Genomic DNA, 56,405 nt, shown 5'->3' with positions numbered 1-56,405 from the left:
TAGCGGCTTGTACGGGGCGGAGGTGCGAAGGCGGCTGCCTTCCCCGGCGGCGAGGATGATCGCCGTTTGAATCCGGGGCGTCTCGATCATGTCAGGCAGCCTTGATGAACCGCTCGACTTCGATCTGTGCGAGATCGTCGGTCATCTGCGTGCGCGGGTGCTTGCAGAAATAGGCCGAGGCAGGGTCGATCACGCCGGCGATGCCGCGATCCTTGGCAATCTTAGCGCAACGGATCATGTCGATCGCGACACCCGCCGAGTTGGGGCTGTCCTCGACCGAGAGACGCAGCTCGATGTTCATCGGCACGCCGCCGAACAGCTGGCCTTCCATGCGCAGGAAGCAGACCTTGTTGTCGTTCTGCCAGGGGACATAGTCCGACGGACCGATATGGACGTTGTCGTCGTCCATGCGCTCGGCCGCAACCGACTGGACGGCTTCGGTCTTCGAGATCTTCTTCGACTCGAGCCGGCGATGGTTCGACATGTTGAGGAAGTCGGTGTTGCCGCCGGTGTTGAGCTGGTAGGTGCGATCCAGCTTCACGCCCCGCTTGGCGAACAGGTCCGTCAGCACGCGGTGGACGATCGTCGCGCCAAGCTGCGCCTTGATGTCGTCGCCGATGATCGCGACGCCGGCGTCTTCGAACTTCTTCGCCCAGACCGGGTTCGAGGCGATGAAGACGGGGATGTTGTTGACGAACGCAACGCCTGCTTCGATCGCGCATTCGGCGTAGAATTCGGTGGCTTCCTGCGAACCGACCGGCAGATAGTTCATGAGCACGTCGGCGCCCGATGCCTTCAGCTCGGCGATGACCTCTTCACGGGTCGGCTCGGCGGCGTCCGAAACGAGGAACGTGCGGTCGTCCTTGAAGTCGGCCATGTGGTCGGCAACGCCGTCCAGCTTCTTGCCCATCTTCACGATCGTGCCGGTGTTGCTCACGTTCGGTGCGAACACCGCGGTGCAGTTGGGCTTGGCGAAGATCGCCTCGGCGACGTCCTTGCCCACCTTGCGGCGATCGACGTCCCAGGCCGCGACGACCTTGATGTCGCTCGGCTTGTAGCCACCCATGTCGAAATGCATCAGGCCGACCTGGTCGTTGGCGCCCTCACGGTAATGCTCGAGGCCTTGCACGAGCGAGCTCGCGCAGTTGCCGATGCCGACCACGGCGATCCGAATGCTATTCATTACTGACCCTGTTCCTTACGAAAGATGCATGCGCGACGCGGTCTTTGGTCGCGTTGCAGAAGTATTACGAACGAAAGCCCGCTCGACACGACGGTGCCAGACGAGCCCGACGATGGCCACGAGCGTCAGAGGGACGATCTCGAACCACCAGAAGATGCGTGGGTTGCCCGCGAAGCAGGCGACGAAGATCGCCCATACCCGGACATTCGCGGTAAGCAAGGCCATGAAGCGCAAAGGGGCGACGGCGCGAGCCCCGTACAGCGCACCGAGTGCGACCGGATCGCTCGATTGGCCGAGCGTCCGTTCGAACGGCATGGCGATCCGGTCGATGCTGCTCGCGACCCCGTCATAGAAGCGGACGAGCGCGTTGCCGGTCGGGACGGGGGGCGCTTCGAGCGCGACGCCCTTGATCCGGCGATGGAAGCGCGAGCGCTCGCCCTCGTACATGCTCGACTGCACCGCGTGCGCGCCACCGGCGGCGAAGGCGAGGATCCAGGCTTCGGGCGTGTCGATCGTCAGCGCGAGCGAGATGTAGATCAGTGCGAAGACGCCGTGATCGCACAATCCGTCGAGCATCCTGCCGAGCGGGCTCGCGGTCTTGGTCGCGCGCGCGACCATGCCGTCGAGTCCGTCGGCGATAAGCCAGCCGATCGACAGCACGAGACCGACCAGCGCCAGCGCCCAATTGCCCCATTGGGTATAGGCGAGCGCGGCAGCTCCGCCGAGACAGAGCCCCATGACCGACACCGCATTCGCGGAAATTCCACGCGCCAACGCGAGCGGCAAAAGCGCACGGCCTGCCGGGTGTATCAGCCAAAGGTTAGATGGGATCTCGATCCGGCGATCGCGCGATCCATCCGGTGGAGCCACTGTCATAGGATTTTCATAATGCGCCGCGCGGGCGGTTTATGCAAGGTAGCGCAGCTAACCCTATGGAACGCTTGACCGCAATTCTTCGATCCACGCCGTCGCGATCCCGTCCGACGGCGCCCGCCAATCGCCGCGCGGCGACAAGGCGCCGCCCGCCGAGACCTTCGGGCCGTTGGGCATCGCCGACCGCTTGAACTGGCTGGTCGTGAAGAACCGGAACAGGAATTTTTCCAGCCATTTCCGGATCGTCGGCAGGTCGTAGGCGATGCGCGCATCGGCGGGCAGGTCCTCCGGCCACGCGCCGACGCTCGCGTCGCGCCATGCGTGCCACGCCAGAAACGCGATCTTCGAGGGGGCGAGGCCGTGGCGGATCACGTAATGCGCGAAGAAGTCGTTGAGCGCGTACGGCCCGATCATCGACTCGGTGCTCTGCAACGCGCCGTCCGCGCCTGCCGGCACGAGCTCGGGCGAAATCTCCTGCGCAAGGATCGTCGACAGGATCGCATCGGTCGCCGCGTCATACTGGTCGGTGCGGATACACCAGCGGATCAGGAACTGGATCAGCGTCTTCGGCACGCCGCTGTTGACCGCGTAATGGCTCATCTGGTCGCCGACGCCGTAGGTGCACCAGCCAAGCGCCATCTCGCTGAGGTCGCCGGTGCCGAGCACGATCCCGCGGCGCTGGTTGGCGAGACGGAACAGGTAATCGGTGCGCAGCCCGGCCTGCACGTTCTCGAAGGTGATGTCGTAGACGGGTTCGCCTTCGCTGAACGGGTGGCCGATATCCTCCAGCATGCGGCGGGCGGCGGGCTTGATGTCGATCTCTTCGGCGGTGATGCCCAGTGCGTGCATCAGAGCCCAGGCGTTCGCCTTGGTCCCTTCGCCGGTCGCAAAACCGGGCATCGTGAAACCGAGGATGTTGGCCCGCGGGCGGCCGAGCCGGTCCATCGCCTTGGCCGCGACGATCAGCGCGTGCGTCGAGTCGAGCCCGCCGGAGACGCCGATGACGATCGTCTCGGCATGCGCGGAGACCAGCCGCTTCGACAGCGCCTCCACCTGGATGTTGAACGCCTCGTAGCAATCGTCGTCGCGCCGCGCGGAGGCGTTCGGGACGAATGGGAAACGGCGGATTGCGCGCTCGAGACCGCCGTCGGTCAGCACCGGCGCGTGATCGAACGCGATCCGTCGGAAGCGCGTTTCGGGGTTGCCGGCGAATATCGCCGCATCGTTGAACGTGCCGTTGCGCAGACGCTCCTGCGTGATGCGTTCGCAGTCGATGTCGGCGATCACCAGTTCGGGTTCAGTCGAAAACCGCTCAGACTCGGCGATCTGCTCCCCGAGTTCGTGGATCAGGCCTTGGCCGTCCCATGCGACTTCGGTCGTGCTCTCGCCCGGTCCCGCGGCGGAATAGATATAGGCACACGCCGCGCGCGCGGATTGCGACGCCGCCAGCATCGCCCGCTCGCGTGCCTTGCCGATGACGATATTCGATGCCGATAGGTTGCAGCAGATCAGCGCCCCTGCGAGCGCGCCCGCGGTCGAGGGCGGGGTAGGGGCCCAGTAATCCTCGCAGATCTCGGCATGGACCACGAAGCCGGGCAGGTCGCGCGCGGCGAAGATCAGGTCGGTGCCGAACGGTACCTCGGCACCGTCGAGGTCGATCGTCAGCCCGGTCAGGCCGGCGCCGCTCGCGAACCAGCGCTTCTCATAGAATTCGCGGTAGTTGGGCAGGAACGTCTTTGGCACCACGCCCAGCACGCGCCCGTGCGCGATCGCCAGCGCGCAGTTATACAGCCGCCCGTTGCGCACCAGCGCCGCCCCCACCAGCAACACCGGCCGCAAGGTCGCGCTCGCCTCGACCACGGTGGCGATCGCCGTCAGCGTCGCGCGCTGCTGCGCGGTCTGGAGATGCAGGTCGTCGATCGCATAGGAGGTGAGGTTCAGTTCGGGGAACACGACGAGGTCGACGCCCTTCGCGTCCGCCTCGCGTGCCAAGGCGATCGTGGCCTCGGCATTCGCGGCGGTATCCCCTACCGACGCGCGCGGTGTGGCGGCGGCGACCCGGATCAGGCCATGGCTGTGGATCGCGTAGAATGGGTGCGTCATGCCGCACCGATACAAGTGCACGGCCGCGCGCGCTACCTGCTTGCCGAGGCGCTCACGTCACCGCGAGGCGTTCGGCAAAGGCCGGATCGCGCCAGGCTTCGGTTTCGAGGATGTCCCTCAGGATGTCGCCAGCGCGCCAGACGTCTTCGTGGCTGAGATACAAGGGCGTCAGGCCGAGGCGGAGGATGTCGGGATCGCGGAAGTCGCCGATCACCCCGCGCGCGATGAGCGCCTGCGTCAGTGCATAGGCTTCCGGGTGGCGGAAGCTGATGTGGCTGCCGCGGCTGGCGGGGGCTCGGGGGCTGACGCAGTCGAGGCCCAACGCGTCGCCGGCGGCGGCGAGGATGGCGAAGAGCTGTGCGCTCTTGGCGGCGACGGCGTGCTGGTCGATGTCGGCCCAGAGGTCGAGTGCGGTTTCCAGCGCGGCGGTCGAGAGCATCGCCGGGGTGCCGGCGAGCCAGCGCTTCATGCCGGGCGCGGGGCGGTAGGCATCCTCGAACGCGAACGGCGCGGCATGGCCCATCCAGCCGGAGAGCGGGCTGGCGAGCGAATCCTGCCAACGTTTGGCGACGAAGAGGAACGCCGGCGCACCGGGGCCGCCGTTGAGGTATTTGTACGTGCAGCCAACCGCGAGATCGGCGTTCGCGGTGGTCAGGTCGATCGGGACGGCGCCGACGCTGTGGCTCAGGTCCCAGAGCATGAGCGCGCCGGTATCGTGCGCGCGGGCGGTCCACTCGCGCATGTCGAAGCGGTCGCTGGTCTTGTAGTGGACGTGCGTCAGCAGCAGCACCGCGGTGTCGTCGTCGAGCGCGGCGGCGAGATCTTCGCGCGCAACCACCTTGAGGTGCGCGCCGGGGACGCAGGCGACCGCGCCCTCGGCGATGTGGAGGTCGGTCGGGAAGTTGCCGGCTTCGCTGACGACGGTGTGGCGCCCCGGGTTGCTGCGCAATGCGGCGATTAGCGCCTTGAACAGATGCGTCGAGGTGGTGTCGCCGATGATCACCTCGTCCGTAGCGGCGCCGATCAGCGGGGCGATCTTGGCGCCGATCCGCTGCGGCGCGTCGATCCAGCCTTCGTTCCAACTGCGGATGAGGCGGTCGCCCCATTGGCGGGTAGCGACATCGGCGAGCGTGGCGGGGGTCGCCTTGGGCAGCGCGCCGAGCGAGTTGCCGTCAAGGTAGATCACGCCGTCGGGAAGCGCGAACCTGTCGCGGTAGGCGGCGAGCGGGTCGGTCGCGTCGAGCGCGCGGGCGTCTTCGAGGGTCACTTGGTCATTCCCAGGTCGGTAAGGATCAGACACTTTGCTTCTGCCCAGGCGGGCGTTTCGGGGGCGATCAGTTCGACATGGCCGGTCGCGGGGATCGTGTGCAGCGTGGCGGTATCGCCGGCCGCGGTCGCCTTGGCGACATAGTCGGTGGCCATGACGAAGGGGATGATCCGGTCCTCGCGGCCGTTGATCAGGTCCTGCTTTACGCCGAGCGGGAGCAGGCGCGGGACCGACGTGTCGGCATAGATGTCGGGGTGCTGCGGCGTCGACGTGCCGACGAGCTGGGTCACGACCTCGGTGCCGCAGCCGTTTTCGGGGTTCGCCGCGGTGGCTTCGAGATCGGGGAGACCGCCGAGGCTGATGACATGGTCGATGCGGAGCGGATGCGCGCTGTAGAGCGCGCTCGTCTTTGCAATCCGCGGGCGGGCGGCGAGCCAGAGCGCGAGGTGACCGCCGGCGGAATGGCCGATCGCGACGACGCGGCGTGTGTCGAGATTGAACGTCTTCGCGTTTACGGTGAGTTGGTCGGCGGCTTTCGCAGCGTCCTGGAACGTGCCGGGATAGCCGCCGCCACTCCGGTCGACGCCGCGATAGTCGATGTTCCACACCGCGACGCCCGCCTTGCGCAGGTCGTCGGCGACCCAGTTCATCAGGCTGCGATCGGCGATGCTGGTCGTCCAGCAGCCGCCATGGACCATCACGACCACGGGCAAGGGGCCTTTGCCACCGGTCTTTCCCTTAGGGAGCCAGACGTCGACCTTCTGCATCTGGTCGGTTCCATAGGCGATCGTCGCGTCGGGCGTCGGCTTGGGGCGGGCGGTGAGCACGGACCAGGTAAGCAGGTCGGCGGCGGCGGGCATCGGCATCGTGGCCAATGGTAGCAGCAAGGCAGTGGCGAGGAATAGGCGCATCCGGCGACGCTAGCCGACCGTCATCGACCTGTCCCGTCCGTAGACGCCGCGTCGTAAATTTTGCCCCGAACCGGGCGAAAGTCGGCGTAGAGAAGATGTAGAAGTGATCTGCGGCCACGCGGATCGAGCACGGGGGTGCGCCTTGAAGATCCTGGTGTTGTCGAGCCTGTACCCGAATGCCGTGCAGCGGCGTCACGGGATCTTCATCGAGCACCGTGTCGGTCATGTCGCCCGGCCCGGCGACGAGGTTCGCGTGGTCGCGCCCGTGCCGTGGTTCCCGAGCGCCGATCCCCGGTTCGGGCGCTATGCCGAGTTCGCGAACGCGCCGCATGCCGCGGTGCGCCGCGGCGTAACCGTGACCTACCCGCGCTATCCGGTGGTGCCGAAGATCGGCATGATCGCCGCGCCGTGGCTGATGGCGGCGGCGCTGTACCGGCATATCGCGCGGATCCGCCATGAGTTCGATTTCGACGTGATCGATTCCTATTATCTCTATCCGGACGGCGTCGCGGCGAGCCTGCTTGCGCGGAAGTTCGATCGGCCGTTCGTGATGAGCGCGCTCGGGTCGGATGTCAGCCAGATCGCGCAGTATGGCGCCGAGCGGGCTATGATCCTGGCGGCGATCGATCGGGCCAGCGCGACGACTGCGGTGGCGGCGGCGTTGCGCGACGAACTGATCGCGATCGGCGCATCGCCCGATAAGGTCTGCGTGGTCGAGCACGGCGTCGATCTCGTGCTGTTCTCGCCGCCTGCCGACCGCGTGGCCTTGCGACGGCGGATGGGGATCACGGCGCCGACGGTGTTGTCGGTGGGTCACCTGATCGATCGCAAGGGGCATGACTTCGCGATCCGCGCGATCGCGACTTTGCCCGACGTGCGATTGATGATCGCCGGCGACGGGCCGCGCGAGGGGGCGTTGCGCGCGCTGGCGGCCAAGCTCGGCGTTGCGGGACGCGTGGATTTCCTCGGCCATGTCGACCAGCATCGATTGCCCGACCTGTACGGCGCGGCGGATCTGACCGCGAGCTGCTCCGACCGCGAGGGAATCGCCAACGTGCTGCTCGAGTCACTCGCCTGCGGAACGCCTTTGGTGGCGACGCCGGTATGGGGTTCGCCCGAGGTGGTGCGCGTGCCAGAGGCTGGCGTGCTGACCGCGGATCGATCGGATGCGGCGATCGCCGAGGGGATCGCGCGGTTGCTCGCCGACCTGCCCGATCGGGGCGCGACGCGGACTTACGGCGAGCGCTACGACTGGCGCGAAACCGGGCGGCAGCATCGTGCGCTGCTTGCCGCGGCGGTTGCCGGGCATGTCCCCAAGGCACGACGAGAACAAAAGGTGACGATGACGCGCGGGATGCTTTGATCGTTACGCGCGCGGCTGCTATCGATGCGTGCAATGGCCAGCAGTGATTTCAAAGACCCCTTCGACAGCATCGTCGACGCCCCCTTCGATAGCGCGCTCAGCGAGCGGTATCTGGTCTATGCGTTGTCGACGATCACGGCGCGGTCGCTGCCCGACGTCCGCGATGGGATGAAGCCGGTGCATCGGCGGCTGCTGTGGGCGATGCGGCTGCTGAAACTCGATCCGGCGCAGGGCTACAAGAAGTGCGCGCGGGTCGTCGGCGACGTGATCGGCAAATACCATCCGCATGGCGACCAGTCGGTCTACGACGCGATGGTGCGCTTGGCGCAGTCGTTCGCGATGCGGTATCCGTTGGTCGACGGGCAGGGCAATTTCGGCAATATCGACGGCGATAACGCGGCTGCCTACCGCTATACCGAGGCACGGCTGACGCAGGTCGCGATCGACCTGATGGATGGGCTGGACGAGGACGCGGTCGCGTATCGCCCGACCTATAATGGCGAAGACCACGAGCCCGAGCTGTTCCCGGGGCTGTTCCCGAACCTGCTGGCGAACGGCGCGAGTGGGATCGCGGTCGGGATGGCGACGAGCATTCCGCCGCACAACGCCGCCGAGTTGCTGGAGGCGGCGATCGTGCTGATCGACCGGCCGGATGCAGACGACGCGGCGATCCTGGAGCATGTGAAGGGGCCGGACTTCCCGACCGGTGGTCTCGTGGTCGATCCACCGGCCGTGATCCGCGAATCCTATGCGACCGGCCGGGGCGGGTTCCGCGTCCGCGCGCGCTGGGAGACCGAGCGCGAGAAGGGCGGCGGCTGGCAGCTGATCGTCACCGAGATCCCGTACGGCGTGCAGAAGGGCAAGCTGATCGAGCAGATCGCCGAGCTGATCAACGCCAAGCGCCTGCCGATCCTCGCCGACGTGCGCGACGAATCGGATACCGAAATCCGCATCGTGCTCGAACCGCGGAGCCGCACGGTCGATCCGCAGATCCTGATGGACGGGCTGTTCCGGCTGACCGACCTCGAGACGCGAATCAGCCTCAATCTCAACGTGCTCGACAAGGATCGCACGCCGCGGGTGATGAGCTTGCGCGAGGCGCTGGCGGCGTGGGTCGATCACCAGTTCGTGGTATTGCGCCGGCGGACCGAGCACCGGCTGAGCAAGATTGCCGACCGGGTCGAGCTGCTCGACGGCTATCTGATCGCGTATCTCAATCTCGACCGCGTGATCGAGATCATCCGCACCGAGGACGAGCCGAAGAAGGTGATGATCACCGAGTTCGCGCTGACCGATCGCCAGGCCGAGGCGATCCTCAACATGCGGCTGCGCAGCTTGCGGCGGCTCGAAGAGTTCGAGATCAAGACCGAGCGCGACAAGCTCGACAAGGAGCAGGCGACGCTGGCCGCGTTGCTCGCCGATCCGAAGAAACAGCGCGCGCGGATGAAGCGCGACATGGCGAAGATCCGCGATCGCTATGGATTGGAGACGGTGCTCGGCAAGCGGCGCACGACGATCGAGGAGGCCGCACCGACGCGCGACATTCCGCTCGAGGCGATGATCGAGCGCGAGCCGATCACCGTGATCCTGTCGCAACGCGGCTGGATCCGGGCGATGCGTGGGCACAACGATCTCGCCAGCCCGGAGGCGCTGAAGTTCAAGGAGGGCGACGGCCCGGCGTTCGCGTTCCATGCGCAGACGACGGACAAGTTGCTGCTCGCGGCCGAGAACGGGCGGTTCTACACGCTGGCGGCGGACAAGCTGCCGGGTGGGCGCGGGTTTGGCGAGCCGGTGCGGGCGATGATCGACCTCGACGGCAGCGTCGGGATCGTCGCGCTGCTGCCCGCGAGCAGGCATCCGAAACTGCTGATCGTCGCGACCGATGGGCGTGGCTTCTCGGTGAGCAGCGCGGACGTGATTGCCGAGACGCGCAAGGGCAAGACGGTGATGACGCCGCGGCCGGGCGCGCAGTTGAAGATCGTCCGGCCGATCGGGCCGACCGACGATTACGTCGCGGCGATCGGCGATAACCGGAAGATGCTGGTGTTCCCGCTCGCCGAACTGGTCGAGATGACGCGCGGGCAGGGGCTCCAGTTGCAGCGCTACCGCGATGGGGGGCTGGCGGATGCGATCACCTTCACCTTCGCCGAGGGTTTGAGCTGGGCGATGGGCGGCGGGAGCGGGCGGCAAAGAACCGAATCGGACTTGGGGCCGTGGCGTGCAGCGCGCGGTGCGGCGGGAAGAATGCCGCCGACGGGCTTCCCTCGCGACAATCGTTTTGGCTGATCCAGCGCATAGCGCGCTGTAAAATCGTGCGATTGGCTAAAACTGACAGATAACCGGTCTATTCGGTTCCTTCAGGACGTCTTAACGAAGGTCGGCTAGGCAGGGGCATGGCATCGATGGCCCCGGAAGCGATAGCGCAGAACATTGTTGCGACCGACCTGGTCGCACGGGCGCTTGAACTCATCCCAATTCCCGCGGCGCATCTCGTGCTGACCGGAGGCCAGTTCGAGCTGTTCGCAATGAATCGTGCGTACCGGCTCGCGGGCCTCGGTGTCGTGGCGGAACGGTCGCCGATGATCGTCGATCTTGCGCCGCGTATCGTCGCCTTTCTCGAATCCCAGCTGATCCGGACGGATTTCGAATGGGTGCTCGGCGACGCAATCGACTGTCGCTATTACCGCGTGACGATCGCCCGTTCGTTCGCCGCATTCCGCGACCGTTGTACGATCAGCTTCGTCGACCAGACGTCGCAGGTTCAGACCGAGCGCAGCCTCCGGCGCGAAATGACCACCGATAGCCTGACCGGGCTGCCCAACCGCGAAGGGTTCGAGGACCTGATCGAGGCGGGCGAGGATCGTAGCGCCAACGCCGTCCTCGCGATCGATATCGACCGGTTCGGGCGGTTGAATTCGTGCCTCGGTTCGTTGGCGGGCGACGAATTGCTGATCACCGTGGCGCGGCGGATCAAGGGCGCGCTCCGCGCAGGCGATACGCTGGCACGGATCGGCGGCGACCAGTTCGGTATCCTGATGGCGCTCGACGGCAATCGTGGCGAGGCCCATGCGCTGGCCGAGCGGATTCAGCGCACGCTGACGGCACCATTCCGCCTGACCGATTACGAGATCAGCGTCGAATGCTCGGTCGGGATCGCCTATGGCGCCGACGAAGCCGAGGACGTCGCGGAACTGATCCGTCACGCGCAGTTCGCCGTGAAACGCGCCAAGGCCAGCGGCCGCGCCGAAAGTTACCTGCCGCAGGACCTTGCGATCGCACGCGCGCAGTTCAGCATGGAGACCGCGCTGCGGCGTGCCATCGCGAACCGCGAGTTGCGGCTGGCGTATCAACCGATCTGCGATCTCGCGACCGGGCGGATCGTATCGTTCGAGGCGCTGGCACGCTGGACTGACCTCGACGGCCACGTGCATTGTCCGACGGATTTCATTCCGGTGGCCGAGGAATCGGGGTTGATCGTTCCGCTCGGACGCTGGGCGATCGACGAGGCGGCGCAGACCTTGGCGCGCTGGGACGAACGCTTCGGGGGTCATTGCGGCGTCAAGGTCGCGGTCAACCTGTCCGCAATCCAGCTGCAGCGCGACGACATTGCTCCGGTCCTGAGCGCTGCGTTGGACTCGACCGGCCTGACCGGTGACCGGTTCACGCTGGAACTGACGGAAAGCGCGATCGTGTCCGATCCCGACCGGATCGCGGGGACGATGCATGCGCTGAAGGCGCTCGGTACGACGCTGGCGATGGACGATTTCGGGACGGGGTACTCGAACCTCGCCTATCTCCAGAAACTGCCGATCGATGTGCTGAAGATCGACCGCAGCTTCGTGACGGGGATGCTCGCGGACCGCGACAAGGTGTCGATTGTCCGCGCGATCCTGAGCTTGGCGCAGGCGCTCGGGATGAAGACGACCGCCGAGGGGATCGAGACCAACGAACTCGCGCAGACGCTGGCGGCGCTGGGGTGCACGTTTGGGCAGGGATATTTCTATGCGAAGCCGCTTGAGGCGGATGCGGCGTTTGCGATGATTGCGCCGTAGAGTTGGGGGTGCGCATCGATCGGCTTTGTTCTGAGCGCCGCCAACGCAGCTGCCACTGTCATGCCCGTGGCGCGCTCTAGTCCAACCGCTACCGTCGTTTCAACGGCTACCGTCGTCCCGACAGCTCACCGTCCGAGCAGCACCTGCCGTCCCGACAGTCCACCGTCCCGACAGCAAGACATCCCAACCGCGCCCGTCATCCCAGCGAAAGCTGGGATCTCCTCGTGGAGCGTCCAGCACGCGCCAACCGGGATACCCCAGCTTTCGCTGGGGTGACGGTCGAGGGGCGGGCGAGTCCGAAGGGGCAGGCGAGTCCCACGGGTCGGGCGAGTCCGACGAGGCGGGCGAGTCCGGCGGCGCGGGGGTCTGACGGGATGGGCAGAACTGAGGGGACGGGCGGGGCGCTGCGGTGAAGCGGGCAGGATACTTGATCCACACCCCGACGATCCTCCCCCGCCAGAGGGGGATTGCGGATCCGGCAGGTCTGCCGCGCTAGTTCAGCGCCGCTGCCACCATTCCGTCGGCGATCACGGCGACCCGTGTCGCGTCGGGGAAGCCTTCGACGATCCACTGTGTCTCGACCTTGCGCAGCATCGCCGCGACATCCGGGCCTTTGCGGAGGCCGCGTTCGACCAGGGCACCGCCCGAGAACGGGAATGCGGGTGGTGTCCAGTCCTTGATCGTGGCCACGTCGTCGCCCGCGATCAGTAGTCGATCGATCGCGCCGGCCGTGCCTGCGCGATAGGCGAGCGCCTGGGGGCCCTCCTCGCCGGGGCCGGCGGTGGCGGCGATCAGGCGTTTGCGGTCGGTGTTCGATAGCTTTAGCCGCGCGCCGACGGCTTCGGCCGCGGCGGGCGCGATCGTCATGGCGAGGCGGCGGATCGGGTCGGGGGCGATGCCGGCCGCGGCTTCGCGGTCGGCTAGGAGGGCGAGACGTTCGGCTCCGGCGGCGTCGATCTCGGGGAGGACGGCGCGGAAAATGCCGCGCTCTACCATCAGCGCGACCACCGGCACGGCATTGGCGGCGACCAGCAGTTTGAGCACTTCGCTCGCTATCCGTTCGCGGGAGAGCGCCATCAGGTCGTTGGCGCGCGCGGTGCAGGCGTCGAGCCCGGCTTTGTCGATCATGGTGCCGAAGCGCGCGTGGAACCGGAAGAAGCGGAGGATGCGGAGGTGATCCTCGGCGATCCGCTGCAACGGGTCGCCGATGAAGCGCACGCGTCGTGCCGCGAGATCGTCGAGCCCGCCGAAATAATCGAAGATCTCGCCGGTCGCGGGATCGGCGTAGAGCGCGTTCATCGTGAAGTCGCGCCGCGCCGCGTCTTCGCGCCAGTCGTCGGTATAGGCTATGATCGCGTGGCGACCGTCGGTCGAGACGTCGCGGCGCAGCGTCGTCACCTCGACCGGCCCGGCGGCGGTGACCGCGGTGATCGTACCGTGCGCGAGTCCGGTCGGGACCGCCTTGATCCGCGCGTCCTGGAGACGCTCGATCACCTCCTGCGGGGGCAGGCGGGTGGCGATGTCGACATCGGCGACGTCGATCCCGAGCAGCGTATCGCGCACGGCGCCGCCGACGAAGCGCGACTCGCCCTCTGCCGCACCCAGAACCTTGGTCAGTGCTGCAAGGCCGTCACGGTCGCGCCACGGCGCGGACGGGAGGATCAAGACCACCTCAGGCGGCGGGCGAGGTTGACGATCATCGCCGCGGTCGCACCCCAGATGCGGCGCTCGTTCCACATGATCTCGTAATAATGCCGGTCATGGCCCTGCCATTCGAGCGTCGCCTCGACATGGTTCGCCTCGTCGAGAAGGAACGCGAGCGGGACTTCGAAGACGCTGGCGACCTCCGCCTCGCTCGGCGTGAAGATCAGGTCCGGCGGGATGATGCCGATGACGGGCGTTACCTGGAAGCCGGTGACGGTGCGGTAGCTGTCGGCCTCGCCGATCACCTGCACCCTGTCGCGGGGGAGTGCGATTTCCTCCTCCGCCTCGCGCAGCGCGGCGGTGACGACGTCCTCGCCGGGATCGATCCGGCCGCCGGGGAATGCGATCTGGCCGGGATGGCGGCTCATCGTGTCGGTGCGCTGCGTCAGGATCACGCCGGGATCGGCGCGATCGGTGACCGCGATCAGCACCGCCGCGGGGAGCAGCGTGTCGGCGGCGGTGAGATCGCCGTCATGCTGGTCGCCGGTGAGCAGGATCATGTGCGATCCGGCGCCCTTGGCCAGTGCCGCCGCCAACCGTTCCGTCAGGCTCATGCGGCGGGCTCCAGCGGAAAGAACGCGCCATCGCTCCACAGACCGGCGGGCGTTTCCCCATCGGCGATCGCGCGCTCGGCGAGGTCGTAATAGACCGAGCGGACCACCAGCGCCTCCATCCCACCGCGGACGGCGAGGTAGGGTCGCGGGCCGCCATCGCCATCGGCTGTATCCTCGACGAAGCGCAACGGATGCTCGGGGCCTGCGGTGACGAGGTCGCCGGTGTTGAGCCGGAAGGCGAGCTTCGAGTCCCGACCGCTGCCCTCGGCCTTCATTTCGACCGCGATGAACGGCGCGTCCTCGACCTCGATATCGAGCTTTTCGACCGGGGTGACGAGGACGTGGCTGCCATCGGCCTCACGACGCAGGATCGTCGAGAACAGCCGGACCATCGCCGGACGCCCGATCGGCGAGCCCTGATGATACCAGGTGCCGTCACGCGCGATCCGCATCTCGCTGTCGCCGCAGTGCGTCGGGTTCCATTTCTCGACTGGCGGCAATTTGGCCTCTTCGACGAGCTTGGCGATCTCGGCGAGGCTGAGCGAGGCGATATCGGGAATGGGATCCATGGGCATGGCGGCGGACTAGGCGGGCAGGGGGCCGAGGTAAAGCGGCGCCTTATGCGGATGCGGTGACCGGCAAGCGGGGCCCCAGCATGCCGGTAGCGTCCGGCACCGCATCGCCGCGCGCGAGCAGGCGGTGACGTTCGACCGGACCGGGTGCGTTCCAGCGTGCGGTACGCTCGGCGGTGAAGCCGAAGAAGCGGCCATAATAGTCGGGATCGCCGATCAGCATCAGCGCATCGTCGAGGCCGGTGGCGGCTGCGGCGTTGAGCGCGCGCGCCATCAACCGCCGGCCGATACCGTCGCCCTGATGCGTCGGCTCGACCGCGACCGGGCCGACCATGACGAGCGGGATCTGGTTGGAATCGTCGACCAGCGCGATCGGCCAGCACTGGATCGAGCCGACCAGCACGCCGTCCTCGAGCGCGGCGAAGCTAAGCGCGGCGATCGCCTTGCCGGCACCGCGGATCGTGTAGGCGGTGCGCGCGAACCGATCGGGCCCGAACGCGCGGTCGAGCAGGAACTCGACCGCGGTCGAGTCGATGCTGTCGAGGGGGACGAGAGTGATCACCGGCATCTCCTGCCCCTAGTGCGTCCGAGCATGGACGGCACCTGGTCGGTGGGGCAGCGCGCTTTAGCCTTGGCGAGGCTGAACGCAAGGATAACCGGCCGTCGGCGATCACGCCTGGCCGGACGGAGGGGGAGGGCAGGCACCACCGGTTATTGCCGTCTCCCTCTCCGACGCGTTCGGCGCCACCTCCCCCTGGCGGGGGAGGATTGGTGGATCGGCCTTCGCACGAGGCTTCGAAGAGCCGACTTTCATCTCGGCGTGCGTCTGCTAGAGGCGCGGCGATGGAAGACAGTCTTCAACTCGAAGTCCACGATCTCGAAGTGCAGGTCCTGACCGGCATCTATTCGGAGGAGACTCACCTGCCGCAGCCGCTGCGGATTTCGCTCACCGTGGATATGGTGTGCCCCAAGCGGTTCGACCCGGACACGCCGTTGTCCGCCTCGAAGAATTACCTCGATCTCAAGAACGCGGCGACCACCGCGCTGCCGGTCGGCGTGCACTTCACGCTGATCGAGGGTGTTGCGGATCACATCTGCGAGACGCTGTTCCTGCAGGATTCGCGGGTGCTGCGCGTGCAGGTGAAGATCGTGAAGCTGGCGATCGCCGAGGCGGACGAGGCGATCGGCGTGACGCTCGTCCGCCATCGCCGCTGACGCCATGCGGCTGATGCTGGAGCCGGGCGACGATGTCGCCGCGTTGGTGCGGGGGGCGATTGGCGACTCGCGAGTCGTGGCGATTGCCGCGACGCTGGACGTGCTGGCGCAGGCGCAGGCGCGGGCAGCGATCGGGCCGCTGGCGATCGAACTGGCGCCTGCGACTCGGGTCAATGCGGTGGTGCAGACCGCGGGGGCCGAGCCCGCCGATGTGGATGCCGCGGTCGCTTTTCTCGAAGCGGCACGGTCCACCACCGGGCAAGTGATCGAGATCCGTCAGCGCTGATCCAGAATGATCCTCCCCGTGCGGGGAGGATCATGGGGGCGTCTAGATCTTCCGCGTGCGACCGCATGGGCCTAGCGCGGCCAGCACGTAGGCGTAGTCTTCTCGCGCGATCGTCGCATCGGCGGCCTCGAGCGACGTGGTGCTCCGCTCGGGCAGGGTCGGCGGCAACGCGCACGCCATCCGGTACCACAGCAGAGTCTCGGGCGCGGGGGGGGCCGCCGACTCGTCGACGATCTCGCTCAGTGCAACGGCCCAGTGTGGCTGCTCGCCGGGGCGGCGCAGGATCGAGAGCGACACCGGACGCTGATCCGCGGTTGTCAGGAAAATCTGTGTCTCGCCCTCGCCGGGCAGCGCGCCGGCGACGTGGAAGGCATTGCCAACCCCGGTGATGACCGGCGGTGCATCGCTCGCCAACGCGTCTTTGGCGATCCGTCGTGCGCGCGCATCCGATGCGGGCGTCCAATCGAGTTGCGCGTCGGGCGCGACCAGCTGGACCTGGTTGACCGCCCCCGCCACCGGTCGGGCGAAGATCAGCACGCGCGCCTTCTTGAACTTGGGCACGCGGCCCGCCGAATCGGGCATGACGTCAAGCAGATATCCGATTCGTGGCGGCAACCCGTCCGCCCCCCGAACCAGCGCGGTGACGTCCACCTCGACATATAGTCGGACAAGCCCTGGAGCCAGATTGGGCGCTTCGGCCGCTTTTATCTTACTTGTCGATCGCACCGTTGCATCGGCGATGATCGGCGCGGACAGAACGAGATCGGCGATGTCGGCATACCCGATGCCGCCGACCGGATCCTGTTGCATCGCAGCACCCGAAACGGCGTCGTTACTGGCGGAAACCTGCGGCGCTACGGGCGCTTGCGCGGCGCGGACGGGGAGCGCGACGAGCGCCAGCGAGAGGGCCGAAGCCGTAACGGGAAACAGTGGATTCATGCCCGCAAGCTACGCGACCGTGCCTGAACGATACAGAAATAATTCTGCCATCTTGCGATTGTACGTTTGTTGCGTCTGACAAAGCGTTTGCGTGTCGCATGACGTGGCGATAGGACTTGGCGACTGCCCCGTGGTTATTCCGGCCAACGGCAGACGTATGCGTCGCGTATTCAGTACGAACCATGCGTACGGAGCAGGCAGATTAAGGGAGTGTCGTTTCTGAATGGCCTATACTGACCAGAAGATGTCCGGAGGCAAAATCGTCGCGATCGTGATCGTCGCGCTGATTCATGCGGCCTTGGGCTACGCTTTCGTCACGGGCCTCGCGTACCAGTACGTGAAAAAGGCCCAAGAAAAGATGACGACGTTCGACGTGGAGCCGCCGCCGCCGCCGCCTCCGCCCGACGAGCCCCCGCCGCCGCCGCCTGACCAGCCAAACCTGCCGCCGCCGCCGACTACGGTCGTCACGCCGCCGCCGGTGGTTGTCACGCCTCAGCCCGCGCCTGCCATGCAGACGTCGAACATCATCCCGCTCAGCCAGCCGACGGCTCCGCCAGCGCCTCCCGCGCCGCCGGCACCGCCAGCAGCGCCGCCGGCGCCCAGGGTGTCGCAGGCTGCCGGTCTGAAGGGTAATCCGGCGCAGTATTTCGGTGCGGATAACTATCCGCCATCGGCACAGCGGGAGGGTGCGCAGGGTCGCGTGTCCGCGAAGCTGACGATCGGTACGGATGGTCGCGTGACCGGCTGTACGGTGTCGTCGGGCAGCGGCAACACGACGCTCGATGACGCGACGTGCCGCATCTCCAAGGCAAGGGTGCGCTTCACCCCGGCCAAGGACGAGAACGGCAATCCGATCGCCTCGTCGTACCAGTTGAACGTCCGGTGGGTCCTTCCAGAGGATTGATCCCACCTACCCTAACCGCACCAGATAAAATTCAGTCAGAGGACTAAACCGATCATGATCACCACCATTCTTGCAGCGGCAGCGCCCGCCGCAGCCGACGCCAACCCGTACGGCCTGCAAGCCGCACTCCGCGAAGGCGGTCTGATCTCGCAGACCGTGTTCGGCATTCTCGTGCTGATGTCGGTCGTCTCGTTCTACATCCTGTTCTCGAAGCTGTTCGAGCAGCAGAAGATCATCGGTCAGGGCAAGCGCGTCCGTCAGGCGTTCTGGTCGTCGAACAGCCTTCGCGAAGGTTCGGCCAAGCTCGAGAAGAACTCGGCCTACAAGCAGATCGTCGATGACGGCCTGGCCGCTCAGGAGCAGCATTCGAAGCTGACCGATCCGGTCGAGGCGCATGACTGGCTGCACGGTTCGCTGGCGCGTTCGGAAGCCGCGATCAACTCGAAGCTCGGTGGCGGTCTTGCCTTCCTCGCGACGGTCGGTTCGGTTTCGCCGTTCATCGGTCTGTTCGGTACGGTTATCGGCATCTACCGCGCGCTCGTGAAGATCGGCGCATCGGGTCAGGCATCGATCGACAAGGTCGCAGGGCCGGTCGGTGAAGCCCTGATCATGACCGCCCTCGGTCTGGTCGTCGCGGTTCCTGCCGTTCTGTCGTACAACTGGCTGCAGCGTCGCAACAAGTCGATCGCAGAGGACCTGTCGGCCTTCTCGAACGACGTGCTGGGCTTCCTTGCTTCGAACGGTGCCGTCCGCCCGTCGATCGCCGGTGCTGCAAAGCCCGTCACGAAGCCTGTCACGACGACCACGACCGCCGGCCAGACCGGTGGCGTACCGCGCGCCAACTAAGACGTGCAAAAGGCGGGGCCTGCTGTCCGCAGCGGCCCCGCTTCATTGCCGCCGGCGGTTCCGGTGGCGATTATATGGATAGGATAGTTCGCACATGGCGATGAGTGTTGGTGGCGATTCCACCGAGAGTTCGATATCGGACATCAATACGACGCCGCTGGTCGACGTCATGCTCGTGCTCCTGATCATCTTCCTGGTGACGACGACCGTCGCGGTCCAGGCAGTGCAGCTGAAGCTGCCGGATGTTCGGTTCGATCCGACGATGACCAAGCCTGAGAACGTCTCGCTGTCGGTGACGTCGGCCAATAACCAGTGCCAGGTGTACTGGGGTCTTTCGCCGGTCACGCACGAAGAGCTGTTGCAGCGCGCGGTCGACAAGCTGAAGGCGGAGATCGCACGTCAGGGCGGTGTCAACGCGGCTGGTCTCGAATTGCCCGAGGCGCACATCCGCGGCGACGTGAACGCACCGTATCGCTGCATCGGCGCGACGATCTACACGATGCAGCAGGCCGGGTTCGCCCGCGTCGGCTTCATCTCCGAACCGCCTCCAGGCGGCACCACCGAACGTTGATGCCGAACGCTGAAGGTTGCTCGGACGTATTTAGGAGTAGTATAAGATGGCAATGAGCGGCGGCAAAGAAGATGGCGCGCCGATGATGGAAATGAACATGACGCCGTTGATCGACGTCCTGCTCGTTCTCCTCATCATGTTCATCATCACGATCCCCATTCAGACGCACGCCGTGAAGGTCGACCTTCCGGTCAACAGCAAGAACCAGCCGCAGAACCCGGTCGATCCGCAGAAGAACAAGATCACAATCGATCCCGCCGGTGTCGTCGCGTGGAACGGTTCGCCGGTCGACGAAGTCACGCTGCGCCAGTATCTGGATCAGTCCGCTGGCATGACGCCCGAGCCCGAACTCCACTTCCAGCCCGATCCGCAGTCGAAGTATGAAGTGGTCGATCGCACGCTGGCCGTTATCAAGCGGTCGTCGATCACCAAGCTCGGCTTCATCGGCAACGAGCAGTATCGCAACGACTTCTAAGTCGACTCGCGTACCTATCGAACTTCAAAGGGCGGTCCTCCGGGGCCGCCCTTTTTCGTTGTGCGAGGGAGGATGTGCGGGGGCATCTGCGGGGCTCTTGCAGGACTTGATCAATGTACTTGTATGACGGTCATCGAAGTGACACACCGTTGTCATAAAAATGAAACCTTCGGATCGGCGAAGGTCCATGGAGATGAGCGATGCGCAAGACCGTCCTGTTCGTTCTCGCAACCCTCGGCGCAGTGACGCCGGCGCTGGCGGCGCCGTCCGCGACCGTCGATCGCACCGGCTACACGGCGATCGCGGCGGGTGATCTCTCGACAGCGGAACAGCGCATCGTCGCCGAGCGGAAGATTTTCCCGCAGCGTCCCGAGCTGATGTTGAATCTGGCCTCGGTCTATCATCGGACCGGCCGCGAGTCGGAAGCACGCGCGCTGTATGCCGCGGTGCTGGCGCGGCCCGCGGTCGCGATGGATTTGCCATCGGGTGCGGTGCTGTCGTCGCACGACATTGCGAGCCGCGCGCTTGGCCAGCAGACGCAGCAGATCGCGACTCGCTGACGCTTTGGTTGCGGCAGTGATCGGGAAGGGTGCGCCCTTCCTTGTTCTTCCGTGAAGGTCCAGTCTGGTCCTCCTTCTCGGGGACACAGGGTTGGCTGGTGCGTCAGGGGCGCGGAGTCGGCATCGGGTCGTGCATCGATGCGGCCTGCAACTATGCGCTGTTATGCCTGGGGCGACTCTAGGACGTTTTCGCGTCGTTGGTCAGGACAGGTCGTTGAGGCAAAGACGTTTGTGCGTCTGCGGTCAGTTCCGGCTGGGCGACGGGAAGGCCCGATCTGGTCATGCCGGGTACGATCCCACCGGCACCACCCCGGCGAAGGCCGGGGCCCAGTTGGGGAACGTTGCCAAAGATCGGCGCGCTTCGTTATTGAGGCCTTTCCACCTGGGCCCCGGCCTTCGCCGGGGTGGGCGTATGTGAGGCGGATGCGCCCACGACAGCCATTCAGGTGTTTGACGCAGCGCCTTAGGTAACGCGGACGCGTGTTGGGGGGACTCAGGCACTCTGCCCTCCCGAGCGACGGCAACGTTTCAACTCGTCGCAGCCTCACTCGCCTCCCGCCAAACCCTAAAGTCGTGGCAGCGTCACCCCGCGTTGTCCCATATATTTCCCCGCACGGTCAGCATAGCTCACCTCGCACGGCTCGTTCCCCTTGAGGAACAGGAACTGGCACGCGCCTTCGTTCGCATAGATCTTCGCGGGCAAGGGCGTGGTGTTGGAGAACTCCAGCGTCACATGACCCTCCCATTCGGGCTCGAGCGGGGTCACGTTGACGATGATCCCGCAGCGCGCATAGGTCGACTTGCCGAGGCAGATCACCAGCACGTCGCGCGGCACGCGGAAATACTCGACGGTGCGGGCGAGCGCGAAGCTGTTCGGCGGGATGATGCAGACATCGGTCTTGCGGTCGACGAAGCTGTTCGCCGCAAAGTCCTTGGGGTCGACGATCGCGCTGTCGACATTGGTGAAGATCTTGAATTCGTCGGCAACGCGCGCGTCATAGCCATAGGACGACAGCCCGTACGAGATGCAGCCATCGCGACGCTGTGCCTCATGGAATGGCTCGATCATCGCGTCGCCCAGCGCGCGCTCGCGGATCCAGCGGTCGGACATCACGGACATGGTAGCTCCTCTTCGCCGTGCGCTTTCGCTTGGATAGCGGGCCGCGGCAAGGGCACGTGCGCCACCCCTGCGCGATTTTGCCGCGAAAATGACGTTGCTCGCGATCTTCCGGATCGTCATGGGGGCGTCATGGAAATGTCATGAATCAGGCATCGCGAACCGCAGCGCGTCATGTGCCATCCTCCGGCGTATCGGCGAGCGTCGTGCACGCGCCCGATGGCGCGGCAATCGGTACTGGGCGGCGCTCCTTGTACCTTTCGTCCCGGTTGCTGATCGCGATCGCCGGAACGCTTACGCTACCCAACCCGGCGTCCGCGCAGACGGTGCAGGATCTGCAACGCCAGATTGACGAATTGAAGGCGACGATTGCCGAACTCAAGGCCGCACAGGCACCGGCGACAAGCTCGGCCAGCGCGACGCGGCCGACCACTGCGCCCGAGACCGACCTGGCTAACACCGCGCCGCCACCTGTAGCCGTACCACAAGCACAGCCTCGCCCGGCACCGCAGCTTGCCGCTGCACCGACGGCGGGCACGCAAGCCTGGTATGATCGCATCAAGCTGCGCGGCTATACGCAGATGCGGTTCAACGAAATTCTGTCGGGCGATCGTACCGCGCCCGATGGCCAGTCGCGGCTGCGATCGGTCCATGACGGCGCGATCGGCGACAACAGCAATTTCTCGCTGCGTCGCGTCCGCCTTGTCCTGCAAGGCGATCTGACCGACCGGGTGTCGTTCTACTTTCAGCCCGATTTCGCGGTCAACGTCAGCAACCAGTCGGGGGGCGAGCGTCGTGAGGGCTTTGCGCAGCTCCGCGATGCGTATGTCGATACCTTCCTCGATGCGGATCGCACGGTGCGGCTTCGCTTCGGCCAGTCGAAGGTGCCGTTTGGCTGGGAAAACATGCAGTCCTCGTCGAACCGCCTGACGCTCGATCGCAGCGATGGAATCAACAGCGCGGTGCCCGGCGAGCGCGACCTCGGCATCGTCGCCTTCTATACGCCACCGCAGGTGCAGCGGATCTGGGACCGGCTCGAGGACGACGGCCAGAAGCTGTTCGGCAATTACGGTGCGTTCGGGGTGGGCGTCTATAACGGACAGGGCATCAGCCGCGCGGAAACCAACGGCGGCGTGATGACCGTGGCGATGGCAACATGGCCGTTCGCGCTCGACGGCTTCGGCAGCGCGTTCGCGGGGCAGGTGCTGGAAACGGGCGTGGCGGCAATTCGCAACCGCGTGCAGCCCGAACTGCGGAGCGACGGGGTCAGCGATACGGCGTTCGCCGACGAGCGGTTCGGCGTCCACGTGATCCTGTATCCCCAGCCGATCGGGTTCCAGGCGGAATGGAATTGGGGGCGCGGGCCCGAATATGATGCGATGTCGCAGTCTATCACGACCAAGCGGCTGAACGGCGGTTATATCCAGACGATGGGGCGAGTGAAGACGTCGCCGCTCGGCCCGTTCATGCCGTATGCGCGCTGGCAATATTACCGCGGCGGGTGGAAGGCGCTGGCCAATGCGCCGCGACTCGAGACCGACGAGTTCGAGCTCGGGATCGAATTCCAGCCGACCCCCCCGATCGAGCTGACGATCGCCTATGCACGGATGGAGCGACGCGAGGCGGACGAGCGGCGCGCTGGCCGGGCGGACGGCAATTTGATCCGTACGCAGTTGCAGTGGAATTACTGAGGCGAGGTTCGAGCTGGCGCGGCTGAGCTCGGAACCAGTCGGTGGCTATCCCTTTCGAACAAGGAAGCTTTGTTTCCCCGCGAAAGCGGGGATCCAGACTGGGCTCCCGCCTTCGCGGGAGAACAAGGGCGCCGTACGATCGCCGACTTGTATGTGTTTGAAAGGGGTACCGAACCTGTCCGGGTGACGAGGCTTCAGCTGATACCCAGGTCCGCCGGCCCGAATGCATCCGGCAGCAATTCCGACACGGTGTAGGTGCGAATCGCTTCGCCTTCCGCGGCGCCGCAATGGACGGGCAGGTCGCGCCCGCCCATCTGTGCGGCTTCGTTGATGACCTGGCGGCAGCGGCCGCACGGGCTGACCGGCGATGTGCCGGTGGCGCGACCCTTGGAGTCCATCGCGCCGCCGATCACGCCGATCGCGACGATATCGCGGAGCCGCCCCGCCGCGCTGGCGGTCGCGATCGCGACCGTTTCCGCGCACAGCGACAGGCCGTAGCTGGCGTTCTCGAAGTTTGCGCCGGTGATGACGGTGCCATCGTTCAGCAATACCGCCGCACCGACCGCGAACCGCGAATAGGGTGCGTGGGCGTTGCGGGCGGCGTCACGTGCTGCGGCGACGAGTTGGATTGCGTGTTCGGTCATGATGCTACCACGTCCCAGTTTACCGGTCCCTCGATCCCGTCGATGCGACGAAAATCGCTCGCGCGCCACATCCGCCACGGTCGCGCGGTGTAGTCGGGCTTGAAGATATTCTCCACCGCCCATAGTGGCCGCGGGACGGCGTCGGACAGCGTGTATTGCGAGTCCACCGCCTTGCTGATCCGTAGCATGACCGGCTGCCTGGTGTGCGTCTCGACCATCGTCACGAACTGCGCGATGTCGGCGATCAGCGTCGCGCGGTCCGGCCTCGCGGTGCAGTCGTCGTGGAACGCGATGTCGACCGCGGTCGGCAACGCGTCCGAGGTCCGCGGCACGAAGGTGTTGAACGCGTTCGCCTGCTCGTCCGCGCGCTGACACAGCGAATAGACATGGACCGCACCGCGGCGCAGGCCGGCGTCGGGCAACGCCGCCCAGTTCGCCTCGAACGTCGGCTCGCGGCGGTCGGTGCCCGAGGTCGCGACGATGTAGGCGAAGTCGGCACCGCTCGCGCGCACCGTGCCCCATTCGACTGGCCCGGGGTTTTCGGCGAGGTCGATGCCCTGCAGCGGGTAGTGCTTGACGTCGGGGTGCCAGCCGGTCGCGGCGGTCCAGCCGCAGATACCGACGAAGCCGGTCGCGGCCAGCGCGGCCGCGAATTTCAGAAGTGCGTGAGCCATGGGTCTTCTAGTTGCGGATGTGGAGAACGCAGATCAGCGTGAACAGCCGTCGCGCGGTGTCGAAATCGACCTCGATCTTGCCGTCGAGACGCTCCTTGAGCAACTCGGCGGCCTCGTTGTGGACGCCGCGACGGGCCATGTCGACCGTCTCGATCTGCGCCGGGGAGGATTGCCGGATCGCCTGGTAGTAGCTGTCGCAGATCGCGAAATAATCGCGGATCGGCCGTCGGAAGCGACCCAGCGCGAGCACCAACGTCTCGAGATGCGTGTCGTCCTCGCGGTGGATATGAATGCCGAGGCGCCCTTCCTCCGACTGGAGCTTGATCTTGTACGGACCGGCATAACCGTCGGCATAGGCCCGCTGCGGTGCGAAGTGATTGCCCTCGATCAGGTCGAAGATCGCGATCCGGCGTTCCTGCTCGACGTCGGGCGAGCGCCAGCCGAGACTGGTCTCGTCGAGTTGCACGTCGATGATCCGCGGGTCGGCCATACCGGTTCGATAGCGGGGGACATTCGCCCTGTCACTTATCCCCAGCATTCCGGCGCGAGCAGCTTGGACGAGGGCCCGTCCATCGCGTAGGTGAAGGGGATGGCAACTCTCGCATTCCCCGTTCCCGCCGTGGCCGAGCCGCAGCAGCTTCCCCGCAATGTCGAAGCCGAGGCCGCGATGCTCGGCGCGATGATGATCGACAACCGGCTGGCGGACGATCTCGTTGACAAGCTCGAGCCGGGGCATTTCTTCGAGCCCGTGCACGGGCGCATCTTTGCGGCGATCAAGACGCTGCGCGGCAACGACATGCTGGTGACGCCGGTGACGTTGCGGCCGATGTTCGATGCGGACGAGGGTATGCGCGAGCTTGGCGGACCGGCGTATCTGGCCGGGCTGACGGGTAGCGGCGCGGGGCTGATCGGTGCGCGCCAGTTCGCGCAGCAGATCTATGACCTGGCGATGTTGCGCGCGCTCGTGTCGGTCGGCCGTACGCTCGTCGATCGCGCGATGGACACGTCCGAGGAGGTCAATCCGCGCGCACAGATCGAACTCGCCGAAGAAGAGCTGTTCAAGGTCGCGGCGGATGGTGGTTCCGAGAACACCGTAAAGTCGTTCGCGCAGGCGACGACTGCGGCGGTCAAGATGGCCGAGCGCGCGTTGAACTCTGGCGGCAATCTGTCGGGCGTCACCACCGGCATCGATTCGATCAACGCCAAGATCGGCGGCATGCATCACAGCGATCTGATGATCCTCGCCGGTCGTCCGGGCATGGGCAAGACCTCGCTCGCCACCAACATCGCGTTCAACGCCGCGCGGCGCTGGATGCGCGACATGGCCGACGGGATCGCGCCGAAGGATTCGGTCGGTGCGAAGGTCGCGTTCTTCTCACTGGAGATGTCCGCCGACCAGCTGGCGACGCGTATCCTTGCCGAGCAATCGCAGATCAGTTCCGAATCGCTCCGCATGGGTAAAATCAGCCGGACCGAGTTCGCGCAGCTCGCCGCCGCTGCCGCCGAGCTGGAGAACCTTCCGCTGTTCATCGACGATACCGGCGGTTTGTCGATCGGCGCGCTGCACACGCGCGTCCGCCGGTTGCAGCGCCGGCACAACAACGAGATCGGGCTGGTGGTGGTCGACTACCTCCAGCTGCTGTCGGGCTCGGGCAAGAGCAAGGACGGCAACCGCGTCCAGGAAATCTCGGAGATTTCGCGCGGACTGAAGACCTTGGCGAAGGACCTCAACGTGCCAGTGCTCGCGCTGTCGCAGCTGTCGCGTGCGGTGGAATCGCGCGAGGACAAGACGCCGATGCTGTCGGATCTTCGTGAGTCCGGATCGATCGAGCAGGACGCCGACATGGTCTGGTTCGTGTACCGCGAGGATTATTACGTCGCGTCGAAGGAGCCGAAGCGTCCGGCGGAAGGCGATAGTTCGAAGATCTTCGAGGACCACGCGTCGTGGGCGGCGGAGATGGAGCGGGTCTACGGCCTGGCGGAACTGATCATTGCGAAGCAGCGACACGGCGCGACCGGCAAGGTCCGGATGAAGTTCGATCCGACGATTACGAAGTTCTCGGATCTCGCGGAGTATTGATCTTCTTTTCCCTCGCCCCTCCGGGGAGAGGGAAGGGGCCCGCGGCTTCTTTGCCGTGGGAAGGGAGAGGGGAGTTAGGCTCGGGACGTCGCATCCCAACGCCCCTCTCCCTTCCGTCGCCTACGGCTCCTCCCTCCCTCTCCCCGGAGGGGCGAGGGACAGCGCTCAAATCATCGGGTCGTAATCGGTGGGGGCGTGGATGCCGCATTCGACCTTGTCGAAACTCCGCCAGCGGCCTGCGCGCGGGTCTTCGCCGGGGGCGACCTTGGTCGTGCACGGCGCGCAGCCGATCGAGAGATAGCCTTGCGCCTCCAGTGGGTGCCGCGGCAACTCATGCTCGGCGAAATAGGCGTCGAGCTTAGCCTTGTCCCAATCCGCAAGCGGGTTGATCTTCAACCGCCCCTCATCCTCCTCGAACCTCGGCAAGGCAGTACGCGTCCCCGACTGAAACCCCTTCCGCCCCGAAATCCATGCATCGAACGGCGCCAACGCCCGCCGCAAAGGTTCGACTTTCCGCAGATCGCAACAGCCGTCGGGATCGTACGACCACCGCAACCCCGTCTTGTCCTTGATCGCCAGCAACCGCGGATCGGGACGGAACACGCGTAGATCGGTGAACCCCAGTTTCTCCGCCAACTCGTCGCGGTACGCCAGCGTCTCCCCAAACATCTTCTGCGTATTGGTGAACACCACCGGCACGTCGACATCGACCTGCGCGACCATGTGGAGCAGCACCGCCGATTCCGCGCCAAACGACGACACCGCCGCGATCCGTCCGCGCAACTCGCCGACGAGCAGTTCGAACAGCATCTCCTGTGCGGAGACGCCTTCGAATCGCTCCTGCATCGCCATCGCGTCGGCGCGCGTGAACGCCGGGGTGACGTCGATCATGTCGAGTTGGCGCGCGGGCTCACCCATGGCGCAGCTTCCACACCGGCACCGCGCCATCGGCCGCCTTCTGGTACGGCGTGTCGTAGCGCTCCAGGCTCGCGCGCAGCACGTCGATATCGATCGGTGCTTGTGGCGCAAAGCTGTCGAACCCGCAGCGCCGCATCAGCGGGATCTGGTCGACCAACACGTCGCCCTGCGCGCGCAGTTCGCCGGTATAGCCGGCTTCGCGGAGGATTCTGGCGGACGAATAGCCGCGCCCGTCGCGGTAGCCGGGGAAGCTCACCTCGATCAGCGTGAGCTGATCGATCTGCGGCAGGAGCGCGCGGGCATCGTCGCCAGCTTCGAGGCGAACCGCCGCCGCGTTGCTCTGGCCAATGAACGAGTCGAGCGTCACCGCGGGTTCGTCATGCGGCTCGTCGTCGCGGAATCGGAGTAGGGTGTCGCTCATGCTTTCTCTCCCGATCCACGCAATGTGCCCGTCATGCCAGCGACCATCCTCGTCATCCCAGCGAAAGCTGGGATCTCATGGTTCGGGCCGGACGTGTTCCCCCCGGATACCCCAGCTTTCGCTGGGGTGACGGACAGAAGCACTTGGGTGATGGACAGAGGCGTTGGGGTGACGATCGGGTTATCCATAGATCGCCTCCTTGAACGTCTCGAAGCCGACGCGGCGGTAGGTATCGAGGAAGCGCTCACCGGGGTCGCGGACCTGCAGGTACCGGTCGGTGACGCGTTCGATCGCGTCGACCACGCCGTCTTCGGAGAAACCGGGGCCGGTGATCTTCGCGAGGCTCACATCCTCTGCGCCCGACCCTCCGAGCGAGAGCTGGTAATTCTCGGTGCCCTTCTTGTCGACGCCGAGGATGCCGATGTGGCCGGCGTGATGGTGCCCGCACGCATTGATGCAGCCGCTGATCTTGAGCTTCAACTCGCCCAGATCGCGCTGGCGGTCGAGGCTGCCGAAGCGGGTCGCGATCTTCTGCGCGAGCGGAATCGAGCGCGCGTTGGCGAGGCTGCAGTAATCGAGACCGGGGCAGGCGATGATATCGCTGATCAGGTCGAGATTGGCTTCGGCGAGCCCGGCGTCGTTGAGCGCCGACCACACCGCATGCAGGTCGGCGATCCGGACGTGCGGCAGGACGATGTTCTGCGCATGCGTGACGCGCAGTTCGTCGAAGCTGTAGCGCGTGCCGAGATCGGCCATCACGTCGATCTGATCCGCCGAAGCGTCGCCGGGGATGCCGCCGATTGGCTTCAGGCTGATGTTGACGATCGCATAGCCCGGCTGCTTGTGCGCCTTGACGTTCTGGTCGAGCCAGACCGCGAAGTCGGGGTCGCTGCGGTCAATATCGGTCGAGGCGGTGGCGTCGAAATCAGGCGCGCCGAAGTGGCTGGTGATGCGCTCTAGCTCGGCCCGCGGAGGATCGAGCCCAAGGCCCTTCACCACGGTGAATTCTTCCTCGACCTGACGGCGATATTCGTCGGGGCCGATCTCGTGGAGCAGGATCTTGATCCGCGCCTTGTAGATGTTGTCGCGCCGGCCGTAGCGATTGTAAACGCGCAGGCACGCCTCGAGATAGCTCATCAGGTCGTCGGCGGGGACGAAGTCGCGAATCTCGTGGCTGATCATCGGCGTGCGGCCCATGCCGCCGCCGACATAGATTTTCGCGCCGAGTTCGCCGTCGCGGACGTGTAGCCCGATGCCGATGTCATGCAGGCGCATCGCCGCGCGATCCTCGTCCGCCGCGATCACGCAGATCTTGAACTTCCGCGGGAGGTAGGTGAATTCCGGGTGGAACGTCGACCATTGGCGGATCAGCTCGGCCCAGGGGCGCGGGTCGGCGACCTCGTCCGCGGCGGCGCCGGCGAACTGGTCGGAGCTGATGTTGCGGATGCAGTTACCGCTGGTCTGGATGGCGTGCATCTCGACCGTCGCCAGCTCCTGGAGGATGTCCGGCGTCTGGTCGAGCTGGATCCAGTTGAACTGGATGTTCTGCCGCGTGGTGAAGTGCCCGTAGCCGCGATCGTATTTCCGCGCGATATGGCCGAGCATCCGCATCTGGCGGCCGTCGAGCGTTCCGTACGGCACCGCCACGCGCAGCATATACGCGTGCAGCTGGAGGTACAGGCCGTTCATCAGCCGGAGCGGCTTGAACTGGTCCTCGGTGAGCTCGCCCGAGAGGCGGCGGCGGACCTGATCGCGAAACTCGTCGACGCGCTGGTCGACGATCGCCTGGTCGTATTCGTCGTATTTATACATGCGGGGTTCCGGAGAAGTTTTGGTTCACGCGAAGGCGCGATGGCGCGAAGCGAAGAAGGTGTTTCACGCGGAGACGCGGAGACGCGGAGCAGAAAGATGAAGGGCGAGGTCCCGCGTTAGCGGGTAGCAAGTAGGTCTCCGCCAATGAGTGTGAGAGCCGCTGCGCGGCAAGCGCAACATCTCCGCGCCTCCGCGTCTCCGCGTGAAACACCTTATCACTAACCTCTTCGCGCCTTAGCGCCCCTTCGACTTCGCTCAGGACAGGCTTTGCGTGAATCATATCACCCAGCTCCCCGCATTCGGATCGGCGGGTTTGAGGGTCAAGTCGGGCCGCATCGTTGGGCCTAAAGCGCGGATGCGGTCCTTGATGTGGGCGGGGCGGGGGCCTTCGTCGGTCTGGGTCGCCTCGATCAGGTATGGGACGTTGACGCGGCGGGCGCCTTCCTCCGCCTGGAGGATGGATTCACCCGACACGCCTACGTCGATCGCGTCCTCGATGTGGCGCGACCAGCCGTTGCCGCTCCACCATACCACGTCGCCGGTGGGGAGATCGTTTCCGGTCAACAGCTTCATGCGGCGGCGTCCTCTGCTACGCGGGCCCAGCGGGCAAGTTTGTCTTCTGCGTCCGACAGTTCGACGACTTCGCCGACGACGATGATCGCGGGGCTTTTCACCGCCTCGCGCGTGACCATCGCTCCGAGATCGGCCAGAAGCGTGCGGATCGCGCGTGAGCCCTTGAGCGTGCCGCGTTCGAGAACAGCGACGGGCATGTCGGGTGCGACGCCGTCGGCCATCAGCTTGTCGGCGATATCGGTCGCGGTGGCGATGCCCATGTAGATGACCAGCGTCCGACCCTGGCCAGCAAGCCCGGCCCAGTTCTGCTCGCTGAGGCCCTTGCACTGGCCGGCGACGAAACTGACCGCGCTCGAATGATCGCGGTGGGTGAGCGGCAGCATCGCCTCCGCGGCGCAACCGAGCGCGGCCGAGACGCCGGGGATTACTTCGACGGGGAGCCCGGCGGCGCGGACGGCTTCGACTTCCTCGCCGCCGCGGCCGAACACGAACGGGTCGCCACCCTTCAGGCGGATCACGATCGCGCCGGTCTTCACGTGCGCGATGATCAGCGCGTTGATCGCCTCCTGCGGCAGCGTGTGGCGCGCGCGCTGCTTGGCGACCGAGATGCGCTGCGCCCCCGGCGGCGCGATGTCGAGCACGCGCGGATCGATCAGACCGTCATGCACGACGACGTCGGCGGTCTTGAGCGCCTCGACCGCGCGGACGGTGAGGAGACCGGGATCGCCCGGGCCCGCCCCGACGAGGATGACGCGCCCGCGCGCGGTTGGGTCTAGGAGACTTGCCATGTCACCGGAGATGGGCGGCAACACGCTGCGCCGCAACCGAATGATGCTTTGGCGGCGGGTAGGATTGCTTTCCGTGGTCGGTCAGCCGTCGCTGAGGCCGATGCCGATCGATGCACGCGCGCTTTCGGATTCGCTGCTGACGACCGGGTAGGCGCAGTAATCCGCGGCGTAGTATGCGCTAGGACGGTGGTTGCCCGACCAGCCGATGCCGCCGAACGGGGCGCCGCTGGATGCGCCGTTGGTCGGCTTGTTCCAGTTGACGATGCCGGCGCGGATGTTGGCCCAGAAGCGGTCGTAGAGCGCGGGCGTCTGGCTGATCAGCGAGGCGGACAGGCCGTAGCGCGTGTTGTTCGCTTCGGCGATCGCGGCGTCGAAATCGTCGACGCGGACGATTTGCAGGATCGGGCCGAACAGCTCGATGTCTGGGCGGTCGGCGATGTCGGTGACGTCGATCAGCGCGGGTTTCAGGAACGGCAGGTCCGCGACCGGACGTTCGAGATGACGGATCGCGCGGCCGCCCCGGGTAAGCAGTTCGAGGAAGCTCTCGCTGAGCTGGTCGGCGGCTTCGTTGTCGATCACCGGGCCCATGAACGGGGAGGGGGTCGCGTGCGGTTCGCCGACGATGATCCGGCCGACCATCTTGTCGAGCGTGGCGATCAGCGGGTCGTAAAGCCTGGTGTCGACGATCAGCCGGCGCGCGGCGGTACAGCGCTGGCCCGCGGTGGTGAAGGCGGACTGGATGATCAGCACCGCCGCGGTGTGCAGGTCGGGCGTGTCCCAAACGACGATCGGGTTGTTGCCGCCCATCTCGAGCGCGAGGATCTTCTCGGGCTTGTCGGCGAAGGCGCGGTTGAGTGCGAGGCCGGTGCGCGCCGAGCCGGTGAACAGCAGCCCGTCGATATCAGGATGCGCGGCGAGTGCCTTTCCTTCCGCGGGGCCACCGATGACGAGGCGGATGCATTCGGCTGGCACGCCGGCGGCGCGGAAGCATTCGACGAGGAACGCGCCGACGGCGGGGGTCTTTTCGGATGGCTTGAATACCACCGCATTGCCGGCGATCAGTGCGGGGACGATGTGCCCGTTGGGCAGGTGCGCCGGGAAATTATACGGCCCGAGCACCGCCAGCACGCCGTGCGGCTTGTGACGGACGGCGATGCGTGTCCCCATCGTCGCCTCCAGCCGGCGCTGCGCGGTGCGATCGGCATAGGCGCTGACCGAGATGTCGACCTTGGCGATGACCGTCTCGACTTCGCCGCGCGCTTCCCAGATCGGCTTGCCCGTTTCGCGCGCGATCAGGTCGGTGAACGCGTCGTTGCGCTGGCGGACGATGTTGGCGAAACGCCGCATCGTCTCGATCCGGAAGGCGAGGGGTTTCGATGCCCAACTCGACCAGCCGGCGCGGGCGCAGGCCACTTCCGCATCGACATCGCCGACCGGATGGCGCCAGAGGACCGCGCCGGTCGCGGGTTCGTGGGAGATGATCTCGTCGGACATGGCGCTGCTCTTGCCTCAAATCAGGGATGATTCCAATTATTCGGCGAGCGCGTCTCCCAAGTTGCGGATCGCGGCGACCTTTGCATGCAACAGCGTCCAGTCGTCGTGTTCGGCGATCGGCGCCCAGATCGCCTCCACTTCGTCGATCAGCATGCTGCACGGTTCGCCCGACCAATAGGCGTGCGAGCGGTCTTTTCGGGGTTCGTAGCCGGCGAGTGCGGTGCGGACTTCGGTCCAGGGTTCGGCGTAGGTTTCGGACAGGTTTCCGCCGAACGCGTCGAAGAAGAAGCGGTCGATGCCGACCCCCGAAGTGCGGAGCGCGCGTTCGGTGGCCTGGACGAGGTCGCGGTCGGTGTCGGGATCGCGCGGGCGGACGCCGAGGCGCCAGAGGATCGCCTGCGTGACTTCGGGTTGATAGCGCGGGCCGAACTGGTCGAGCGCGGCGACAAGCGGCTCGCTCTCGACGATCTGGCGGAGCGCGACGGCCAGTTGCATCACGTCCCAGTGGATCGCCTCGGGCTGGCGGCCGAACGCGTAGAGCCCCTGGTGGTCGAAATAGGCGGCGGTGAACGCCGGGTCCCAGGTCGGCGCGAACCGCCATGGGCCGTAGTCGAAGCTCTCGCCGGTGACGTTGATGTTGTCGGAATTGAGCACGCCGTGGACGAAGCCCGCCGCCATGTAGCGTGCGGCGAGGCGCGCGGTGCGGGCGACGACGAGGTCGAGCAGGCGGGCCGGGTCGTCGCTGTCCTCGTCGTACAGGTTGCGCAGCGTGTAGCCGACGAGTTTGCGAAGGCCGGCTTCGTCGCGTTCGTAGGCGAGGCGCTGGAAACTGCCGATGCGGACATGGCTGTGGTTGAGGCGGACGAGGACGGCGGAGCGGGTCGGGCTGGGCTCGTCGCCGCGGTGGAGGTGCTCGCCGGTCTCGATCAGCGACAGCGTGCGCGAGGTTGGGACGTTGAGTGCCTCGAGCATTTCGGTCGCGAGGATCTCGCGGACACCGCCCTTGAGCGTGAGGCGGCCGTCACCCGCGCGGCTCCACGGGGTCTGGCCCGAGCCCTTGGTGCCGAGGTCCATCAACCGGCCTTGATCATCGCGCATCTGTGCGAAGGTGAAGCCGCGGCCGTCGCCGAGATCGGGATTGTAGTTGCGGAACTGGTGGCCGTGATAGCGAAGCGCGAACGGCTGGGGGAGCGTGCCGGGCAAAGGCTCGAACCGACCGAAATGGCGCGTCCACTCGTCGTCGGTCAGCGTGTCGACGCCGATCTGCGCGGCGGCGCGGTCGTTGCGGAACCGCAGCCGGGTCTCGGGGAAGTCGGCGGGTGCGACGGGATCGAAGAAGCCGTCTCCAAGGTCGAGGAGCGTTGCTTCGGGGCGATACACTTGCGGGCGGGTGAGCATGCGGCGATATGGTGGCCGCTACCCGAAGGACGCAACCATGGCCGCTCACGAAAACCTCTATTGGTGGTCCAACGACGGGCTGAGACTCCACGCAAGGGACTATCCGGGCGGGGCGGAAGGCCAGCCGCCGATCCTCTGCATGCCCGGCCTCACGCGGAATGTGCGCGATTTCGACGCGTTGGCTGCCAGGCTGGCGGGGCGCTGGCGCCTGATCGCGATCGATTTTCGCGGCCGCGGCGAGAGTGCGTACGCGAAGGACCCGATGTCGTACGTGCCCTTGACGTATGTGCAGGATGTCGAGGCGTTGCGCACCGAGCTCGGTATCGACCGGTACATCGCGTTCGGGACGTCGCTCGGTGGGATCGTCACGATGCTGATGGCGGGGCCGTCACGCGGCCGGATGGCGGCGGCGCTGCTCAATGATGTCGGGCCGGAGATCGATGCGCAGGGGCTGTCGCGAATTCGCGGGTATGTCGGCAAGGCGAGCGTCTTCCCGACCTGGATGCACGCCGCGCGCTGCGTCTCCGAGAACAACGCCGACGTCTATCCCGATTGGCAGATCGAGGATTGGCTGGCGATGGCGAAGCGGCTGTACCGGCTCAACAGTTCGGGGCGGATCGTGCTCGATTACGACCTCAAGATCGCCGAGCCGTTTCGCGTGCCGGGGAACGAGGCGGGGCCGGACATGTGGCAGGCGCTCGCCTCGCTCCGCGACGTGCCGACGCTGATCGTCCGCGGCGGGCGATCGGACCTGTTGTCGGCGGCGACGGCGGAGCGGATGGCGGCATCGCTCGACCGGGCGGAGCTGGTGACGGTGCCGGGCGTGGGGCATGCGCCGACATTGAGCGAGACGATGCTGCAGGAGCCGATCGACCGGTTGCTGGCGCGTGCGCTTGAGGGGGCGGCGATCCGCGCTTAGGGGAGGGCGGCGCGGCGTGTTCTGCCCGCAATCTGCTGACAAGCCGGGATACTTGATGACCGAACTCTCCGACGCCCACACGACCGTCCGCCCGCTGAAGGGCCGCCGTGCGATCATTACCGGGGGGACCACCGGGATCGGCCGGGCGATCGCGGTGCTGCTCGCGGCGGAAGGGGCCAAGGTGTTCATCTGCGGCCGCGACGAGCGCTATCTGCAGGACGCGCTCGCGCGCATTCGCGAAGTCGGCGAGGGCGACGGGATGATCACCGAACTCGCCGATCCCGACAAGGTTCGTGCGTTCTTCGATGCGGGCGAGGCGTATCTCGGCGGCTTCGACATCACTGTCGTCAACGCGGCGGTTGCGGCGGGCGGTCTGATGCAGATGAGCGAGGACGAGCTCCGCTATGCGATCGCGGTCGACTTCACCGCGTATTTGCTCAGCGCGCATCATGCCGCGCACCGGATGACGCCGATCAGCGACATCGTCATCATCGGCTCGCTGAGCGCGCATATCCTCGGGCCCAGCTCGACCGTGTATGCCGGCATCAAATCGGGCATCGCCGGGTTCGCCGAGGCGCTGCGGCGCGAGGTCGGCCCGAAGGGGATCAAGGTCTCGCTGGTCGAGCCGGGCAAGGTCGGGTCGAACATGCAGTATCCGGACGTGCCCGACGACAAGCAGCGCCAGATGATCGAGGCGGAGCAGATGCTGCGCGCCGAGGACATCGCGGTGGGTGTGGAGTTCGTGCTGACGCAGCCGACGCGGACGGTGATACAGCAGATCGTGATCGTCCCGCGGGCGCTTGTGGGGGAATAGACGCCGACTAACCTCCCCAATTCCGTTCGTGCTGAGCGAAGTCGAAGCACCTCTACTCGGGGCACACCCTTCGACTTCGCTCAGGGCGAACGGGAAGAGGAGGTCCCAAAGGAAGACCAGTTACCAAGGAGAATAGCGTGTTCGATCAGCTCGTCTTCACCCCCGCGGACATCGACCTGTCGCGCTCGCCGCTGGCGGGGAAGGTCGGTGCCGAGACCTATGTGCTCGGCGCGTTCAATCCGGGGATGACGCGGCTGGCGAACGGCAATCTGCTGTTGATGGTGCGCGTGGCGGAGGCGCTGAAAAAGCCGATCGGGGACGGCAACGTCCATGCGATCCGCTGGGACGACGGCGCATATGTGCTCGACGCTTGGCCGCTGGCGATGGTCGATACGAAGGACCCGCGGAAATTCCTGATCCCCGGTGGCGGGTGGAAGGTGATGGCGTTGACGTCGTTGTCGTGGCTGCTCCCGGTCGAGCTTGATGCCGAGGGGCGGTCGGTGGTCACGGTGCATTACGACAAGGCGATCGCGCCGCGCACCTCGTACCAATGCTACGGCGTCGAGGATGCGCGGATCTCGAAGGTCGGCGACCGCTATCTGATGACCACCTGCTCGGTCAGCCCGGAGCGGCACTCGACCACCCTGTATACCTCCGCCGACGCGCTCGACTGGCAGCTCGAGGGGATCGTGCTCGATCACCAGAACAAGGACATGCTGATCTTCGAGGGCCTGATCGCCGGGCAGTATTGGGCGCAGACCCGCCCGCTCGGCGACCTGTATTTCGCCTACCCGCCGGGCAGCGAATGGCGCAGCGGCCCCTCGATCAACCTGTCGCGCTCGCCCGATGCGCTGCATTGGAAGCCGCACGACAAGCCCGGTATCCGCCCGCATGCCGCCACCGTCGCGACCGCGCGGATGGGCGGCGGTGCCCCGCCGATCCTGACCGACCGCGGGTGGCTGACGCTGTGGCACGGGGTGGAACCGTCGGGCGTGGTCGGGATCTATCGCACCTATTGGTCGATCCTCGACAAGAACGACCCGTCGATCACGGTCGCGACACAACACACGCCGTTGCTGGAACCCAACCCCGTGCTGACCGAGCCGCTGAAGGACAGCATGTACCTCGACAACGTCGTCTTCACGACGGGGATCGCGGACGCAGGCGACTTCTACGTGGTGGCGAGTGGGGAGGCGGATCTCGCATGCCGGATCACGCATATTCGCAAGGGGGTATTTGCGACGTAAAACGCTCTTGGCGTGAATGGCGGAGATGGGAGGAAAGCGGACATTCAATTTCTAGCCCTCTCCCGCCTTCGCGGGAGAGGGTTGGGTGAGGGTCTTTCTTCTTCTAGGCTCGTCGGATGTATCCGGTACGCCGCCAGATCAGTCGCCATGCCGCCCGCCTGCGGCGCGAACGTACCGATGTTGAGCAGATCATCTGGCTCGCCGTGCGCAATCGTCGGCTGGGCGGCTTCAAGTTCCGCGAGCAGCATACGATTGGTGACCATTATGTGGCCGATTTCACCTGTCTCGAAGCCATGCTGATCGTCGAACTCGACGGCAGTCAGCATGACCCGAAGATCGACGCACCCCGCACCGCCTTTCTGGAGGCGAAGGGGTATCAGGTGCTCCGCTTCTGGAACAGCGACATCATTGAAAATCGCGAAGGCGTTCTGGAAACGATCCTCGTTGCTCTCCTGGCGCGAGCCGCGAAGTAGAAGAAGACCCTCACCCAACCCTCTCCCGCGAAGGCGGGAGAGGGCTAGAAAGTGTCCGCCATAGAGCGCATCGGTCGCGATAGCGCGGGTTCATCTGCTACTTTCCTAAGGCTCCATGGTTGCTGCCTACCTTGAAACCCCGTCCAGAAATCGGCATCGCTCGGGCATGGCCGCTTCCGTGAACATCCTCCACCTTCACTCCTCGTTCGACCTTGGCGGCAAGGAGGCGCGGGCGGTTCGGTTGATGAATGCGTTTGGGGATCGTGCCAGGCACACCATCGTATCGGGGGTGCCCGACGCGTTGAGCGCGCGCGAGTCGATCGCGAAAGGGGTGCGCTACGAGATCGCGCAGAATCCGCCGCCGCTGACCGGCAAGCCTTCGGTCAAGCGGTACGAGGCGATCGCGCAGTATATGCGTCGGTTTGATCTGGTGCTGACGTATAACTGGGGCGCGATCGACGGGGCGATGGCGCGGCGCGCATTCAGCAAGGGGGCGCCGCCGCTCGTCCATCACGAGGATGGGTTCAACGCCGACGAGGCGTCCGGGCTGAAGATCGAGCGCAACATATACCGGCGGCTGGCGCTGAGTGCGGCGCATGCGCTGGCGGTGCCCTCCGAGGTGCTCGAGGGGATCGCGCTGAACACCTGGAAGCAGCCGCGCGAGCGTGTCCACCGGATCGTCAACGGGATCGGCACCGCCTATTACGCGCAGAAGCCCGAGCCGAAGGCGATCCCGGGGTTCGTGCCCAACGCCAAGGAAATCGTGATCGGTGCGCTCGCGGGCCTGCGCGAGGTGAAGGACCTGACCGCGCTGGTGCGGGCGGTCGGCGGCGTGTCGGGCCGGGTGCGGCTGGTGATTGTCGGCGAGGGGCCCGAACGCGCGAATATCATGCAGGCCGCGGCGGCGATGGGGATGGCGGACAAGCTGGTGCTGCCCGGGTTTCTCGATCGGCCGTATCGGTATATCGGCCATTTCGACATGCTCGCGGTGTCGTCGCGGAGCGAGCAGTTTCCGATTTCGGTGGTCGAGGCGATGGCCGCGGGCCTGCCAATCGCCAGTTATCCGGTTGGCGACCTGAAGCGGATGGTCGCGCCTGAGAACCTGCCGTTCGTGACCGACATCGCCAACGAGGTTCGGTTGCGCGACGCGTTGCAGGCGCTGGTGTCCGATCCTGCGCTGCGCGCCTCGGTGGGTGCTGCGAACCAGGCCAAGGCGCGGGCGGAATTCGACGAAGCAGTTATGATCGCTCGCTATCGCGCGTTGTACGAGGATGCGCTCGGGCGCCCCGGTGCGCTGGGCGATGTACTAACCTAGGTCTTAATATTGCTCGCGCGCTGCGTCCTTGCGATATAGGGGGCCGTATTTTCCGGGAGAGGTGACGTCGTGTTCAAGGGCCTGAAGCCTATCGTCTATAACGGTCGGGAAGTCTGGCCTCTGGTTGAGGGCGGCAAGGGCGTCGCCGCGACCAACCACGCGTCGGCCGGCGCCTGGGCTGCGGCCGGCGGCATCGGCACAGTCTCTGCCGTGAATGCCGACAGCTACGATCCCGATGGCAAGATCATCCCGCAGGTCTACGAAGCCCTGACGCGGCGTGCGCGCCACGAGGAACTCGTCGAATACGCGATCGAAGGCGCGGTTCAGCAGGTCGAGCGCGCGTACGAGATCGCCGACGGCAAGGGCGCGATCAACATCAACGTGCTGTGGGAAATGGGCGGCGCCCAGCGGATCCTGCACGGCGTGCTGGAGCGGACCCGCGGCAAGGTCGCCGGCGTCACCTGCGGTGCGGGCATGCCGTACAAGCTGTCCGAGATCACCGCGTCCTACGGCGTCAGCTACCTGCCGATCGTCAGCTCCGGGCGTGCGTTCCGGGCGCTGTGGAAGCGGGCGTATTCGAAGGCGGCCGAGTGGCTGGCCGCGGTGGTATACGAGGATCCGTGGCTCGCGGGCGGGCATAACGGCCTGTCGAACGCCGAGGACCCGTTGAAGCCACAGGACCCGTATCCGCGCGTCAAGGAACTCCGCGACGTGATGCGCGAAGGCGGCATCAGCGACGACGTGCCGATCGTGATGGCGGGCGGCGTCTGGTATCTGCGCGACTGGAACGACTGGATCGACAATCCCGAGCTTGGCACGATCGCGTTCCAGTTCGGCACGCGGCCTCTGCTCACGCGCGAAAGCCCGATCCCCGAGGGCTGGAAGAACGCGCTGACGCAGATCGAGGAAGGCGACGTGCTGCTGCACAAATTCTCGCCGACCGGCTTCTATTCGTCGGCGGTGCGTAATCCGTTCCTGCGTTCGCTGGAGGCTCGGTCCGAGCGCCAGATTGCTTTCTCGACGCAGGAGGCCGGCGATCACGTGTTCCAGCTCGACGTCGGCGTGAAAGGCAAGAACTTCTGGGTTACGCGCAACGATCTGCTGCGTGCGCGGCAGTGGTTCGGCGAGGGCTATACCGATGCGCTGAAGACGCCGGACAATACGCTGGTGTTTGTGAGCCCGACCGAGAAGGGCATGATCCGCAAGGACCAGGCGGACTGCATGGGCTGCCTGTCGCAATGCTCGTTCTCGAGCTGGGCGGATACCGAGACGAACTCGACCGGGCGGCTGGCCGATCCACGTAGCTTCTGTATCCAGAAGACGCTGCAGGACATCGCGCATGGCGGCGACATCGACCAGAATCTGATGTTTGCAGGGCATGCGGCGTATAATTTCAAGAAGGACCCGTTCTATTCGAACGGGTTTGTGCCGAGTGTCGGGCAGCTGGTCGATCGGATTTTGACGGGGGATTGAGGCGCGGGGGCCCGGAGTCTGAGCCGGACGCGTCCCAAGCGAACACTTCACTCAACCCGGTATCCCCAACCCGCCCCGTCACCCCAGCGAAAGCTGGGGTATCGTCCTGAGGTTCAAGTCGCTCGCCAAACGGGGAGACCCCAGCTTTCGCTGGGGTGACGGGGCTGGAGGGGGGATAGGGCTGGAATCGCCCGAACCGCCCCGCAAACATCAGGAGCCGGAAATGACGCTACACGCTTGGTGGCTGTTCGTGGTCGCGGTGTTCCTGTTGTGCGGGACGCCGGGGCCGAACATGCTGCACGTCATGACCCGCAGCATCGCGTTTGGGGCGCGGCGCAGCGTCGCGGCGATGGGGGGGTGCCTGACCGCGCTGGTGCTCGTGCTGGCCGCGTCGGCGGCGGGCGTATCGGCGTTGCTGGCGGCGTGGCCGCGGGTGTTCGATGCGTTGCGCTATGCGGGTGTCGCGTATCTCATATTTCTCGGGATCAAGGCATGGCGCGGGGCGGGGTCGCCGATCGATCTCGGTGGCGATGCGCTGCCCGAAAGCTGGTCGGCGCGGCGCCTGTTCCGGGGCGGGTTCGCGATCGGCATCAGCAACCCGAAGCTGCTGCTGTTCGCGGCGGCGTTTTTGCCGCAGTTCGTCGACCGCGCGTCGCCGCAAGCGCCGCAGTTCGCGATCCTGGTGGTGACCTTCGCGGTGGTCGAGAGCTTCTGGTACGGCGTGTATGCAGCGGGCGGACGGACGCTTGCGAGGTCGCTGACTCGGCCTGCGCTGCGCCGTGCGTTCGACCGCGTGACGGGTGCGATCTTCGTCGGCTTCGGGCTCGCGTTGCTGCGGGTGCGAACGTAGCAACGGGGTAACATTGACGGCGATGCCATTGCCGTTTGGCGTCATTGCGCGCATACTGCACGCATCGCGGCGCTTCGTACGGGCAGGCTGCGACTGAGAGATGCTTTGCGCTCCCGCTCCGAGCCGGGAATGCCGCATGACGATCTTTTCTACCAGCGCACCATGGGCGATCCGGTCATGACGACCGGTGCGGATACCGTCGTGCCGATCTCGCGCGCGGTGAACGTCAGCGTCGAGCAGCCGCAGGTCTTGGCGATGTGCAAGAAGCACGACGCGATCATCAGCGCGATTGAGACGCTGCCGTCGGGCGGCACACGCGTAGTGCTGATGAACAGTGTCGACGCCGCCAAGATCATCAAGGCGTTCGGGTCGAAGGTGCTGACCGGGACGGTCGCGCGGACGCATTGGATGCGTGCGGTCTAGAGGGCTGGGATGCTCCTCCCTCGCCAGGGGGAGGTGGCTTGCACTTGCCAGTCGGAGGGGGAGGAAAGCGATAACCCTCGCTCCGTGTCCTCCCCCTCCGTCACCTTCGGCTACACCTCCCCTGGCGGGGGAGGATCGAGCGTTTAGGCGGCGATAGATCAGTCGGCGACGGTGCCGACCACTGCGCCACCGGCGCCGCCAACGGCCGCACCCTTCTCGACGCTACCACCGGTCGCCGCGGCAACGCCTGCGCCACCGGCTGCACCGATGCCCGCGCCCTTGAGCGTCGAGCATGCGCTCATCGACACGGCGGATGCTACCAGCAGGGCGGAAATGGCGAACTTCTTCATGGGATACTCCTGTCTCTCCGGGGGTATCCAACAAATGCTGCACCGCGGGATCAGTTCCGAACAACTGATCCAGATTGTATTCGGGCGTTACAGCCAGCCGTCGAGCACCTGGTCGGGCGGGCGGTGGCCGTCGGCCCACATCCGGATATTCTGGATGACGCGCTCGCCTGACGCCATCCGGCCTTCGAGCGTCGCCGAGCCCATATGCGGCAGCATCACGACGTTGGGCAGCGCGAGCAGCCGCGGATCGATCGCCGGCTCGTGCGCCCAGACGTCGAGCCCTGCGCCCGCGAGCTTGCCCGCCTCCAGCGCATCGACCAGCGCGCCCTCGTCGACGATCCCGCCGCGCGCCGCGTTGATCAAATAGACGTGCGGCTGCATCAGCGCGATCCGCCGTGCGTCGATCAGGTCGCGGCTGTCGGGGTTGAGCGGGGTGTGGATCGTCACGATGTCGACGCTGCTGAGCATATCGTCGAGCGAGGCGTGGAAGGTCGCCGCGAGTTGCGCCTCGCGGACCGCGGGCAGGCGGGTGCGATTGTGATAATGGATCGTCAGCCCGAACGCGCGCGCCCGGAGCGCGACCGCCTGGCCGATCCGCCCCATCCCGACGATGCCGAGCGCCTTGCCGCCGATCCGGTGGCCGAGCATCCCGCCCGGGCTCCAGCCGTTCCACTGGCCCGAGCGCACCAGCTTCTCGCCCTCGGCCAAGCGGCGCGGTACCGACAGGATCAGCGCCATCGTCATGTCCGCGGTGTCTTCGGTGAGCACCCCCGGCGTGTTGGTGACGATGATTCCGCGCGCGCGCGCCGCCTTCAGGTCGATATGGTTCACGCCCGCGCCGTAGTTCGCGATCAGCTTCAGGCGGTCGCCTGCGCCCGCGATCAGGTCGGCGTCGATGTCGTCGGTCACGGTTGGGACGAGCACATCGCAGTCGGCCATCGCCGCGGCGAGCTGATCGCGATCGAGCTTGGCGTCGGCGCGGTTGTTGCGCGTGTCGAACAGCGCCTCCATCCGGTCCATCAGCGTATCGGCCAGCTCGCGCGTGACGACGACCTGGGGGTTCGGACAGCGGCGTGTGTCGGTCATGGCGACGGCTTGGCGAAGGCGCGCGCGCGCGTCAACGTGCGCCGTTCATGCCATCGTCGCGGGGCACGTCAACGCGGTTGAGGAACGGGCGGCGTCGGGATAGGACGGGGTTCGCCATTTAGGACTCGATCATGCGCATTCTCGCCGCCGCGCTCTCCGCTCTCGCTGCCGTCGCGCTGATCCCGGACCCCGCGGTCGCCGCCGATGCGAAGAAGAGCGTGCCCTATTATGCGTCGATATCGGCGTCGCGCGCGCGGATGCGGACCGGGCCTGCGCGGACGTATCCGGCGAGCTGGCTGTATCAACGCCAGGATCTGCCGATCAAGGTCGTCGCGATCTTCAAGGAATGGCGCAAGGTCGCCGATCCGGACGGTACCGAAGGCTGGATGCAGGCCAACCTGCTCAGCGGCACGCGCACCGCGATCGTCCACGGCGCCGGGCCGGTGGAGCTGCGCGAGAAGCCCGCCGCGTCCGGCAAATTGCTGTGGCGCGCCGCACCCGGCGTGGTCGGGCGGTTGAGCCAGTGCGGCAATGGCTGGTGCCGGTTCGACGTGAAGGGGCAGGCGGGGTTCGTCGCGATCGGCGGGCTGTGGGGCGTCGAGGCGGGCGAAACGCTGCCCTGACGCCGCTTCGACCGGCTATGCGGGCACTCTGGTTCTTGCTGTCGCCGGGTTCGAGAAGACCATCGCGTCGTCGACCGAGCCGAACTTCAACGCCATCAGATCCAGCGCGTAATTCTGGTTGAGCTTCCACGGTTTGCGTTCGCCCTGCGTCGGCAGTGCCGCGGCGGCGCGCTGGACATAGCCTGAGGTGAAGTCGAGGAACGCTTCGTTCTTCATCGTCGGATCATCGTTGTGCGGGGTCGCCTGGCGCAGACCGCGCTTGGTCATCGTGTTGAGCAGGCGGCAGACATACACCGCGGTCAGGTCGGCCTTCAGCGTCCATGACGCGTTGGTATAGCCGAAGGTCGAGGACAGGTTCGGCACGCCGTCGAACATCATGCCCTTGTACTGCAGCCGCCCGGCGAGCTCGATCGGCTTGCCGTCGAGGCTGAACGCGACTCCGCTCATCAGTTGGAGTTCGAGGCCGGTGGCGGTGACGATCACGTCGGCGGGCAGGTCCTTCCCCGAATCGAGGTGGATGCCGTCGGGCGTGATACGCGCGATCGTGTCGGTGACGATCGAGGCGGTGCCGGCGTTGATCGCAGTGAACAGGTCGCCGTCCGGTACCAGGCAGACGCGCTGGTCCCACGGATTGTAGCGCGGCGTGAAATGCGTCGCGACGTCGTAGTCGGGGCCGAGCTGATCGCGGACCATGCCGATCATCCGCTCCTTCACGACCGCGGGCTTCTTGCGGGCCATCCGGTAGAAGAACATCCCCATCAACACGTTCTTCCACCGCGTGATGCCGTACGCGGCCTTGGCTGGCAGCTTGCCGCGCAGCCAGTTGGCAACGCCGTCCTCGCCGGGGCGCGCGACGATGTACGTCGGCGAGCGCTGGAGCATCGTCACGTGCGCCGCGGTTTTTGCCATCGTCGGCACGAGCGTCACGGCGGTCGCGCCGCTGCCGATCACGACCACTCGCTTGCCGCTATAGTCGAGGTCCTCGGGCCAGAATTGCGGGTGGACGATCTGCCCGGCGAAGCTCTCCGCGCCCTCGAACTCGGGCGAATAGGCCTTGGCGTAATTGTAATAGCCCGCGCACATCGACAGGAAGTTGCAGGTCAGCGTGACCGGACCGTCGGGGCCGGTCGCTTCGACCGTCCAGCGCGCCTCCTCGGTCGACCACGCGGCAGACTTGACGTGATGGCCGTAGCGGATCTTGCGATCGATTCCGTACGCTTGCGCCGTTTCCTCGACATAGGCGCGGATCGAAGGGCCGTCCGCGATCGACTTGGCCGCCGTCCAGGGGTGGAAGACGAATCCCAGCGTGTGCATGTCCGAATCGGAGCGGATGCCGGGATAGCGGAACAGGTCCCACGTCCCGCCCATCGACTGCCGCCCCTCGAGGATCATGTAGCTGCGGTCGGGGCAACGCGTCTGAAGGTGGTAGCCGGTGCCGATCCCGGAAATGCCGGCACCCACCACGATCACGTCGACATGTTCGGTCATGCTGCATCCCCGCGCCCCGGCGTTACGCCGTAGGTTTCATAACCGAACCTATCCTGTTGTGATCTTTACTCAATAGTCCTTCGTATATTTCACGCTCGCGCTCTGCCCGCCGCTCGATCCCGCGGCCGACAACAGGCTGAGTGCCTTGGTCAGCGCGATCTCGAGCTGCGTCGAGGTGAAGCCCTTCGCGTCGGTCACGATCTCCACATAAATGTTCTTCGTGATGTACTTGCCGGCAGCCAGGCTGGTGCCACGTCCCGTCGCCTCGTCCGCGCCGAGCACGCGCAACCGGTCGAACCCGGTCGCCGAGCGCAGCTTGCCGAGCGGGTTGAGACCACCGCCGCCCGACCCGCGCAGCGAGTTCAGCGCGGACGCCAGCTGGATCGCCTCGGTTGCCGACAAATTGGCCGGGCTCGACCCGAACAGCAGGCGGCTGAGCACCTCGTCCTGCGGCAGCGTCGGCGTCGAGGTGAACGCGATCTGCGGACGCTGGCCGGTACCCGTCACGTTGATGATGACGGTGATGTCGCTGGTCGTGGTGGACGCCTGGATATTGATGTCCGGATCGGTCAGCGCGCCGCCCCGGAAGCGGATCTGGCCCTTGGTGACCTCGAACCGCTTGCCCGAGAACGAATAGGTGCCGCGGACGATATCCATCCCGCCGGTGACGATCGGCGCGGCGGACGTGCCGCCGATCCGCATGTCCATCTCCCATTCGGATTCGAGGCCCATGCCCGACACGAACAACTGATTCGGCGCGCGTACCCGGAGGTCAAGCTTGAACTTGCCGACGGCGGGGACCTGCGACCGGTCGGTCGAAGCCGGCGTCCGGATGTCGCTCTTGCGGCGGACACCTGTCAGTTCGGGGACCTCCGCCTGACCCTGGCGGATGATCTGATAGCGGGCCTCGGGGATCTGGAGATCGCCCTTGATGAGGCCGCCGTCGCGCCCGTTGGTGAGGCGTACCGTACCCGTCGTGGTGGCGCTGATCGCATCGCTCTTGGCGAGCTGCGCATTGTTCAGCGTCGCGCGGATGTCGATCGGGAAACCGCTGTCCGCTGCGAACCCGATCGTGCCCTGCGCCTGCACGGTACCGTCACCGGCCTTCGCGTTGAGCTGCGTCAGTTGCAGATCGGTGTTCGAGAACCGGCCAGCGATCCGCATCTGCGACAGTCGGGTGCCGTAGGTCTCGTTGTCGTAGGTCAGGTTGTCAGCCCGGACGACGCCGTTGAGCTGCGGCGCCTGCAGACGCCCCGAGAAGTCGGCGGCGACCGCGATCGGCCCCGAGAGCTGCTGGTTGGGGATCGCGGCAAAGCTGAAGAGCACCGCGGACGGACCGTTGTAGCGGATCCCGCCCGACAGCGGCGCGGCCATCAGGCGCGTGCTCCACGAACCGTTACCGGCCGGGAGTGGCCGCAGGTTCGCAACCATGCGGCCGATGACTGACGTACCCCGACGGACCAGCGCACGACCGGTCGCACCGTCGCCGCCGAGCGTCCCGGCGAACACGATGTCGACGGGATCGGAGACGGCAGCGAGGCCCGAGCGCGTGAAGTTGGCGACGGTCACGCGGGCGTCCGCGGTCGGCAGTGCCGCCGAGTTCGCCTGCGCGAAGTCGAGGCTGCCGGTCGCCTTGCCACCGATCCCGAGGTTGGGGACGAGAGCGGAGAGCGTCGACAGGTCGAGGCGATCGAGGCGGACCTGCGCGTTCGTGCCGCGGCCATAGCTGCCAGCCAGACGCGCCGAGCCGCCGCCTGCACCACCGAAGTCGATCCGGGTCGGCGACAGGCGATATTCACCCTTCACCGCCTGGATGCGCGCCGGGTTGACGGTGCGGAAGTCGATCCCGTTGGCCTGGCCCTGTGCGGCGACTAGGTAGTTGTTCGGGCTGAGCTTGGCGTTGACGGCGAGGCGGAACGGGACACCGTTCGAACCGGTCAGCAACGCCTGCGCGGTGCCATTGCCGCCGACGTAATTCACCTTTGCGCGCGCCGCCGAGAGGACGATCGCACCGTAGCGCATGTCGGCGATCTGCGCGTCGGCGACGATCTGCGGGGTCGGCGTCAGTACTGCGGTCGCGCTGACGATCGCGCGGCCGATGGTGAAGTCGACCATGCCGGGGATCTTGGCGCCGTTGGCACGCGCGGCGACGTTGGCGCGCTGGTAGCCGCCCTGGTTGGCGAGGCGGACGTTTCCGGACAAGCCTTGCCCGGCGAACTGGAGCGCACCCGCGAACGGACCGGCCGCGGTCTGGACGATCCGGCCGCTGCCGACGATCCCGGCGAACACCACGCGGCGCACATCGACTGCGAGCTGCGTGCCTGGCGTCACCAACACGTCGGCGGTGAACGGGCCATAATTGGTGCCGCCGCTCGCGGTAACGGCATAGGCGCCGCCGCGACCGACGATCCGCGCGTTGAGGTTGACGAGCCCGACGCCGACGCCGGGACGTGGAGCGCGCAGGACGACGACGGGGGCGGTCGCGCTACCCGTTACGCGGGCGGACAATGGGCCGTAGACGGTGGAATACGCGTCTGCATTGACCAGCACAGCGCCGGTCGCCGGATCGAACCGGCCTTCGCCGCGCGTGACGCGGAACTGTGGCGCGTTCATCCGAAGATTGCGGAAGGTGACGATGCCTTCGGGGCTGTAGCCGATGTCCGAGCGGACGATCGCGTTGCCGCCGAGGAAGCTGCGCGCGCCTTCGTTGAAGATCTGCGAGGTCTGCGCGACGACGCGGCCGGTGATGCCGAAGCCGCCCTTGGGTCCCGGCACCAGCTTGGCGTCGGTCGTCAGGTTGACGATGCCGATGCCGTCAACGCGGTAATTGTTGACCCGCCCCTTGAGCGCGCCGGTGTAGCGGCCGGTGGACATGTTCGCGACGACCACCGCTGTCGCATCGATCTTGTCCGAGCGGATCTTGAGGTTGTCGGAGAGGACGTTGACGCCCGAGATCGCGAAGTCGCCGTCGATCGCGACGTTGGTGGCGAGCCCGCCGACCGCGGCATTGAGCCCCGTCACGCGACGTGCGCGCGCCTTCACCGGCACCAGGATGCGGTCCGAGTTCACGCGCGCGAGACCCTCGGCGTAGAGGTTCTCAACGCCCATGTCGCCGAACGCGATCGTTGCCGCGCGGACCTTGTAGTCGAGCGTCGGCGTCGCGAACGCACCGTCGAGGACGACGCGTGCCGTCACGTCGCGACCGCGCAGGTTCGGCAGGATCGCGCCGGGCGTCAGCAGCTTGGCGCTCACCGCGAAATTGCCGAAGCGGCTGTTAGCGAGATCGATCAGGCCGCCGGCGTCGACCGCCAGCGCGTCCGACTTCAGCGTCATCCGCGTGTCGGCCTTGCGGTCGTTGAGCGTCGTATCGATCGCGACATCGAGCTGCGGCGCCGTCAGCCGCTCGACCGGGCCTTCAAGATACAGGCCGGGACGCGTCGAGCCGCGGACTTCGATATGGCCGTTCTTCGCGGTCAGCGCGAGGTTCGCCAGCTGTCCGCCGCCGAGCGTCGCAACTGCGCGACCCTGCCATGCGGCCCAGCTACCGCGACCATCGACGGTCGCGGTCAGTGGCGCCTTGAACGACCCCATCGTCGAGACGACACCGCCGACCGGCGCGGTCAGCTTCACGTTGACGTCGAGCTTGTTCTGCTCGGGCACCGCGTCGAGTTTCAGCACGAGGCGGTCGCCACCGGCGATGCCCGGGCCGGTCAGCGCGGTCGCGTTGGTGGTCAGCTGCGCGCGCTTGTCAGCGATGTGGACCGCACCGTCGATCTTGACGATATGCGTCTGGCCGGTGACCGGCTTGGCGATCAAGAAGCGATCGATCACCAGGCGGTTCACGTCGATGTCGAGATCGGGGAGCAGCGGCGCGTTCGGGTCGGTCGGCGTCGCGTTGAGCACCGGGCGGCGCTGCAACGTGACCAGCGGCGTGGTCAGCGAGCGCACGTCGACATGGTTCTTGGCGAACGCGAACGGACGCCAGTCGACGGCTAGCTTCGGGCTGGTCAGGAAAACGCCCTTGGGATCGGACACGCGCACGTCGCTGAGCGTCATCGCGCCATAGATCGAGCCGTCGATCCGGCCGACCTTGATGTTCAGCCCCGAGGCGGTGGTGTAGCCGCCGATCTGGTCGGCGACGAGGCGGCGGCCCGGATCGGTATTGATCCCGAACAGCACGATCAGGACGAGCGCGACCAAGCTCACGACCAGGATCGCGAGCCATTTCAGGATGCGCTGCCACATCGGGCGCCGCTCGACCACGATCGTTTCGGGCGTCGTCTCGACGTGCGGAATGCCGTTTTCGGCCATCAGAATGCCTGCCCGATCGAGATGTAGAGGGCGACCTTGCCGTCGCCCTTGCGGGGGTTCAGCGGAGTCGCGACGTCGAACCGCATCGGGCCGAAGCTGGTGTAGAAGCGCCCGCCGATGCCCGCGCCGTAGCGCAACGACGACAGGTTCGGCGTGCTGCTTTCATAGCTGTTGCCCGCGTCGATGAACGGCACGATGCCGTAATCACCGAACCGGTAACGCGCTTCGAGTGCAAATTCGTTGAGCGAGCGGCCGCCGACCGGGTTGCCGTTAGGATCGAACGGCCCGAGCCGCTGATAGCCATAACCGCGCACCGAACCGCCGCCGCCGCCGTAATAGCGTCGTGACGGGGCGAGATCGTCGCGGTCGACGCCCTGGATCGAGCCGGCCTTGGCGCGGCCCGCGATGACGATGCTGCTGGAGACGGGATAGTAGAACGTCCCCTCGATCATCGTGCGGATGTACGGCTTGACGGAACCCTGCACCGACGTTTCGGGGCTGAGGTTGAGCGTCAGGCGATAGCCCTTGGTCGGGTTGAGCAGACTGTCCGAGCGATCGAACTTCACCTGCCCCGGCAGCGCGACGATGCCGTAGGTGCGTCGGACGTCCTTGCCTTGCGTGAAGTCGTAGACGCTTTCGTTCGTACCGACGAGTTCGCCGCCATAGTAATAGGTCAGCGGCTTTTGCCAGATCGGCGTGGAATCGTAGCTCCAGCGAACGCCGACGCTGGTCGTGAACGCGTCGTAGGCGTCGTAATTCGAATGGTTCGCGCCCGCGGTCAGGCTGAACGTCTTGTCGCGCTTGCCCGCGTTGGCGCGGCGGAACGTGCCGGACACGCCCTGCTCTTGCGTCCCTGCGATCACCGAGGCGATCAGCGCGCCCTCATACGGGAACAGGTTGCGGTGCTGCCACGTGCCCTCCGCGCGGAAGCCCTGCCCGGTCGAATAGCCGACATTGCCGCCGAGCGAGCGCGGCTTGCCTTCGCTCTGCCGCACCAGCAGGTCGACCTGCTCGGTACCGTCGGGATTGATCGTGCCGGTGCGGACCGGCTCGACCGACACCGTCGCGAACAGCGACGTCGCGACCAGCGCATCGCGCAGATCGTCGGTCATCCGGTTGTCGTAGAGTTCGCCCGCCTTGAACCGCGGGAACAGGTTCAGATGCTCGAGGTTGAAGACCGGATCGCCCTCGGTGCGAAGCTGCCCGAACGACGAGCGCGGGCCGGTATCGACGGGCAGCGTGTACGCGCCGGTCGGGGTCTGGTCGTCGAGCAGGATGTCGCGCTCGCCGACCTTGACGAACGGATAGCCCTGCTGCGGCAGCGTCAGGCTGACATTTGCCTCAGCGCCCTGGATCCGTGCGGCTTCGATCGGATCGCCGACCTTCAGCGGCAACTGCGTACGTACGAGATCGGGCGGGGTCGTCGCGTCCGCCTTCACGGTGATCGACGACAGCGAATAGAGCCGGCCGGGTTGCGCGCTGACGGTCGCCTTCAGCCGCGCGGGCTTGGTCGTGTCGGCGTCGGGGATCGTCTCGATCGTCGAGATCGCGGTCGCGTCGTAATAGCCGAGCGACTTCAGCAGCCGCACCGCCAGCGCTTCGTCCTCACGCGCGCGCGCCGCGACCTGCGTGGCGTTCGCCGCCTTGCCCTTGCCCTCTGCTAGTGCGGACAGGGCCTTGTATTCGCCTTCGAGCCCGTCGCCCGCCTTGTCGAGACCCTTGGTCGCGGTCTCGTAGCGGATTTCGGGCGCGTCCTTGTCCTTGATATCCGCCGCGGTCTGAAGCGGGGTCGTGTCGAAGCTCGACAGCGGCGTCAACGGTTGCGCGAGTTGCGGATCGCTGGGGCCGGTCGGGGGCAGCACATCGCCCGCCAGCGTGGTCGCAGGTGTCGTGGCCGTGGCGGGCGTCGCAGGTGCCTGGGTCGACGGAGCAGGCAGCGGCGTCATCGCTTCCAATGGCGCGTTCAGGTCGCCGCTCAACGGCGGCAGCGCGCTGTCGAACTCGGCATCGGGAACGATCGGCGCGTCCGAACGCGGATCGTTCGACTGCGGCTGGTCGCTAGGCTTGGGCGCATCGGGACCCTTGGCCGGGGCGGTGCCCGGCTTCACCAATTGCGCGGAACCGATGCCCGCAAACCCCGTTGTCGACGCTACCAACGCGAGAGCGAGCCAATGATGCCGGCTGTTCGAAGCTGTCACACGATCCCCTTTACGGACGGCAATCGTGTACGATTCACCCCCATCTTCGTCCACGTAACGCACGGAGGACGGCTTGGTTTCACCAGAATTCAGATCAGACACAGCCGATAAGGCCACCGACCGGCATGACGACGGTATCGCGGCCGGGGCGGTCGATCCGTAGCGTCGCGGAGGTCACGGTCGCGCCCGCCGAGATGTCGGCGCGGACCGCGACCGCCATGTCGAGCGTCGCGGTCACGTCACCGCCGCGATACTGGGTCACGCCGCCGAAGCCGAAGCCGATCGCGGGCGACTGGGTCGCCATCGCATAGTCGGTCGTCTTGCCGTCGATCGTCAGCCGGATCTGCGCGGGGTCGGCGGTTGCCATCGCGACGAGCTGCCGGGCGGCGTCCATGCTCCACAGATACGCGGCGCATCCTTTGGCGGGGAGCTTCTGCTTGCCGATCGCGCCGAGCGGTCCCGGACCCGGATTTGCCGCTACTGACGGGGCCGCGGCTTGCAGCGCGAGCATAAGAGCGAGCGATATCATGGCGTCAGGCCTATCATGAACAGCCAGGCGGGATAACCCGCGATCGCCAGCAACGCGCCGAATGGAAGCGCGGTGTCCGCCGCCATGGTGGGTCCCTTGAGATGCGCGGCGAGGACGACGCCGAGGCCGATCATGCTGGCGATCAGCAGGACGGCGGGCAACATCTGCCACCCGAGCCACAGTCCGATCGCGCCGAAGAGCTTGGGATCGCCGCCGCCCATTCCGTCGCGGCCGCGGATGCGTCGATAGCCGAACGCGACCAGCCACAGCGTGGCGAACCCGGCTAGTCCGCCGATCAGGCGCTCCGAAATTGGCGGATCGATGCCGAGCGCCGCGCTTGCCAGTCCGGTAGCTGCAAGCAGCAGAGTCAGACGATCGGGCAGCCAGAACGCGACGAGATCGAGGCTGGCGAGCGCGAGCAGCAGCCATCCGAAGGTCGCGCCCGCAAGCCCGACTGGTCCCGGTACGACGAGCCCCGCCGCGACACCGATCGCGAGGCCAGCCAGTTCGATCCGCCAGTGGACGGGGCTGATCGGTGTGCGGCACGAACGACAGCGTCCTCGCAGGACGAGCGCGCTGAGCAGCGGCACGAGGTCGATCGCGCGTAACGTTCGCCCACAGCCATCGCACGCCGAGCGCCCCTGCATCACCGATCGCCCGTCGGGCCAACGCGTCACCAGCGCCGCGACGAAACTGCCGATAATCGCGCCGAGCACGCCCAGCGACACCGCCCAGAACGCCGCCTCAGACACCCGTTTTCCGCACCAGGTAGCGATACACGCCGAGGAGGTTGATCCCGAACAACACGATGTTCTGCGTGCCCAGCGCCCAGTCCCCGGTCAAGGCCGCACCGCTCAGCCAGGCGATCGACGAGCCCACGAACAGCACGAACCCCCACCCCGTCACGCGCCGCCCGAAATCCAGCGATACCATGAACGCGGCGATCACCCCCGACGCGGCGGCACACCATTTGAGCGTCGTGATGAGTGTTTCCATGACGGGAGGTCTAGGCGCATCCCGCGGTGCTTTGTATTGCCGCACATCAACCCCAGATACGGGGGCAGAAGAATATATGGAGAGTGAAGTGGCCGCCGATCGAGATCCCATCGTCATCCTGTCCTACGCGCGTACGCCGATGGGCTCGTTCCAGGGCTCGCTCGCCGGCGCGACCGCGACGCAGCTTGGCGCCGACGCCGTGCGCGGTGCGGTCGAGCGCTCGGGCGTTTCCGCTGCCGAGATCGAGCGGATTTATATGGGGTGCGTACTTCCCGCCGGGCTCGGCCAGGCACCCGCGCGACAGGCGGCGATCAACGCGGGACTTGGCGATCACGTCGAGGCGACGACTGTCAACAAGATGTGTGGATCGGGGATGCAGGCGGCGATCCTGGCGGCGGATGCGCTGGCGGCCGGGTCGGTCGACCTGCTCGTCGCGGGCGGGATGGAGAGCATGACCAACGCGCCGTACCTCTCGAAAAGCCACCGCGGCGGCGCGCGGATCGGCCATGATCGGATGTACGACCACATGTATCTCGACGGGCTCGAGGATGCGTACGAACCCGGCAAGCTGATGGGCAATTTCGCCGAGGATACCGCGCACGAATACCAGTTCACGCGGGCTCAGATGGACGACTACGCGATCGAGTCGCTGCACCGGGCGCAGGCTGCACAGAAGTCCGGCGCGTTCGACCGCGAGATCGTCTCCGTCGATATTGCGGGCCGCAAGGGCACGACCACGGTCTCGCTCGACGAGCAGCCGGCCAAGGGCGACGTCGCCAAGATCCCGACGCTGAAGCCCGCCTTCTCGAAGGAGGGCACTATCACCGCCGCCAATGCCTCGTCGATCTCCGACGGTGCCGCCGCGCTGGTGATGACGCGGGCGAGCGTCGCGGACCGGCTCGGCATCACGCCGATCGCGCGCGTCGTGGCGCATGCCGCGCATGCCCACGCACCGGCGTTGTTCACGACCGCGCCGGTGTTCGCGATGCGGAAAGCGATGGAGAAGGCTGGCTGGTCTGCGTCGGACATCGACCTGTTCGAGGTGAACGAGGCGTTTGCCGTCGTCGCGATGATCGCGATGCGCGACCTCGGGCTGCCGCATGACAAGGTGAACATCCACGGCGGCGCCTGCGCGCTCGGCCACCCGATCGGCGCGAGCGGTGCGCGGATCCTCGCGACGTTGCTGTCGGCGCTTGAGACCACGGGTCAGAAGCGCGGGCTGGCGTCGCTCTGCATCGGCGGCGGCGAAGCGACTGCGATGGCGGTGGAGTTGATGCGCTAAGTCGCGAAGGGGAGGGCGTCCGTACGGGCGCTCTTCACCGCCGTGGCGAGGGGCCGGCGTAATTTCCGTCGCATCTGCGCGGATCATGCCCGCGTTTCATTTTTCTATGACCGATTAGCGACGGCGCTTTGCCTCTAGCAGGCACTCCGTCCAACTTATGCAGGCCGGATCGACTCCGTCGATCTCGATCGAGCGCTAGACCTGAGCGGCGCGCCCCGCAGTCGAGGCGCCATACCAATGTTACAGCAGTGTTACTGCCGGATCAGCATCCCGCATGCCCTCTGCAAGCAACGTGTCATTCCACGTTCTGCACTAGTCGTCACCCGTGAAGTGTCGGCCCGATCAACGTGCTCGCCGCATATGGGCGGACAGCGTTGGTCGAGCCGACGTCGGCATTCACCAGGGGCGAATGCCGCTGTAGATCAGCGAGATGATGAGATTCAGCATGTTTTATGCTCCCTTATTGACACCCAACCGGGTGCAATTTCTGCATAATGGATAACAAAACGTTAAACAATCATTTTTGTAAATTGTTAACCATGATTTGCGGTGAGTGGGCGGCGTTCTACTTAAGACTATGTTTATGCGTGTCGGATATCCGTTAGGCATGAGGCAGTTTCCGCAGTCGCACTTCGTAAACGGCGCATCCCAGAGCGGATCGGCCGCCTTGTCCGGGTCGGTGACGATGACGGGGGTGGGCGGCGTCTCGACGATTCTGCCGCGCCCTGTCGCCTGGCAATTCCTGATTTTGGCAGAGATCGAGAATTTCGGCGTTCTGCGTCGACATCTTGGGCGACCCCGTGCCGATACGATGATCGTCGATGTCGCGGCACGGATTGGTACGGTGCTGTCGGATGCACGGATCGTCATCGCCGGTCGCGACATGATTGAGATCGCCTTCGAGAGCGAGGCTCGCCTGGCGCTCGACGTGGCGATTGCCGCTCTCGAAGCGGCGCTGGATCAGCCCTTCGATATCGATGGCGAGTCGCACAGGATCCACGTCCAGTTCGGGGCGGCCGCCGGGGCGACGATCGGCGATCGCGACGAGGTCCACCTGATCGAGGAAGCCGAGCGCGCCTTGGCCGATGCGCGCAGCGAACGGGTGGCGGTCGCACGCGACGTGAACGCCGGCGCGGCGTCGATCGACCGGGCGCAACTGGCAAGCGACCTGACGATCGCGATCGATACCGAAGAACTGTTTCTCCAGTATCAGCCCAAGGTTCATCTCAGGCGGCAGGAGATCACCAGCGTCGAGGCGCTGGTTCGCTGGAAGCACGCGACCAGGGGCTTGGTCCTACCGGGCGATTTTATCCCGATCGCGGAGGAATCGCGGGACATCATCGCGCTGACCTTGTGGACCATCCGCCGGTCCATTCGCGACCAGAAGACGCTGGTCGCACATGGTCATGACCTGCGGATATTCATCAATATCGCGGGTGTCCTGCTGGCCGACGCACGGTTCGTCCGAACCGTCTGCGCGCTGGTCGAGGCCAGCGGCGCGAGACTTGGCTTCGAGATCACCGAGACGTCGGTCATTCGCGATCCCGAAAGCGCGATCGCAAACCTCAAGCAGACTGTGTGGAAAGTCGTGAACAGCGCGGTCGGTGTCAGCGATTTCCAATCTCGAGCGGTTCGAGAACCAAATGAGCCCGAAGGTGGCCGTTGATGGCCTTGAGGCGGCGAGAGACGGCTGTTGGAGGTCCGGTCTGGCGTTCGTGGCGCGAGAAGGCCGGTTTTACGCCCTTACCGCGGCGATCAGGCCCGGAACACCGACCAGAGTGATGGCCCGTCTGATATTATAGGCGAGCGCGGTCAGGCTGAACTCGCCGCGAACGTTCTCGAGCCGGCGCATCAGGAACGCGCCCTGACCCATCCACTGTTTGATGGTGCCGAAGGGGTGCTCGACGCTGTTTCGCCGGTGGTCAAGCATCTCGGGCCTGGCCGCCAACCGCGCCGCCATGCGGTCGAGAACGGCCTCGTTCTCCAGACGCGAGACGCGGCGGAATGACCGAGTACAGCGCGATCTCAGTGCGCACGCCT

54 protein-coding genes (1 of these 54 running past the window's edge) are annotated in these 56,405 nt (G+C 66.1%); 23 read left to right on the top strand and 31 right to left on the bottom strand.

The window, feature by feature from the left end; translation table 11 throughout:
- The 6 genes in view from C8J40_RS00270 to C8J40_RS00245 are tightly spaced (at most 54 nt apart) and all read right to left on the bottom strand, a layout consistent with a single transcriptional unit that may run on beyond the window.
- Positions 1-90, bottom strand: the 5' end (the start) of a protein-coding gene (locus tag C8J40_RS00270) for an NTP transferase domain-containing protein (protein ID WP_132895311.1). 642 nt of this gene lie to the left of the window's left edge; the window shows 90 of its 732 coding nt (coding positions 1-90); its start codon is at positions 88-90; the stop codon falls past the left edge of the window.
- A 1-nt stretch (position 91) separates the two neighbouring features.
- On the bottom strand, positions 92-1,183 hold the full coding sequence (locus tag C8J40_RS00265; RefSeq protein WP_132735585.1) for an inositol-3-phosphate synthase: 1,092 nt from the start codon (positions 1,181-1,183) through the stop codon (positions 92-94).
- A 15-nt stretch (positions 1,184-1,198) separates the two neighbouring features.
- Positions 1,199-2,059, bottom strand: a complete 861-nt coding sequence (locus C8J40_RS00260; protein WP_132895310.1) for a CDP-alcohol phosphatidyltransferase family protein — start codon at positions 2,057-2,059, stop codon at positions 1,199-1,201.
- 54 nt (positions 2,060-2,113) lie between these two features.
- Positions 2,114-4,159: an NAD(+) synthase gene (locus tag C8J40_RS00255; protein WP_132895309.1), complete on the bottom strand. Its 2,046-nt coding sequence runs from the start codon at positions 4,157-4,159 to the stop codon at positions 2,114-2,116.
- A gap of 52 nt (positions 4,160-4,211) precedes the next feature.
- Positions 4,212-5,426, bottom strand: coding sequence for a kynureninase (gene kynU / locus C8J40_RS00250; RefSeq protein WP_132895308.1), 1,215 nt, complete (start codon positions 5,424-5,426; stop codon positions 4,212-4,214).
- Positions 5,423-6,337, bottom strand: a complete 915-nt coding sequence (locus C8J40_RS00245; RefSeq protein WP_243693145.1) for an alpha/beta hydrolase — start codon at positions 6,335-6,337, stop codon at positions 5,423-5,425. Before C8J40_RS00245 ends, kynU begins: the two co-directional genes overlap by 4 nt.
- 142 nt (positions 6,338-6,479) lie before the next feature.
- Between C8J40_RS00245 and C8J40_RS00240 the strand changes: the two genes are divergently transcribed.
- The 3 genes from C8J40_RS00240 (at position 6,480) to C8J40_RS00230 (ending at position 11,752) form a co-directional block, all read left to right on the top strand.
- Positions 6,480-7,700 (top strand): glycosyltransferase, encoded by a 1,221-nt coding sequence (locus tag C8J40_RS00240; protein ID WP_132895307.1) that lies wholly within the window; start codon positions 6,480-6,482, stop codon positions 7,698-7,700.
- 33 nt (positions 7,701-7,733) lie between these two features.
- Positions 7,734-9,986 carry a DNA topoisomerase IV subunit A gene (gene parC, locus C8J40_RS00235; protein WP_132895306.1) on the top strand — a complete coding sequence of 751 codons (2,253 nt, stop codon included), beginning with the start codon at positions 7,734-7,736 and terminating at the stop codon, positions 9,984-9,986.
- A 107-nt stretch (positions 9,987-10,093) separates the two neighbouring features.
- Positions 10,094-11,752, top strand: a complete 1,659-nt coding sequence (locus tag C8J40_RS00230) for a bifunctional diguanylate cyclase/phosphodiesterase (RefSeq protein WP_132895305.1) — start codon at positions 10,094-10,096, stop codon at positions 11,750-11,752.
- 492 nt (positions 11,753-12,244) lie between these two features.
- Here the strand turns inward: C8J40_RS00230 and C8J40_RS00225 are convergent, their stop codons facing one another.
- From C8J40_RS00225 to C8J40_RS00210, 4 genes are read right to left on the bottom strand one after another with little or no spacing between them, the layout of a single operon-like run.
- Positions 12,245-13,417 carry a CCA tRNA nucleotidyltransferase gene (locus C8J40_RS00225; RefSeq protein ID WP_132895304.1) on the bottom strand — a complete coding sequence of 391 codons (1,173 nt, stop codon included), beginning with the start codon at positions 13,415-13,417 and terminating at the stop codon, positions 12,245-12,247.
- Positions 13,414-14,010 (bottom strand): CoA pyrophosphatase, encoded by a 597-nt coding sequence (locus C8J40_RS00220; RefSeq protein WP_132735565.1) that lies wholly within the window; start codon positions 14,008-14,010, stop codon positions 13,414-13,416. The genes C8J40_RS00225 and C8J40_RS00220 overlap by 4 nt, the downstream gene beginning before the upstream one ends.
- Entirely contained in the window at positions 14,007-14,585 is a 579-nt protein-coding gene (locus C8J40_RS00215; protein WP_132895303.1) for a DUF1285 domain-containing protein, read from the bottom strand. The genes C8J40_RS00220 and C8J40_RS00215 overlap by 4 nt, the downstream gene beginning before the upstream one ends.
- 43 nt (positions 14,586-14,628) lie before the next feature.
- Positions 14,629-15,144, bottom strand: coding sequence for an N-acetyltransferase (locus C8J40_RS00210; protein ID WP_132895804.1), 516 nt, complete (start codon positions 15,142-15,144; stop codon positions 14,629-14,631).
- Positions 15,145-15,425: 281 nt separating this feature from the next.
- Between C8J40_RS00210 and C8J40_RS00205 the strand changes: the two genes are divergently transcribed.
- Positions 15,426-15,797: a dihydroneopterin aldolase gene (locus tag C8J40_RS00205; RefSeq protein ID WP_132895302.1), complete on the top strand. Its 372-nt coding sequence runs from the start codon at positions 15,426-15,428 to the stop codon at positions 15,795-15,797.
- A 4-nt stretch (positions 15,798-15,801) separates the two neighbouring features.
- Positions 15,802-16,083 carry a Rossmann fold domain-containing protein gene (locus C8J40_RS00200; RefSeq protein ID WP_132895301.1) on the top strand — a complete coding sequence of 94 codons (282 nt, stop codon included), beginning with the start codon at positions 15,802-15,804 and terminating at the stop codon, positions 16,081-16,083.
- A 42-nt stretch (positions 16,084-16,125) separates the two neighbouring features.
- Here C8J40_RS00200 and C8J40_RS00195 read toward each other — a convergent pair whose 3' ends face one another.
- Positions 16,126-17,022, bottom strand: coding sequence for a hypothetical protein (locus C8J40_RS00195; RefSeq protein ID WP_132895300.1), 897 nt, complete (start codon positions 17,020-17,022; stop codon positions 16,126-16,128).
- 223 nt (positions 17,023-17,245) lie between these two features.
- Between C8J40_RS00195 and C8J40_RS00190 the strand changes: the two genes are divergently transcribed.
- From C8J40_RS00190 to C8J40_RS00170, 5 genes are all read left to right on the top strand, one after another.
- Entirely contained in the window at positions 17,246-17,926 is a 681-nt protein-coding gene (locus C8J40_RS00190) for an energy transducer TonB (RefSeq protein ID WP_132735548.1), read from the top strand.
- Between the two features lie 54 nt (positions 17,927-17,980).
- Positions 17,981-18,772, top strand: a complete 792-nt coding sequence (locus C8J40_RS00185; RefSeq protein ID WP_132735545.1) for a MotA/TolQ/ExbB proton channel family protein — start codon at positions 17,981-17,983, stop codon at positions 18,770-18,772.
- A 94-nt stretch (positions 18,773-18,866) separates the two neighbouring features.
- Positions 18,867-19,343 carry a biopolymer transporter ExbD gene (locus tag C8J40_RS00180; RefSeq protein WP_132735542.1) on the top strand — a complete coding sequence of 159 codons (477 nt, stop codon included), beginning with the start codon at positions 18,867-18,869 and terminating at the stop codon, positions 19,341-19,343.
- Between the two features lie 46 nt (positions 19,344-19,389).
- Positions 19,390-19,818, top strand: coding sequence for a biopolymer transporter ExbD (locus C8J40_RS00175; RefSeq protein WP_165886455.1), 429 nt, complete (start codon positions 19,390-19,392; stop codon positions 19,816-19,818).
- A gap of 200 nt (positions 19,819-20,018) precedes the next feature.
- Positions 20,019-20,378 carry a tetratricopeptide repeat protein gene (locus C8J40_RS00170; protein ID WP_132895299.1) on the top strand — a complete coding sequence of 120 codons (360 nt, stop codon included), beginning with the start codon at positions 20,019-20,021 and terminating at the stop codon, positions 20,376-20,378.
- Between the two features lie 565 nt (positions 20,379-20,943).
- Here the strand turns inward: C8J40_RS00170 and dcd are convergent.
- Positions 20,944-21,498: a dCTP deaminase gene (gene dcd / locus C8J40_RS00165; protein WP_055878967.1), complete on the bottom strand. Its 555-nt coding sequence runs from the start codon at positions 21,496-21,498 to the stop codon at positions 20,944-20,946.
- A gap of 140 nt (positions 21,499-21,638) precedes the next feature.
- Here dcd and C8J40_RS00160 point away from each other — a divergent pair, with 140 nt between their 5' ends.
- On the top strand, positions 21,639-23,186 hold the full coding sequence (locus tag C8J40_RS00160; protein WP_132895298.1) for a porin: 1,548 nt from the start codon (positions 21,639-21,641) through the stop codon (positions 23,184-23,186).
- Positions 23,187-23,380: 194 nt separating this feature from the next.
- Here C8J40_RS00160 and cdd read toward each other — a convergent pair whose 3' ends face one another.
- From cdd to C8J40_RS00145, 3 genes are read right to left on the bottom strand one after another with little or no spacing between them, the layout of a single operon-like run.
- A complete protein-coding gene (gene cdd / locus C8J40_RS00155) occupies positions 23,381-23,830 on the bottom strand; it encodes a cytidine deaminase (RefSeq protein WP_132895297.1) in 450 nt (149 codons plus the stop codon).
- Positions 23,827-24,504, bottom strand: coding sequence for a GH25 family lysozyme (locus C8J40_RS00150; RefSeq protein WP_132735528.1), 678 nt, complete (start codon positions 24,502-24,504; stop codon positions 23,827-23,829). Before C8J40_RS00150 ends, cdd begins: the two co-directional genes overlap by 4 nt.
- A 7-nt stretch (positions 24,505-24,511) precedes the next feature.
- Entirely contained in the window at positions 24,512-24,994 is a 483-nt protein-coding gene (locus C8J40_RS00145; RefSeq protein WP_056050677.1) for a UPF0262 family protein, read from the bottom strand.
- A gap of 99 nt (positions 24,995-25,093) precedes the next feature.
- On the opposite strand from C8J40_RS00145, the gene C8J40_RS00140 reads away from it, so the two are divergent.
- Entirely contained in the window at positions 25,094-26,584 is a 1,491-nt protein-coding gene (locus tag C8J40_RS00140; protein WP_056063049.1) for a replicative DNA helicase, read from the top strand.
- Between the two features lie 165 nt (positions 26,585-26,749).
- On the opposite strand, the gene C8J40_RS00135 is transcribed toward C8J40_RS00140, so the two are convergent.
- From C8J40_RS00135 to C8J40_RS00105, 7 genes are all read right to left on the bottom strand, one after another.
- Positions 26,750-27,502, bottom strand: a complete 753-nt coding sequence (locus tag C8J40_RS00135; protein ID WP_060527031.1) for a phosphoadenylyl-sulfate reductase — start codon at positions 27,500-27,502, stop codon at positions 26,750-26,752.
- The gene (locus C8J40_RS00130) at positions 27,495-27,923 is read right to left on the bottom strand and encodes a DUF934 domain-containing protein (RefSeq protein ID WP_132895296.1); all 429 of its coding nucleotides are present in this window, start codon (positions 27,921-27,923) and stop codon (positions 27,495-27,497) included. The genes C8J40_RS00135 and C8J40_RS00130 overlap by 8 nt, the downstream gene beginning before the upstream one ends.
- 180 nt (positions 27,924-28,103) lie before the next feature.
- Positions 28,104-29,735, bottom strand: coding sequence for a nitrite/sulfite reductase (locus tag C8J40_RS00125; protein ID WP_132895295.1), 1,632 nt, complete (start codon positions 29,733-29,735; stop codon positions 28,104-28,106).
- A 276-nt stretch (positions 29,736-30,011) separates the two neighbouring features.
- Positions 30,012-30,308: a DUF2849 domain-containing protein gene (locus tag C8J40_RS00120; protein WP_132895294.1), complete on the bottom strand. Its 297-nt coding sequence runs from the start codon at positions 30,306-30,308 to the stop codon at positions 30,012-30,014.
- Positions 30,305-31,096 (bottom strand): uroporphyrinogen-III C-methyltransferase, encoded by a 792-nt coding sequence (gene cobA / locus C8J40_RS00115; protein ID WP_132895293.1) that lies wholly within the window; start codon positions 31,094-31,096, stop codon positions 30,305-30,307. Before cobA ends, C8J40_RS00120 begins: the two co-directional genes overlap by 4 nt.
- 81 nt (positions 31,097-31,177) lie before the next feature.
- Positions 31,178-32,590 carry a succinylglutamate-semialdehyde dehydrogenase gene (astD, locus tag C8J40_RS00110; protein ID WP_132895292.1) on the bottom strand — a complete coding sequence of 471 codons (1,413 nt, stop codon included), beginning with the start codon at positions 32,588-32,590 and terminating at the stop codon, positions 31,178-31,180.
- Positions 32,591-32,626: 36 nt separating this feature from the next.
- Positions 32,627-33,988, bottom strand: coding sequence for a protein adenylyltransferase SelO (locus C8J40_RS00105; protein ID WP_132895291.1), 1,362 nt, complete (start codon positions 33,986-33,988; stop codon positions 32,627-32,629).
- A 37-nt stretch (positions 33,989-34,025) separates the two neighbouring features.
- Between C8J40_RS00105 and C8J40_RS00100 the strand changes: the two genes are divergently transcribed.
- The 8 genes from C8J40_RS00100 to C8J40_RS00065 all read left to right on the top strand — a co-directional run bounded on the left by C8J40_RS00100 (position 34,026) and on the right by C8J40_RS00065 (position 41,502).
- Entirely contained in the window at positions 34,026-34,907 is an 882-nt protein-coding gene (locus C8J40_RS00100) for an alpha/beta hydrolase (RefSeq protein ID WP_132895290.1), read from the top strand.
- 55 nt (positions 34,908-34,962) lie between these two features.
- On the top strand, positions 34,963-35,721 hold the full coding sequence (locus C8J40_RS00095; protein ID WP_132895289.1) for an SDR family oxidoreductase: 759 nt from the start codon (positions 34,963-34,965) through the stop codon (positions 35,719-35,721).
- A 137-nt stretch (positions 35,722-35,858) separates the two neighbouring features.
- Positions 35,859-36,968 (top strand): glycosidase, encoded by a 1,110-nt coding sequence (locus tag C8J40_RS00090; RefSeq protein WP_132895288.1) that lies wholly within the window; start codon positions 35,859-35,861, stop codon positions 36,966-36,968.
- 116 nt (positions 36,969-37,084) lie between these two features.
- On the top strand, positions 37,085-37,441 hold the full coding sequence (locus C8J40_RS00085) for a DUF559 domain-containing protein (RefSeq protein ID WP_165886454.1): 357 nt from the start codon (positions 37,085-37,087) through the stop codon (positions 37,439-37,441).
- A 166-nt stretch (positions 37,442-37,607) separates the two neighbouring features.
- On the top strand, positions 37,608-38,756 hold the full coding sequence (locus tag C8J40_RS00080) for a glycosyltransferase family 4 protein (RefSeq protein WP_132895287.1): 1,149 nt from the start codon (positions 37,608-37,610) through the stop codon (positions 38,754-38,756).
- A gap of 69 nt (positions 38,757-38,825) precedes the next feature.
- Positions 38,826-40,229: a nitronate monooxygenase gene (locus tag C8J40_RS00075; RefSeq protein WP_132895286.1), complete on the top strand. Its 1,404-nt coding sequence runs from the start codon at positions 38,826-38,828 to the stop codon at positions 40,227-40,229.
- Positions 40,230-40,452: 223 nt separating this feature from the next.
- Positions 40,453-41,079, top strand: coding sequence for a LysE family translocator (locus tag C8J40_RS00070; protein ID WP_132895285.1), 627 nt, complete (start codon positions 40,453-40,455; stop codon positions 41,077-41,079).
- 162 nt (positions 41,080-41,241) lie between these two features.
- Positions 41,242-41,502 carry a hypothetical protein gene (locus tag C8J40_RS00065; protein WP_165911327.1) on the top strand — a complete coding sequence of 87 codons (261 nt, stop codon included), beginning with the start codon at positions 41,242-41,244 and terminating at the stop codon, positions 41,500-41,502.
- A 158-nt stretch (positions 41,503-41,660) separates the two neighbouring features.
- Here C8J40_RS00065 and C8J40_RS00060 read toward each other — a convergent pair whose 3' ends face one another.
- Complete coding sequence (locus tag C8J40_RS00060; RefSeq protein WP_132895283.1) at positions 41,661-41,852, bottom strand: hypothetical protein; 192 nt, start codon at positions 41,850-41,852, stop codon at positions 41,661-41,663.
- 87 nt (positions 41,853-41,939) lie between these two features.
- Complete coding sequence (locus C8J40_RS00055) at positions 41,940-42,938, bottom strand: D-glycerate dehydrogenase (RefSeq protein ID WP_132895282.1); 999 nt, start codon at positions 42,936-42,938, stop codon at positions 41,940-41,942.
- Positions 42,939-43,069: 131 nt separating this feature from the next.
- Between C8J40_RS00055 and C8J40_RS00050 the strand changes: the two genes are divergently transcribed.
- Positions 43,070-43,561, top strand: coding sequence for an SH3 domain-containing protein (locus C8J40_RS00050; RefSeq protein ID WP_132895281.1), 492 nt, complete (start codon positions 43,070-43,072; stop codon positions 43,559-43,561).
- A gap of 15 nt (positions 43,562-43,576) precedes the next feature.
- Here the strand turns inward: C8J40_RS00050 and C8J40_RS00045 are convergent, their stop codons facing one another.
- From C8J40_RS00045 to C8J40_RS00020, 6 genes are all read right to left on the bottom strand, one after another.
- Positions 43,577-45,049, bottom strand: a complete 1,473-nt coding sequence (locus C8J40_RS00045) for an NAD(P)/FAD-dependent oxidoreductase (RefSeq protein WP_132895280.1) — start codon at positions 45,047-45,049, stop codon at positions 43,577-43,579.
- Between the two features lie 69 nt (positions 45,050-45,118).
- Positions 45,119-49,360: a translocation/assembly module TamB domain-containing protein gene (locus tag C8J40_RS00040; RefSeq protein WP_132895279.1), complete on the bottom strand. Its 4,242-nt coding sequence runs from the start codon at positions 49,358-49,360 to the stop codon at positions 45,119-45,121.
- Entirely contained in the window at positions 49,360-51,558 is a 2,199-nt protein-coding gene (locus tag C8J40_RS00035) for a BamA/TamA family outer membrane protein (RefSeq protein WP_243693144.1), read from the bottom strand. Before C8J40_RS00035 ends, C8J40_RS00040 begins: the two co-directional genes overlap by 1 nt.
- Before the next feature lie 94 nt (positions 51,559-51,652).
- Positions 51,653-52,087, bottom strand: coding sequence for a hypothetical protein (locus C8J40_RS00030; protein ID WP_132895278.1), 435 nt, complete (start codon positions 52,085-52,087; stop codon positions 51,653-51,655).
- Entirely contained in the window at positions 52,084-52,839 is a 756-nt protein-coding gene (locus C8J40_RS00025; protein WP_132895277.1) for an A24 family peptidase, read from the bottom strand. The genes C8J40_RS00030 and C8J40_RS00025 overlap by 4 nt, the downstream gene beginning before the upstream one ends.
- The gene (locus C8J40_RS00020; protein ID WP_055879041.1) at positions 52,832-53,083 is read right to left on the bottom strand and encodes a hypothetical protein; all 252 of its coding nucleotides are present in this window, start codon (positions 53,081-53,083) and stop codon (positions 52,832-52,834) included. The genes C8J40_RS00025 and C8J40_RS00020 overlap by 8 nt, the downstream gene beginning before the upstream one ends.
- Positions 53,084-53,159: 76 nt before the next feature.
- Here C8J40_RS00020 and C8J40_RS00015 point away from each other — a divergent pair, with 76 nt between their 5' ends.
- Together C8J40_RS00015 and C8J40_RS00010 are read left to right on the top strand one after the other, a co-directional pair.
- A complete protein-coding gene (locus C8J40_RS00015; protein ID WP_132895276.1) occupies positions 53,160-54,365 on the top strand; it encodes an acetyl-CoA C-acyltransferase in 1,206 nt (401 codons plus the stop codon).
- 607 nt (positions 54,366-54,972) lie between these two features.
- Positions 54,973-56,031, top strand: a complete 1,059-nt coding sequence (locus C8J40_RS00010; protein WP_165911329.1) for a GGDEF domain-containing phosphodiesterase — start codon at positions 54,973-54,975, stop codon at positions 56,029-56,031.
- Positions 56,032-56,100: 69 nt separating this feature from the next.
- On the opposite strand, the gene C8J40_RS00005 is transcribed toward C8J40_RS00010, so the two are convergent.
- Positions 56,101-56,405, bottom strand: a 305-nt coding sequence (locus tag C8J40_RS00005; protein WP_165911328.1) for a transposase, incomplete at its 5' end; no start/stop codon positions are given.

Origin of the sequence: Sphingomonas sp. PP-CC-3A-396 (genome assembly GCF_004343105.1) — a bacterium.
Classification (GTDB): domain Bacteria; phylum Pseudomonadota; class Alphaproteobacteria; order Sphingomonadales; family Sphingomonadaceae; genus Sphingomonas.
Note: the sequence above shows the minus strand (reverse complement) of the source record. Positions and strands in the feature narration are given on the sequence as shown.

What these genes read in the sequence shown, in the direction of transcription:
- C8J40_RS00125 (WP_132895295.1), bottom strand. Translation starts at nt 29,735, where the DNA reads ATGTATAAATACGACGAATACGACCAGGCGATCGTCGACCAGCGCGTC.
- C8J40_RS00085 (WP_165886454.1), top strand. Translation starts at nt 37,085, where the DNA reads ATGTATCCGGTACGCCGCCAGATCAGTCGCCATGCCGCCCGCCTGCGG.
- C8J40_RS00100 (WP_132895290.1), top strand. Translation starts at nt 34,026, where the DNA reads ATGGCCGCTCACGAAAACCTCTATTGGTGGTCCAACGACGGGCTGAGA.
- C8J40_RS00160 (WP_132895298.1), top strand. Translation starts at nt 21,639, where the DNA reads ATGAATCAGGCATCGCGAACCGCAGCGCGTCATGTGCCATCCTCCGGC.
- C8J40_RS00105 (WP_132895291.1), bottom strand. Translation starts at nt 33,988, where the DNA reads ATGCTCACCCGCCCGCAAGTGTATCGCCCCGAAGCAACGCTCCTCGAC.
- C8J40_RS00070 (WP_132895285.1), top strand. Translation starts at nt 40,453, where the DNA reads ATGACGCTACACGCTTGGTGGCTGTTCGTGGTCGCGGTGTTCCTGTTG.
- C8J40_RS00020 (WP_055879041.1), bottom strand. Translation starts at nt 53,083, where the DNA reads ATGGAAACACTCATCACGACGCTCAAATGGTGTGCCGCCGCGTCGGGG.
- C8J40_RS00030 (WP_132895278.1), bottom strand. Translation starts at nt 52,087, where the DNA reads ATGATATCGCTCGCTCTTATGCTCGCGCTGCAAGCCGCGGCCCCGTCA.
- C8J40_RS00080 (WP_132895287.1), top strand. Translation starts at nt 37,608, where the DNA reads ATGGCCGCTTCCGTGAACATCCTCCACCTTCACTCCTCGTTCGACCTT.
- C8J40_RS00265 (WP_132735585.1), bottom strand. Translation starts at nt 1,183, where the DNA reads ATGAATAGCATTCGGATCGCCGTGGTCGGCATCGGCAACTGCGCGAGC.
- C8J40_RS00095 (WP_132895289.1), top strand. Translation starts at nt 34,963, where the DNA reads ATGACCGAACTCTCCGACGCCCACACGACCGTCCGCCCGCTGAAGGGC.
- C8J40_RS00255 (WP_132895309.1), bottom strand. Translation starts at nt 4,159, where the DNA reads ATGACGCACCCATTCTACGCGATCCACAGCCATGGCCTGATCCGGGTC.
- astD (WP_132895292.1), bottom strand. Translation starts at nt 32,590, where the DNA reads ATGTCCGACGAGATCATCTCCCACGAACCCGCGACCGGCGCGGTCCTC.
- C8J40_RS00150 (WP_132735528.1), bottom strand. Translation starts at nt 24,504, where the DNA reads ATGGCTCACGCACTTCTGAAATTCGCGGCCGCGCTGGCCGCGACCGGC.
- C8J40_RS00140 (WP_056063049.1), top strand. Translation starts at nt 25,094, where the DNA reads ATGGCAACTCTCGCATTCCCCGTTCCCGCCGTGGCCGAGCCGCAGCAG.
- dcd (WP_055878967.1), bottom strand. Translation starts at nt 21,498, where the DNA reads ATGTCCGTGATGTCCGACCGCTGGATCCGCGAGCGCGCGCTGGGCGAC.
- C8J40_RS00170 (WP_132895299.1), top strand. Translation starts at nt 20,019, where the DNA reads ATGCGCAAGACCGTCCTGTTCGTTCTCGCAACCCTCGGCGCAGTGACG.
- C8J40_RS00060 (WP_132895283.1), bottom strand. Translation starts at nt 41,852, where the DNA reads ATGAAGAAGTTCGCCATTTCCGCCCTGCTGGTAGCATCCGCCGTGTCG.
- C8J40_RS00215 (WP_132895303.1), bottom strand. Translation starts at nt 14,585, where the DNA reads ATGCCCATGGATCCCATTCCCGATATCGCCTCGCTCAGCCTCGCCGAG.
- C8J40_RS00190 (WP_132735548.1), top strand. Translation starts at nt 17,246, where the DNA reads ATGGCCTATACTGACCAGAAGATGTCCGGAGGCAAAATCGTCGCGATC.
- C8J40_RS00010 (WP_165911329.1), top strand. Translation starts at nt 54,973, where the DNA reads ATGAGGCAGTTTCCGCAGTCGCACTTCGTAAACGGCGCATCCCAGAGC.
- C8J40_RS00135 (WP_060527031.1), bottom strand. Translation starts at nt 27,502, where the DNA reads ATGGGTGAGCCCGCGCGCCAACTCGACATGATCGACGTCACCCCGGCG.
- cobA (WP_132895293.1), bottom strand. Translation starts at nt 31,096, where the DNA reads ATGGCAAGTCTCCTAGACCCAACCGCGCGCGGGCGCGTCATCCTCGTC.
- C8J40_RS00185 (WP_132735545.1), top strand. Translation starts at nt 17,981, where the DNA reads ATGATCACCACCATTCTTGCAGCGGCAGCGCCCGCCGCAGCCGACGCC.
- C8J40_RS00055 (WP_132895282.1), bottom strand. Translation starts at nt 42,938, where the DNA reads ATGACCGACACACGCCGCTGTCCGAACCCCCAGGTCGTCGTCACGCGC.
- C8J40_RS00045 (WP_132895280.1), bottom strand. Translation starts at nt 45,049, where the DNA reads ATGACCGAACATGTCGACGTGATCGTGGTGGGTGCCGGCATTTCCGGG.
- C8J40_RS00120 (WP_132895294.1), bottom strand. Translation starts at nt 30,308, where the DNA reads ATGAAGCTGTTGACCGGAAACGATCTCCCCACCGGCGACGTGGTATGG.
- C8J40_RS00230 (WP_132895305.1), top strand. Translation starts at nt 10,094, where the DNA reads ATGGCATCGATGGCCCCGGAAGCGATAGCGCAGAACATTGTTGCGACC.
- C8J40_RS00015 (WP_132895276.1), top strand. Translation starts at nt 53,160, where the DNA reads ATGGAGAGTGAAGTGGCCGCCGATCGAGATCCCATCGTCATCCTGTCC.
- C8J40_RS00220 (WP_132735565.1), bottom strand. Translation starts at nt 14,010, where the DNA reads ATGAGCCTGACGGAACGGTTGGCGGCGGCACTGGCCAAGGGCGCCGGA.
- cdd (WP_132895297.1), bottom strand. Translation starts at nt 23,830, where the DNA reads ATGACCGAACACGCAATCCAACTCGTCGCCGCAGCACGTGACGCCGCC.
- parC (WP_132895306.1), top strand. Translation starts at nt 7,734, where the DNA reads ATGGCCAGCAGTGATTTCAAAGACCCCTTCGACAGCATCGTCGACGCC.
- C8J40_RS00130 (WP_132895296.1), bottom strand. Translation starts at nt 27,923, where the DNA reads ATGAGCGACACCCTACTCCGATTCCGCGACGACGAGCCGCATGACGAA.
- C8J40_RS00040 (WP_132895279.1), bottom strand. Translation starts at nt 49,360, where the DNA reads ATGGCCGAAAACGGCATTCCGCACGTCGAGACGACGCCCGAAACGATC.
- C8J40_RS00050 (WP_132895281.1), top strand. Translation starts at nt 43,070, where the DNA reads ATGCGCATTCTCGCCGCCGCGCTCTCCGCTCTCGCTGCCGTCGCGCTG.
- C8J40_RS00180 (WP_132735542.1), top strand. Translation starts at nt 18,867, where the DNA reads ATGGCGATGAGTGTTGGTGGCGATTCCACCGAGAGTTCGATATCGGAC.
- C8J40_RS00245 (WP_243693145.1), bottom strand. Translation starts at nt 6,337, where the DNA reads ATGCGCCTATTCCTCGCCACTGCCTTGCTGCTACCATTGGCCACGATG.
- C8J40_RS00175 (WP_165886455.1), top strand. Translation starts at nt 19,390, where the DNA reads ATGGCAATGAGCGGCGGCAAAGAAGATGGCGCGCCGATGATGGAAATG.
- C8J40_RS00205 (WP_132895302.1), top strand. Translation starts at nt 15,426, where the DNA reads ATGGAAGACAGTCTTCAACTCGAAGTCCACGATCTCGAAGTGCAGGTC.
- C8J40_RS00200 (WP_132895301.1), top strand. Translation starts at nt 15,802, where the DNA reads ATGCGGCTGATGCTGGAGCCGGGCGACGATGTCGCCGCGTTGGTGCGG.
- C8J40_RS00195 (WP_132895300.1), bottom strand. Translation starts at nt 17,022, where the DNA reads ATGAATCCACTGTTTCCCGTTACGGCTTCGGCCCTCTCGCTGGCGCTC.
- C8J40_RS00260 (WP_132895310.1), bottom strand. Translation starts at nt 2,059, where the DNA reads ATGACAGTGGCTCCACCGGATGGATCGCGCGATCGCCGGATCGAGATC.
- C8J40_RS00065 (WP_165911327.1), top strand. Translation starts at nt 41,242, where the DNA reads ATGGGCGATCCGGTCATGACGACCGGTGCGGATACCGTCGTGCCGATC.
- C8J40_RS00145 (WP_056050677.1), bottom strand. Translation starts at nt 24,994, where the DNA reads ATGGCCGACCCGCGGATCATCGACGTGCAACTCGACGAGACCAGTCTC.